We start from the raw sequence: 53,830 nt of genomic DNA, 5'->3' as shown, positions 1-53,830 counted from the left end.
GGTTGTTGGGGCTCCGGCCGCCCGTTGATACGGGATGACGGAGAGCGGTCTTCCGGTCAGGCTCCATCGATCCAACCGGTCAGGAGGCCTGCCATGGAGCTGTTCGTCGGTCTTGATGTGTCTGTTCGCACCACCAGCGTCTGCGTCATGGATGCGGGCGGCAAGCTGATCCGGGAGAGCAAGGTCGAGAGGGAGCCGGAGGCGATCGACCGCGGGCTCTATGACCCCGCGGTGGGCGCTTTTGCTTGACTCCTACCGCCCCAAAAGAGAAGGCCCGCCAAACCGGCGGGCCTTGGATCAGGTCGGTGCAAAAGCAACGATCAGATGAAACTGACGTTCGCAGCTTCCGGGCCCTTCTTGCCGGCGCGGATCGAGAAACGCACGCGCTGCCCGTCCATCGGCGGCTGCAGGCCGCTGCGGCTCAGCGAACTGACATGCAGGAACACATCCGGTCCGCCATTGTCAGGCGCGATGAAGCCGAATCCGCGATCGGAGTTGAAGAACTTGACGGCACCGTCATAGGGCCCTTCCATCGGGGCGCTGTTGCGATCGCCGAAGCCGCCGCGATCGCCGCGGTCGTAACCACCGCCACCGTAGCCACCACCACCGCCACCATAACCACCGCCGCCGCCATAGCCGCCACCACCGAAATCGTCACGCGGCGGGCGCGGCGAGAACGGGCGCGGAGCACGCTCGCCACGCGGGGCGGCGGGCGTTGCGGTCGAGGCGTCGATCTCGTGCACGGCCACGACCTGAAGACCGCGGCGGCCTTCGCCGAGATCGGCAACGATCGTCGCACCCGGCTGCAGATCCTGYGGATCGAGCGGACCGATGGACGAGACATGCACAAAAACGTCGCCGGATCCGTCGGCAGGAGACGCGAATCCGAAGCCCTTCTCAGGGTCGAACCACTTGATCTTGGCTTCGATATTTTCGTGGGTGACGAAGGGAGCGGGAGCCGAGGGCTTACGACGATCGAACATGCGAGCTTCAAAAATCAGTGACCGGGAAGCGACAATCTAGCGCAAGCCGCGCCCGCCGTCATGGGGGGCGGAGCAGCTAAATTTTCGCCCTCATCCGGCTTCGCTGCAGCGGATAGTCTGCACCTTTTTGGGCATCTCGCCAATGGCCGGAACGAACTGTCCGGTCGCGGCATCGAGCACCATCAGCACGCCGGTCGCGACGGCGAAATAGGCACCGTGCAGCTTCAGCCGGCCCTTGCCCTCGAGGATGCTGATGCAGGGAAACGTCCGCAGATTGGCGAGAGATTGCTGGATCGAGGCCAGCGCCAGGCGCTCGACATAGGTTTCCAGGTCCTCGTTGCGGCCGCGGCCGCCGCTGCGCTGTGCTGCCGGATTGATCAGCGTGATCCATTTTCCGATGAAATCGCCGGGCGAAAGCGGCCCCTGCGCATCATCGGCAAAGGCGCGGATGCCGCCACAGCGGCCATGGCCCATCACGACGATATGCTCGACCTTCAGCGCCTGAACGCCATATTCGAGCGCGGCCGAGGTGCCGTGCAGCTGATCGTCGGGCGAGAATGGCGGAACCAGATTGGCGACGTTGCGCACCACGAACATTTCGCCGGGGCGCGCATCGAAGATGGTTTCGGGCGCGACACGCGAGTCGCAGCAACCGATCAGCATGATCTTGGGAGTCTGGCCGCTTTCGGCGAGCTCCTCATAGCGGCTCTTCTCGCGCGAGAAACGTTCGTCGAGGAAGGCGCGATAGCCTTCCGTGAGCCGCTCAGGAAAAGACTGGGGTGTGTCCATTGCCCTTGTTCGGACAGGAACTGGCCGCCTTCGTCAAGAGATTTGTGCAGCGCGGGAGGAGCGAAGAGCCCCTAGCCCGCCGCAAGAAGCTGTTCCAGCCGCACCGCGAGCAGGTCGGCTTCCCCCGCAACCAGCAGAGTCTTGAGCCGCGCCGTGCTTCCGGCAGCCAATGTCACGGCGGAACGGGAGACCGACAGGCTGCGCGCCAGCAAGGCGATCAGCGCTGCATTGGCCTCCCCCTCGCTGGGCGCGGCCCGCACCCGTGCCTTGAGCACGGCACGGCCGTCCGCGAGGACCTCGATGCCGTCGACCCCGTCGCGCCCACCGCGCGGGGTCAGCCTGACGCTCAGCCGCAATCCCCCGGGCGTCGCCGTCCAGGGAACGGCCATCTCAGAATACGGCAGGGTACAGATAGCGCTCGATCACGCGCTCGATGAAGAAGATGATCAGCAGCAGGATGATCGGCGAGATGTCGATACCGCCGAGATTGGGCAGCATGTTCCGGATCGGCCTGAGCACCGGCTCGGTCACCCGATAGAGGAAATCCCAGACCGAGGAGACGAACTGATTGCGGGTATTAACGACGTTGAAGGCGATCAGCCAACTCAAAACCGCTGATATGATGAGGAGCCAAGTGTAGATGTTCAGCGCGAGCATCACCACGTCGAGAACGGCACGCATCGACATTCCTCTTGTCGTCTTCAGGCTGGTGACGCGGAAAGATTTCGCCATCGCCGAAAAACTCCCGGCGCAGGCGATTGACATTCACGCGACGCAAGGCCTAGAAGGCCAGCGCCTTGGGGCTGTAGCTCAGATGGGAGAGCGCTGCAATCGCACTGCAGAGGTCAGGGGTTCGAATCCCCTCAGCTCCACCAGGCTTTTCCTGGTGGAATAAAGCTAGAAGAAACAAGGGCCTGACGCAGCCGACGTCACGGCGCGTGCACATGGGCGCTCCTGGTTCGCCAGCCAGCTTTTTCGTTGCCTCTTCCCGGCCAATGGGTGACTGCCCGATTGCTTCATCAATCTGCTCCGCAGTCCTGCCGACGCTGGCGGGATGACAGGGGGAGCGTAGCTAACTTCGAACGCTCCAGCTGGACCGGCCTCCCCAAATCCCCGAACCAAGTATCGAGCGTCATTGGGCAGGAAGCCACCCGTCGCGTGTCCAGATCGACCGCCGCAGAGTTGCCGCAAGTCCGCGTATTTTGGAGCCTGGGGTAGTTGAGCCTAGGATCAGGAGTTGTTGGCGTCCCCGCGAGCAGGTTTATCAGCTGATGGAGGCCAGATTGTCTTGGCAAAGGTGTCTTGTTGCAGCCGGTATCATCCTGCTGTCTGCCGGGATTGCGGGATGCACCACCACGGACGACGCTTCCGCGGAGGCAGCGAAACCGCTCGCTTACTCCAGCGAACAGCCCGTTGACGCGCAACCGGGCTCGGACCGCGCGGGAATCGACCGACTTATCGAACGACATTCCGCGCATTACGAACTCCCTGCGGATTGGGTCCGTCGAATCGTCAAGCGCGAAAGCAACTATCGCCCCACCGCCCAGAAGAATGGCCATTTCGGCCTGATGCAGATCAAACACGCGACGGCGCGAACCATGGGTTATGCCGGCCCGGCGGCCGGGTTGCTCGATCCCGAACTCAATCTCACCTATGGGCTCAAATATCTCCGGGGAGCCTGGCTCGTTGCCGATCGCGACCAGACCCGCGCCGACCGCTACTATCGCAACGGGTACTATTACGATGCCAAGCGGAAGGGGCTTCTCGAAGCAACCGGTCTCGGCAAGGACCGTACGCGGCTAGCCAAATCCCGCCACGCGACGGACAGAGTTCCCGAGGCTCGTTAGCGAAGCTAGGCCATGCGACTGAGGACGTCCGTCACCCGCCGTTCTCGCGCCCGGACGGGCCTGCGCACGTCTGAGATCGTTCTCGGACACTGAGAGGCAGGTGCATCGGTAGACCTATTGGAACATCGGGGTCGATCTCCCGTTCAGCCACCAGTGACCAACAGCGCGCACCTTCTACTGCTGAGTGGATGAAACGTGGCCGAGGAAAACCAATTCATGCGTCCGATCGCGCCTCTCGCCCCCTCTCGGGCGGCGCCCGCTCGGGCGATCGATGGTGGCCTTGGCAATGTTGCCATTGGCGCTTTGATCGTGACGGCGCTCTATCTCGGGCGCGATGTCTTCGTTCCGATTGCTCTCGCAATCCTGTTCAGTTTTGTTCTCGCGCCACTCGTCAAAGGGCTCCAGAAACTTCGGGTTCCCCGTTCGCTCGCCGTCATCACTGTCGTTCTCATCGCCTTCGCGGCGCTCGGCGCCTTGACCGTGGCAATGGTCAACCAGGCAACCCAGCTCGCCGGAGAGCTCCCGGTCTATCAGAGCACGATGCGGGAGAAGATCGCTTCGCTGCGGGGGGCCGGCCCAGGCAGCGGTGTCCTCTCGCGCGCGGCGGACGTACTGCAGGATCTGGGCAAGGAGCTCGATAGGCCAAAGAAGGACGCTTCGCCGTTGGACCCGACGGTCCGCCCCCCGGACGCGCGGCCGATCCCGGTCGAGGTTCACCAGCCAGAGCCAGGTGCGCTGGAGACACTGCGAGCCTTTCTCACTCCCCTCATCCATCCGCTCACGACGACGGGTATCGTCCTGATCTTCGTCGTTTTTATCCTTCTGCAGCGTGAGGATCTGAGGAACAGGTTCATCCGGCTGACAGGAACCTATGATCTTCAGAAGACCACAGCCGCATTCGACGACGCCGCTCGCCGCCTCAGCCGGCTGTTCCTGACCCAGCTTGTCCTCAATGCCGGCTTCGGTCTCGTCATCGGCACCGGGCTCTGGATGATCGGCGTCCCGAGCGCCCTGCTCTGGGGCATTCTCTCGGCGATCCTTCGCTTCATTCCCTATCTCGGCGCCATCCTCTCCGCGATTTTCCCAATGGTGATCGCTGCATCCGTCGATCCCGGCTGGACCATGCTGGCCTGGACAGCCGCGCTGTTTCTGGTTGCCGAGCCGCTCGCCGGTCATGTTGTCGAACCGCTGGTCTATGGCCGCTCGACGGGGCTTTCGCCTGTCGCGATCGTCGTTGCGGCCACGTTCTGGACGTGGTTGTGGGGGCCGATCGGGCTGGTCCTTGCGACCCCGCTGACGGTTTGCCTCGTGGTCCTGGGCCGTCATGTCGAGCGGCTTGAGTTTCTCGATGTCCTCTTGGGAGATCGGCCAGCACTGTCCGCTCCCGAGATCTTCTATCAGCGTGTGCTCGCCGGGGATCCCGCTGAGGCAGCAGACAAGGCCGAAGAGGTTCTCAAGGAGCGCTCCCTCTCCGTCTACTATGACGAAGTCGCCCTGGAAGGTCTGCGTCTGGCAGCCAGCGACGCGGCGCGCGGCGTCCTTGATGCGACACGACAGGCACGGATCCTGGAAACCGTGCGGGAAGTCGTCGATGACCTCGCAGACCATGATGACCGCAATCCTGCAGTCGGAGAAACGACCAACGACCCCGAGGCAGAAGCAGCAATCGCAGAAACTGACGAGGTCGAAAGTTCAGCCGACCTGCCGATGCTGGCATCGGAAAACCTGGGGAAGGCCTTCCGCGGTGAAGACCGGGTGGTTTGCGTCGCCGCCCAATCGGAGCTCGATGAGGCTGCTGCCCTGATGCTGGCGCAGATCCTCAGCAAGCATGGGCTCCCGGCCCGCGTACTGCCTGCAGACACGCTCTCGACGAATAACCTCGCCGCGCTGGCAGCGGATCAACCCGCCCTGATCTGCCTGTGCTATCTCGACGGCACGAGCTCCGCTCATATGAAATACGCCATCAAGCGCCTGCGCCGCAGGCTGCCATCCACGATCATCATCCTCGGCAGCTTGTCGCCAGCAGCGGGCTCGGCGGCCCAACTCAAGACGGCGGTCCTCGCCGACGAGGTCGAAACGAGCCTTCGCGGCATGAGCAATGCCTGCTTGACGCACGCGATGCGCAACACAGACACCTCCATGGCCAAGGAGTCGAGTGTGCCCGACATCGGAATGTCAGGAAACTTGGCGACCATGTCCGCCGGACATTCGAGCTAGGACAGGCCTACGCTATCGCACCGAGCACGCTCCCCTATAGTCGTGGCGATCGTCCATCAGTGAGCGGAACCATGCGCGTTGCAATCGTTGGAGCAGGAGCGATCGGCGGGGTTGTTGCCTGGCATATGACCCAGGCGGGTCAGCGGCCCGTTATCATTGCGCGCGCTGAGACCGCTGCTCTGCTCGCAACGGAGGGCCTGACGCTCCAGTCTCCCTCAGGGACCGAAACCGTGGCGGTGCAGGTCGCCGCCGATGCAGCCTCCGCAGGGGTCCAGGATCTCGTTCTGGTCGGGTTCAAGGCTCATGACTGGGCGAGCGGTCTCGATTCGATCCGGCCCCTGATCGGGCCATCGACGATCGTTCTGCCGATGCTGAACGGCATTCCCTGGTGGTATCTGCAAGGTCTGGGAACGCAGTTCGGCGACCGGAGGCTGGCATCGGTCGATGCGAGCGGTGCGATCGAGACCTCCATTCCAGCCGGTCAGGTTCTCGGCTGCGTCGTCTATATCGGTGCAAACCGGCCCGCGCCGAACGTCATCGCCTGGAACGGCAGAAAGCGTCTTGTTGTCGGCGAGCCATTGAAGCCGCATGACAGCCGGCTGGCAGACGTCGTCGCGTTGTTGAGAGCGGGCGGGGTCGATAGCGAGCAGAGCGCAGATATCCGGACTGAGGTCTGGCAAAAGCTGCTCGGCAATGCAGCCTATAATCCGCTTTCGGCCGTGACCGGGGCGACGGTCGACAAGATCGTGGGAGATCCTGCGGTCAGGGCCGTCGCAAAGTCGATCATGGCGGAGTGTGTCGCGGTTGCCGCCGCGCTCGGGGTCGAGAATCTGCCAGAGCTTGAGGCACGCCTCGAACTCCCTCCGACATTGATCGGTGTGAAAACCTCGATGCTGCAGGACATGGAGGCGGGGCGCCCGCTGGAGCTTGGCGCCATTGTCGGCGCTGTTGCGGAACTCGGTCGCAGGACGGGCGTGCCAACGCCGCTGATCGAGTGCGTTGGCGCCCTGGCGGCCAATGCCTGGCAGCAGCGATGGGGACAATGATCGGGGCGAGGTCAGAACATTATCCGCCTGTGATGATCTCGACCATGCGCGCTGCCAGGTGAGACAGCGGGCGGCTGCGGGCGGTCATCATGCATATCGTGATCGGGATGCGCGGCGTGATCTGCAGTTGGGCGAGGCCATCGAAACGTTGCGCCTCGAACAGCATGCTGTCGACGAGTGAGACATCGCCATCCCGGGCCAGCAAATGCGCGACGGTGATGCTGTAGGGCGCCGTCATGAAAGGGGCGTAGACGAGCCCGGCCTCTTCGTGCGCCTTGGCGATCAGCCAGCCGAGCGGCGACGATTCCCGATCGAAGCAGAGCAACCGGCGCCCCGCGAGTTCGGCAAGATCGACGCTGCCCTGCGCAGCCAGAGGATCATCCTTCCGGACCAGGGCAACGATCGAGCCTTCGGCTAGCGGCGTCAAAGCAATGTCGTCGCTCACGCGCGGCGAGAACATGAAGCCGATATCGGCCGTCCCGTTCGAAAGCTCCGCGACCGGATTGCCCATGATGAGCTCAGCACGTGCGTCGGGATGCGTCGCCAGCAGCTTGCGCAGGGCCCCTGCAACCAGTCCCTGTCCGATGCTGGGCGTCGCGGCGATGCGCAGTGGCAAGGCGCGCCCGGCACGCAAATCCGCGACGGTTTCTCGCAGATTGCACCATTCGCTCTCGACCGCGTCGAGGCTCGCCATCAGTTCCCGCGCTTCGGAGCGCAATACCAACCTGCCGTCGCGCCGCTCGAAGACCGGCACACCAAGGCTTGCTTCACTCCTCGCCACGATCTTGCTGATGGCCGATTGCGTCAGGTTGAACGCACGTGCGGCCTCAATCGTCGTGCCCAAGCGATGCACCGCAAGCAGGATGCCGGCCTGGGTCGGCGTGAGTTCGCTCATGGGGCGCGCTCCATCAAGCAGGCGAGCAGGACCTGCCCGGAGTGCTGCAGGTGGGAGCCTTCCCGATGATGCGCATAGGCGATGACGGCCGGGCTCGCGCGCAGCGGCCGCACGGCCAGCCCCTCGGTCAATCCGCTGCTGATCACGAAACCATCAACGATGGCGACGCCGCAGCCCTCGCGCACGAGATGGCAAGCCGAGTCGGTATGACGGACGGTGATCGAGATCCGCGGTGCAAGGCCCGCTTTGGTCAGAGCCTGCTGGAAACTGTCGGCGCTGCTGAAACCATCCGGCCCATAGCTGATCAGTCGACGCCCCGCGAGGTCCTCGAGGCCGATTTCGTCTCGCGCAGCCAATGGATCTGTCTGRAAAAACACGCAGACAAGCGGACTTTCCTGCAGCGTGATATTCCGCAGCCCTTCGTTCGGCAGGGGCCCGTAGGTGATTGCGAGATCGGCATCTCCCGCCGCCAGATGGGCGGCGACATGATCGAACATGATCTCGACAGGTGCCGCATCGCCGATGGCGCGTCGGGCTGCCGTGATCGCGGGCGGCAGGATGCTGTGGGCCAGTCCCGGCACCGTCACGATCCGGAGGCGGTCGACCATGCCGACCCGCATCATGTCGGCCTCATGGCGAGCCCGCCTGAGCGCCGCGAAAGCCGGCTGCGCCCGCTGGGTCAGGGCCTGCGCCTCAGGCGTCGGCATCAAGCGGCCCTGCAAGGTCGTGACGAGGTTCAAGCCGAGTTCGAACTCGGCAAGCCTCAACGCCTTGATCACGGCGGACTGGCTCATCTCTAGCCCTTGCGCCGCCTCACCGGTCCCGCCGAGCCGGACGAAGGCGTCGAGGACCTGCAGTGAGGAGAGCTTCATGACGCACCCTATTCCAACTGGTTGAAGATCTTGCCAAATCTTTCATTAGCAAGACTAGGAGGCCCATGAAAGGATGCCGGCCGTTGTCGGCATAGAACCGGCACCACAGGGGATCGCGATGACCAGATTTCGTTCGATGGTTTCGGCTGCCGCGCTTGCGCTCGCCGTGATGACGCCTGTGATGGGCGGCCTTGCTTCCCCCGCCCTTGCCAAGGGTATGTTGAGACTGGCGCAGACGCAGGATCTCGTCTCGCTCGATCCGATCGCCACCAGCGACAACGCTTCGATCTTCGCGCAACTGCTGATTTTCGACACACTGCTCCGCCCGAGCAAGGATGCCACCAAGCTCGAGCCTGGCCTTGCCGAGAGCTGGCAGGTCAGTGCCGACGGCACGACCTACACATTCAAGCTGCGCGAAGCGAAATTCTCCGACGGTACCCCGGTCACGTCCGCAGATGTGGCGTTCTCACTGAAGCGGGCCGGCAGCGATGCGAGCAACTGGAAGCGCTTCTTTTCGGGCATCGAGACGATCGAGACGCCGGATCAGCGCACGGTGATCCTCACGCTCAAGAAGACCTTCACGCCGCTTCTGAACAACCTGGCCTTGTTCTCTTCCGCCATCCTGCCGCAAAGGGCTTTCGAGGCGGCGCCCGACCGCTTCTTCGAAAAGCCGATCGGCTCGGGCCCCTTTACGGTTGCAGCATGGAATAAGGGCCAGGGTCTTTCGCTGAAGAAGAACGCATCCTACTGGCAGGCCGGCAAGCCCGACCTCGACGGCGCCGAGCTCCTTGTCATTCCCGAAGGCAACAGCCGCGTCCTGAAACTGCAGGCTGGTGAGATCGACGTCGCCTTGGAAATCCCGCTCAACCAGTTGCAGAGCCTCAGCCGTTCGGGCGCGATCAAGACTGCTGTTGCCGATGTCCTGCGCAGCGACTTCGTGATGATGAACACGAAGAAGAAGCCCTTCGACGATGTCCGTGTCCGTCAGGCGCTGAACTATGCCGTCGACAAGGAAGGCCTGGTCAAGGCGCTGCTCTATGGAACCGGCAAGGTCGCGAACTCGCCGATGCCGCCCATGGCCTATGCCGATTCGACGCTGAAGCCCTATTCCCACGATGTCGCCAAGGCGAAAGCCCTGCTGAAGGAAGCCGGCTATGCGGACGGCTTCAAGACCTCGCTGTTGATCCACTCGGGACGTCCGCTGCACCGCCAGCTCGGACAGGCGATGCAAAGCGCTCTGGCGCAGGTCGGGGTGACGGCCGAGATCAAGCTGGTCGAAGGCGGCACGCATTGGTCGACAACCAAGGCGGGCGACTACGAGATGGCGGTTTCCTACGCGTCTAGCGACACGATCGATCCCGATCAGCTCGCCGGCTTCCTGATCGTCAATCCCGAGCGCGCCAATGCCTACCACACGGAATGGAAGAGCGAGCGGGTCAACGAGCTCTACGAAAAGGAGCGCGTCACGGCCGATGGTCCGGAGCGCGGTGGGATGTTCAAGGAGATGATCAAGCTCGCGCATGAGGGCGCGCCGTCGGTCTTCCTGTTCTATCCCGGCACGTCCTACGCCTATCGCAGCAATGTCGAAGGCTTCGAAGTGCTTCCGACCTCCAATTTCCGCCTGGAGGACGTCAAGCTGAAGTGAAGCGCCGGCGGCCCCGCAGGGCCGCCTCTTCTTTCAGAAGCTCATCATGGTCGGTTACATCTTCAAACGGCTGTTCCAGCTGGTGCCGGTGCTGCTTGGCATCACGCTGGCCTGCTTCTTCCTGCTGCGCGCGCTGCCGGGGGATCCGGCAACGCTCTTGCTCGGGGCGCGCGGCGGCCCTGAGGAAGTTGCGCTGCTGAAACAGCGCCTCGGGCTCGATCTGCCGCTCTGGCGGCAATATTGGCTGTTCCTCGGCGATATCGGTTCAGGGACCCTCGGCCGTTCGGTGGTGCACGGCCGCGCGGTCTCGGAACTCGTGCTCGAGCGCCTGCCGGCGACGCTGTGGCTCGTCGCCTATTCAACCATCATTGCCGTCATCCTCACCGTTCCTCTTGCCCTGCTCTCGGCGGTCGAGCGGGACAAGCCGGTGGATGTCCTGATCAAACTCGTCTTCACCATCCTGCTCGCCATCCCCTCATTCTGGCTGGGGCTGGTCCTTGTCGTCATGCTGGCGATCTGGGTGCCACTGTTCCCCACCTCCGGGTACGGGGACGGCTTTCTTTCGCGGCTRCATCATCTGACGCTTCCCGCCCTGGTGATTGCCCTCGCGACGGCATCGCTGACGATCCGCAGCCTGCGCAGCGGCATCCTGAACGTGCTCGGCTCGGATTATGTCACGACGGCCCGGGCCAAGGGTAATGGCACCAACCGCACGATGCGCGTGCACGTCCTGCCGAATGCCCTGATCAGCTCGATCTCGGTGCTCGGCGCACATACGAGCTGGATCATCGGTGGCACGGTCGTGATCGAAACGGTCTTCGCCCTGCCCGGGCTCGGCTCGCTCTTCGTTGAATCGATATTCGCCCGCGACTACCCGATGATCCAGGGGCTGACCATCGTCTTTGCCGTGCTCGTGGTCCTGATCAACCTGGCGACGGATATCGCCTACGCGCTGGCCGACCCGCGCATCAGGCTGGATTGAACCATGACGCGACTGCGCCGCCTCAATCCGACGCTGCTGATCGGCCTCGTGATGCTCGCCCTGCTGAGCCTGTTCGTCGGGCTGGGGCAAGTCTGGACACCGCATGATCCCTTCCTCATCGACTACGGCAATACGTTGCAGCCGCCCTCACTCGGCCACTGGTTCGGCACGGACGATCTCGGGCGCGATGTCGCCTCGCGGGTCATGGCGGGCGGTCTCGTCGATCTGAGGGTGGCACTGATCTGTGTCGCGGCGCCGGCCATGTTGGGCGCGGCGATCGGTGCGCTCTCCGGCTATGTCGGTGGCCGCGTCGATACCGTGATCATGCGTATCACCGACATCTTCTGGGCCTTCCCCTTCCATGTCCTGGTGATCGCCATCGTCGGCGTGCTGGGTCCCGGGGAATTCAACCTCTATCTCGCCTTCCTGCTGGTGAACTGGATCTCGTTTGCCCGCATTGTCCGTGGCGAGGTGCTGGTGCTGCGCGAACTCGAATTCGTGCAGGCAGCGCGCAGTTTCGGCGGTACCGACCGGCACATCGTTGCCAGGCATGTCCTGCCCAACGCCGTGACCCCGGCAATCGTCTATGCAATGGCGGATGTCGTCCTGACGATCCTGGCCGTGACCTCGCTCAGCTTCCTCGGCCTCGGCATCCAGCCGCCGACACCGGAATGGGGGCTGATGATCTCGGACGGCCGCGAGTTCCTGTTCGACGCCTGGTGGATCGCGACCTGCCCGGGTCTCGCCATCATCTATACCGGTGTGACCTTCGCCCTGATCGGCGAGGGGGTCGACACCGCCTTGCGCCCGAAGGGCTGACCTTTTCCTGCGCGGCCGATGCCTGCGCCATGAGGACATCATGAGCTTCTTTCGCGACGATACAGAACTGCAGCGGATCGGCCGCGCCATCGAGGCCCATGCGTCTTCGATCTATTCCGGACGTGGTGTCCCGCTGGACCAGTTCGCCTATGTCCTGCTGCGCCCTCAGCCTGCTGGTGAGAAACCGGTTGGAGCTGCCCGCCATGCCGACTGGCGGAGCTACCCATGCTCTTTGGTCAAGGTCTTTCACCTCGTCGCGGCGCAGGCGGCCCTCACGGAGGGACGGTTGACCGAGCATGAGGAACTCGACCGCGCGATGCGCGACATGATCCTCTGGTCGTCCAATTCGGCAACGAACTACATCATCGACCTGCTCACCGGCACGACCGGCGACACATTGCTGCAGGGGGAGGCCCTGGCCGACTGGTGCGAGCGCCGCCGGGAGATCAACCGCTTCTTCGCCGGCTTGGGCTGGTCCGAGTTGGTCGGCATCAATCTCGACCAGAAGCTGATGGATGATTTGCGCTACGGCCGCKAGAAAATCGGGCTCGATCTCTCTCCCATCGGCCACAACCGCCTGACGCCGATCGCAATGGCGCGTCTGATGTCAGAGATCTTTTATGGCTCCTCGCTGTTGCCGGAAGCTCGCCTGAAGCGGGTGCGCGACCACCTCATTCGCGACCAGGAAAGTCCCGACCGGGCCCGCGGCGCCTATCAACTGCTCGGATATCTCGGCGGCGGCCTGCCGGACGGTTCGCGGATCTGGTCCAAGGCCGGACGGACCCGCTGGCTGGGCGATGCACGCGCCGAATTTCGCCGCCACGACACGATGCGCGCCATCCTGCCTGGCGGCGAGGACTTCATCCTGACCGTCTTCACCCAGGGCGAAGCGATCGGAGAGGATGACGGCTTCCTGCCGGGGATTGGTAAGTTGGTTGCAGCCGAGATAGCCGGGATTTGAACGGAATCTTGATGTGCACGGCGACGACCGGCGGTCGGGCGCAACGGAGCGACAGGACCAGCCGCCTCGACGAGGATCAATTTCTGTAGAAAGCGGGGACAGGCCGGGCTATATCAGGCGTTCCTCTTTCGTTCGCGAGACTTCGCCATGACCCGGCGATCCGGCAGCGCCGACCTTCCGCTCCACCATGGCCGCGTGCCCGCCTGGCTCGGTCGGCGCATGACGCAGCTCGGCGCGGTCATCTGCGCGGCGATCATCCATCATTATGGCCGCGACGAGTTGCTGCGGCGGTTGGCGCATCCATTCTGGTTCCAGTCCTTCGGGGCGGTGATGGGAATGGACTGGCACTCGTCGGGTATCACCACCAGCGTGATAGGCGCGCTCAAGCGTGGGCTGGCTCCGCTGTCGGGCGAGCTGGGCCTGCATGTCTGTGGCGGGCGGGGCCGCCATTCGCGCGAGACACCGGCCGAGCTCGAACAGATTGGAGCGAGGGTCGGGTTCGACGGACAGGCGCTCGCCACCGCGAGCCGGCTGGTCGCCAAGGTCGACAGTGCCGCCGTGCAGGACGGCTTCGACCTCTATCTCCATGGCTTCTTCGTCGGGAATGACGGCCATTGGGTCGTGGTGCAGCAGGGCATGAATGGCGATGGCGGCCTCGCCCGGCGCTATCACTGGCAGTCTGAAGGGCTGGGCAGTTTCGTCGAGGCGCCACATGCCGCCATCGATGGCAAGAACCAGGGCAGCATCATCAATCTGACCGACAGGCGCGCCGCCCTCTCCCGCAACGGCCAGATCGATCTGCTGCGCGACATCGGACCGTCGGGGATCGTGAGGGAATTTGCGGCGCTGGAGCGCGACCGGGCGCCGCCGGTCCTGTCGCCGGCGCAGCTTTCCCTACCTCATCTCGTCATGCCGGCACATCACGAGGTCAGGCCCAAGGACGTGATTGCGCGACGGCTCCATGGTGCGCTCGCCGCAGCCGCCGACAGCGCCCCCGCCGATTTCTCGGAATTGCTGCTCGTGCCCGGCGTCGGCGCCCGCACGGTCCGTTCGCTTGCGATGGTCGCGGAAGTGATCCATGGCGCGCCGTGCCGGTTCGCCGATCCTGCGCGCTTCTCTCTCGCCCATGGCGGCAAGGACAGACAGCCGTTCGCCGTGCCCACCAAGGTCTACGACCAGACGATCGCGGTGCTGAAATCCGCCATCGATCGGGCGAAACTCGGTCAGGACGACAGGCTCGCTGCCATCGCACGTCTGGACCGGGAAAGCCGGCGCCTGGAGCGCGTCGTCTCCGGTCCGACGTTGGATGAGTATGTCACGGAGGAGAGACTGCGGTCCGCCGAGTATGGTGGCCGGAGCGTCTTCGGCTGGGAGCGGTCGGACGGTGAAGCGGCACCCGCGCCGCCTGCGAAGGCGAACCCGGCTTGACCGTCAGCCATGGCGCCAGCGCGTCGCCATCGGCATTCCGCCGACGGCGTCTGGCATGCTGACTGGGGGGAGAACAGGACTGCTCTTCATTCGACCGTCCACTGGCAAATGCGAAACCCTCGCGAGCGCTGGCGCATGTCGAGATGAAGATGGTCCTTGTGGGAACTGTCGGCTCCCGGGCCGAGCACGGTGGCGAACCGTTGGCAGACGCTCTTCTGCACCGCGTCGCGCATTGAGCGGGACAGAGGCTCCTGACCCGCGAATGCCACGGCGCGGCCATCCTGCATCAGCAACCCGCCGACATCGAGAGCGTTGCCGCTCGCATGCTCACTGATCGGCGCACCTGTATCGGCGTTTCGTGACCGGCAGGCATATCCGCCGACCCCTGTCAGCTTCGCAAGCCGGGCGTTCTCCTGCCTCGCCAGCGCAGCGAGATCGTCGCGGATCCAGGCGAGAACCTCGAGCGCAAGAGAGCACCGCACGGTGATCGCGCTGTCCAACTCGATCCTGGAACCGTCGGGCATGGTCAAGCGCTGGAACGTCACCGGATCCTCGATCGCACATTCCCCCGTGCTTGCGCCGTTCTGCGAGGGCAATACGAAACCCCCGCTCTCCTCGAAGGCCCTGATACAGGTCGATGGAACTGCCGGAACACGCTGTTCCAACAAATTCCCGTTTGCAGTGGAGTCAGCCTGCGGGGCCAATCTGCTCGGCCGCGGCGGAGGCAGCGGCGCGAGCACGCGTGCTGGATCCGATTGCGAAACGCCTTGCACTTTTGCCTGGCTGTCGCGCGCCAGCGCCCCGAAGCCGAACATGAACAGAGAAATGGCTAGCGCGATCCCTGCGAGAACTCGCCGTCTCTGGCGACCTGACACCGCCCTCAATCCAGGAATCGCACCGGCACACCCGGGCGCACGAGGTCGGCCAGCTCCTCCGCATCCCAGTTCGTCAATCTCACGCATCCATGCGACGTCGTCTTGCTGACCCGCGAGGGTTCCRGCGTGCCGTGTATGCCGTATGTCGGTTCCGACAAAGCGATCCAGACGGTTCCAACCGGTCCATTGGGTCCGGGCGGAAGGACGAGGGTTTCATCGTTCTTGCCCTGCCGGAAGTTTTTCTCGGGATTGTAGGTGTATCTCGGGTTCCTCGCGATGCGCGTGACCCTGTACTGCCCGCTCAAAGAGGGCGTGTCAGTGCTTCCGATTGTTGCCGGATAGCTGGAAAGGATGGTGTCCCCATCGCCATAAGCGACGACCATGCCCGTACTCTTAACGACATCGACCCGTTTGGCAGCGCCCTTCTGGAGAGAGCGTTCGGAAGAGATGACGTAAATTCCGCGGCCAGCGCTGGTGAAGCGCTGCTCGGGATTAAGCGCCATCAATAGCCCTTCGCTCATGTGAAAGCGCTCGCTGAGCATCTCCTGCGGGCTCGTGTAGGAGAGCCGCTTCATCCTGGCCTGCTTGGCGTAGTCCCGGGGAATGGCGTCGGCGAATTTGTATTCCGTGTCCTTTTCGGACAGCTTGTATTCGACCACGACATCCTGATCGGTATCGCCGCCGAGACCGAGCCACGCGACCTCGTCCAGCTCGTCGCTTTCGCCTAGGTTCTCCTGGCGCCGGAACTGCGCGACCGCCTTGCGAAAGTTCTCGCCATCGACGCCATCGATCACGCCGGGCGAGATGCTGCGCCGGCTGAGCAGGGCCTGAGCCTTCACGATGAAGGGATCGGGCCCGTTCGCCGCCTGACGGATCGGTCGCGCGAATGTCGCCGTGTTGATCTGATCGGGCGTCAAGGCCGACACAGGGGCCGCACCGAGTACGAGCACCATAAGGACCATTACGTGCAGATCGGTGAGCTTCATCGATCGGGGGTTCCGATAAGGTCAAACCCTATACGGCGGAAGCGCCAACATGTTCCCGAGATCTTGACAGGGCACCAGTTCGGCTCAGCCAGTCAGCGTGGCCAAGTCGCCCTTGGGACGCCGGCATGGTCGGCAATCCAACAGCCATTAGACCTCCGACAACCATCACGCAGATGCGCTACCGAAGCGACCTCGCCCAGGGAACCTAACGGCTTCGTGATGCGAGATGTTTGGCATGTTCCGCATTGGATCAGCTTAAGTTCTTGGGGATCGTCATCGGGACATGCCATGAGATTTCGCGCGCTTTTCGCACTTGCCGTTGCCGGGCTGTCCATTTCAGCGCCTCTGGCTTTCCTGGACCAGGCGCGAGCGCAGGAGACTGCGCCGGCGCGGCGGGATCAGGGCCCAGCAGATGCGCAGGCAAATCGGCAGGAGTCTCGCCCTGTCACCGGCCAGGGCGTAGCCCTGCCGCCGCCTTCCGTCACGCGTCACGAATTGACCCTGCCCGGCCGTACGCTGCGCTATACGGCCACGGCCGGCGCGCTGCCGGTCAGTGATCAGTCCGGCCGCAAGCTCGCCGAAATCGCCTATATCGCCTATGTGCTCGACCGTGGTCAGGGCGTCCCCGCCTCGTCGCGCCCGGTCACATTTGCCTTCAACGGCGGACCTGGTGCCGCCTCTGCCTATCTCAATCTCGGCCTGATGGGGCCGAAGCGGCTGCCTTTCGGCCGGCAGGGCGACGCCCCGTCCATGCCGCCCCTCGTCGTCGACAATGCCGATACCTGGCTCGACTTCACCGATCTCGTCTTCATCGACCCGGTGGGCACGGGATTCAGCCGTTTCGCCGCCGGCACCGATGAGGCACGCGGGCTGCTCTGGTCGGTCGAGGGAGACTACAAGTCGCTCTCACGCTTCGTCACCAACTGGCTGCGGCTGACCGACCGCCTCGCTTCGCCGAAATTCCTCGTCGGCGAGAGCTATGGCGGGTTCCGCGCCCCCAAGATCGCCAGCGAGTTGCAGACCGGCGACGGTGTCGGCGTCTCCGGCATCGTGATGCTCTCCCCGGTACTCGACTTCACCTACCAGCGCGACGCCGGCAGCTCGCCGCTTCGCTGGGTGGTGTCGCTCCCGGCGATGGCCGCGGTGAAGCTGGAGCGCGAAGGCAAACTCTCCCACCAGACGCTCGCAGAGGCCGAAAACTATGCTGCCGGCGACTATCTCGCCGATCTCCTGAAGGGGCCACGCGACAGCGACGCGACCAAACGACTGGCCGACAGGGTCTCAGCGCTGACAGGGCTCGACCGAGCTCTCGTGGAGCGCATGGGCGGCAAGGTCGATGCAACCACCTTTCTGCGCGAGCTGGACCGCAACAAGGGGCTTGTCGGCAGTCCTTATGATGGAAACGTCGCGGCCCTCGACCCCGATCCCGAAGCCGCGCGCGGCCGGGCGCCGGACGCCGTGCTGGGCGCGATCACGGCCCCCCTGACGAGCGCAATGCTCAGTCATTATGCGAGCGATCTGAATTGGCGGCCCGAAGGGCGCTACTTTCTTTTGAACGAAGAGGTCAACCGCCGCTGGAGTTATGGCCAGGGTCGCGGCGACCGCGAATCCATCCGCGAGCTCCGCAATGTGCTCGCGCTCGATCCCCGCCTCGAGGTCATCGTCGCACACGGATTCACCGATCTCGTCACGCCCTATTTCGAGACCAAGCTGCTTCTCGATCAACTGCCTGCCTTGGGCGATCCTGCCCGCGTCAAGCTGCAGGTCCTTCCCGGCGGGCACATGTTCTATTCGCGTGACGCCTCGCGCGCGAATTTGCGCGAGGCGGCTCGCACCATGATCGAGGCCCGCCAGGGATTGTGAGGAGGAGCCGGGCCCTCGCGCTGAAGCCCCGCTTTCCCAACTGATCACAGCGAAAGCTGCCACGCCATGTCCAATGACATTGCGGGTGGTCAAGCACGGCGACATATAGGATCCTGCGCCGATTGAGCCGAGACAAGATGTTGAACAACCTAGGTGAATCGGCCGAGAGCAAACTTCGCGCCCGCGAAGCCGAGCTCGCACGCATCCAACGCATCGGTCAGATCGGCGGCCTGGAGGTCGACCTGCGCCACGGTGAATTCAAGAATGTCCGCTCGCCAGAGTATTTGGCCGTCCACGGATTACCGCCGGACGCGATCCATGAAAGCCACGAGGCCTGGGTTGCCCGGATTCATCCCGATGACCGCGCGCGTGTCGTGGGCCATTTCCTCGCCACCGTTAAAAGCCCTGCCACCGAGTACGAAGTCGAGTATCGCATCATCAGGCCAAGTGACGGCCAGACGCGCTGGATCCTCGCTAAGGCCGAAATCACCAGAGACGAGCATGGCGGCGCGGTTCGCCTCGTCGGGGCCCATATCGACATTACAGCAAGGCGCCGCGCCGAAGAGCAGCGTGAGCTGATCGCCCGCGAGCTTTCGCATCGAATCGCCAACATCTTCACCGTTGTGAACAGTCTGGTGCGGATGGCGGCCCGCTTCGAGCCGGCGAGCAAGGGCTTCGCCGAGAAACTGCAGAGCCGGTTCCAGGCCCTGCATCGCGCCCATGCCTTCGTCGTCGACAAGGAGATCGGCGACGGAGGATTGACGCTGCTGCTGTCACGCCTGCTCGACCCTTATCGCGAGGGCCACGCAGATCGCGTGACCATTCAAGGAGAGGATGCTGCGGTCGGCCCGAGTGCAGCGACCGCGCTGGCGCTGATCTTTCATGAGCTGGCGACCAATGCGGTCAAGTATGGTGCGCTGTCCAGCGAAAGCGGGTCCGTGTCGGTTTCCACCGAGGTTCGGCAGGAGCAGCTTTTCATAACCTGGCAAGAGATCGGCGGCCCCGACGTGGTCACGCCTTCCGGACAGCCGGGCTTCGGCAGCGTTCTCGTCGATAGGGCGGCGCAATCTCAGCTTGGCGCCAAGATGCAGTACCTTTGGCTGCCCACCGGTTTGGTCGCAGTGATCGAGGCGGACCTCGCCGATCTGCGTCGCTGATGCGCCATCGACCTCCATGTCATGACCGGCCAGACCCGCAGGGCTCGCGTCGGCCAGAACCGCGTTGCAACGTTCAGGACACCGTTTCAGGCGCCTGAACGCTCAATGGCAGCGCAGGCGTAAAATTCTCCCGGCAGAACTCGGAAACGGCGTGAGGCACGGCTCACGCCGTTGGATCTGCCTTTCGGTCCCGGAAGGCAGCCTCTCCGGCATCCGACACCTCGACCCATTTTTTGTCGGGCGCCGCGTCGGCAACGTAGCTGTCGTGCCAGTTCCACCACTTATAGGTTGGCGTCTGCGGATAGCCTGCGGGAGAGTCCTCCCAGACCTCCTGCCGGCCCAGCGGCGTGATGTCGAGATAGTTCCAGGTGTTCCCCATCTGCTCGTCGCCGCGGTTATTGATGAAATAGGTGCGAAACACCCGATCACCGTCACGGTAGAACACGTTCGTGCCGTGCCATTCGTCCACGCCGAAATCGGCATCGAAACCGTCCGTGAGGGTGAACCAGGGCATTGTCCAGCCCATCCGCTCCTTGAGCCGTACGATATCCGCCTGCGGCGCACGCGAGACGAAGACGAGGGTGGTGTCGCGGGCGTTCAGGTGGGCGAGATGCGCAACCTGGTCGGCCACCATGGAGCAGCCCCGGCAGGCATGGTCCGGCCAGCCAAAAACGCCCGGCTCGAAGAAGGCGCGGTAGACGATCAACTGCCGCCGACCGTCGAACAGGTCGAGCAGGCTGGCTTTGCCCGCAGGCCCCTCGAACGCATACGCACTCGTCACGGCCGTCCACGGCATGCGCCGCCGCTCGGCGGCCAGGGCGTCACGGGCCAGGGTCTGGGCTTTTTCCTTCACGAGCAGTTGCTTGCGGGCTTCCTCCCATGCCAGCGACGGTACGACCGCTGGTGTCCGCATGACCGATTGTCCGCCTTTCCGTCCGCTCTCGGCTGATTGTGTCATGGCCTCTGAAACCTCCTGGTTTAGGCGATCTCCCGCACCTTCAGGACGCAACACGCTTCCATTTGGCGCTCATTGCTCGCCATTGATCGTCAGGCAGTTTGGCACCGCAGATCGGCCAGTGGGAGTAACAAGCGTGGCGATATTCGGACGGAGCCGCTGATCGCAGGCGCGGGGCCTGCGCCACTCAAGGAAGTCGCCGCGATCGGACCCTGCCACTCAGCCCCTTTGAGCGGCAGGACAAACTCCATGCGCCAAAGAATCCGAAGCTGGGTTGAGGGCTCAGATCCGGACTGACACGGATCGAATCAACCGCCTGCAGTCCCGGCGGCGACGAAGCGGTCATGAATCGTCATGCCGGCCAGCATGGCCGCAACGAACAGTACGACCGGCAGAAACCCCATGGAAAGCGCGGCAATCGCCGGACCCGGGCAGAAGCCGGCCATGCCCCAGCCGAGCCCGAACAGAGCAGATCCGAGGATGAGCCGCCGGTCGACCTGGCCGGACACAGGGATATGGAAATGATCGTCGAGGACGGGACGCTTCATTCGCCGCACCAGCGCCATCGCACCGAGCGCAACGGCAAGAGCGCCGCCGAGCACGAAGGCGAGGCTCGGGTCCCAATGACCGCTCCCGATATCCAGGAAGCCGATGACCCGGGCCGGATCGAGCATGCCCGACAGCGCAAGGCCGAAGCCGAACATGGCGCCAGCGACAAGCGCGACGAACAGGCGTGGCAAGCGCTGTGTCATCCGACGAGCCTCATGAGGGTGGCCGCAGCGATTCCGGCTACCAGGAAGGTGACGGTCGCGGCAATCGAACGGCGGGAGAATCGCGCAAGCCCGAGGATGCCGTGGCCCGATGTGCAGCCCGAGCCCATCCGCGTGCCGAAGCCGACCAGCAGCCCCGCAATCAGGATGATCGGCAAGGAGGCCGCGATCGTCACCTGCGGCCAGCGGCCGAAGGCGATGGCGAAGAGAACCGGACCGGCCAGGAGCCCGATCAGGAAAGCGGCGTTGGCCGGCACCTGAGCGCCCTGCGCCAGCCGGCCCACGATGCCGCTGATGCCGGCGATGCGACCGTTGAGAAGCAGCAGAAGCGCCGCAGAGAGCCCGATCAGCATGCCGCCGAAGAGCGAGGGCCAGTAACTCATGGTTGCGGGGCCTCCGGCTCGCAGAAGATGTCATAGAGCGCGCGGATCAGCAGCGCCGCCTTGTCCGCCGTCAGGCGATAGAAGATCTGCTTGCCCTCCCGCCGCGTCTCGACAATTCCCGCCTCCCGCAGCACCGTGAGCTGTTGCGAGAGCGTCGGCTGGTGAATGCCGAGCCGGCTTTCCAGTTCGCCGACGGCGTATTCTCCCTCGGCAAGCATGCAGGCAAGCATCAGCCGCGCCGGGTGGGCCATCGTCTTGAGCAGTCCCGCGACCTCGTCCGCGCGGGCCGCCATATCGACTGGCTTCGTCACCTCGCTCGACAGGGTCACCAGACGGCACCTTCGAGCGCATCGAGCGGGATCTTGAGATAGCGCCGGCCGTTGTCTTCCGGCTCCGGCAGGCGCCCGCCCCGAATATTCACCTGCAGCGCATGCAGGATCAGCTTTGGCATCGGCAATGTCTTGTCGCGTGCCTCGCGCAGCGCGACGTAGCCCACCTCGTCCATCCCCGCGACATGCGGGTTCGCTCGCCTCTGCTCTGCGACCGTACTCTCCCAGCGCGGCTCGCGTCCGCCCGGCCGATAGTCGTGACCGGTGAAGAGCCGGGTCTCGTCAGGCATCGCCAGAATATCCTGGATCGAGGCCCAGAGCGCTGTGGCGCTGCCGCCGGGGAAATCGGCCCGGGCGCTGCCGGAATCCGGCATGAAGAGCGTGTCATGGATGAAGGCGGCATCGCCGATCACATAGGTGATCGAGGCCAGCGTATGGCCGGGCGAAAACAGGACATGCGCATCGATCGAGCCAAGCCTGAAATGGTCGCCATGAGAAAACAGCCGGTCCCATTGCGAACCATCGGTCAGCAGCGCCGGGCAGTTATAGAGCTTCTTCCAAAGCTTCTGCACCTCGACCACATGCGCACCGATGCCGGTCGGCGCCCCGGTCCTCTGCTTCAGATAATGCGCGGCTGAGAAATGGTCGGCATGCGGATGGGTGTCGAGAATCCACGCGACGGTCAGCCCCTGCGCCGCGACATGCGACAGGAGCGCATCGGCGCTCGCCGTGCTGGTCGCCCCGGATTTCTCGTCATAGTCGAGCACCGGGTCGATGATCGCACAGCTCTTCGTCGCAGGATCCGAGACGACATACTGGATGCTGCCGCTGCGCGGCTCGTAGAACCCCTTGACCTCGGRCCGGGCCGGCAGCGCTCGGGCAGCGAGCCAGGCCTGCGCGCCCTTGAGATCGAAGCCGAGCCGCTCGCCGAATGCCCGGACATCCGCCGCCTCGAGGCGCCCGTCGATAACCTCGCCCAGCGCGTGCAGGGTCAACGCGCGCGTTCCGGATTTGCAATGGGCGAAGACCGGTCCGGATGCCGAGGCGACCGCTCTCTGGAATGCCCGCACATTGGCCTCGGTGATGGTCGGCCCGGTGACGGGTATGTGCGCATAGGCAATCCCGGCTTCAGCTGCGGCGGACGCCTCGGCCTCGGTGCCGGGCTGCCCGGCCTCCTCGCCATCGGGCCGGTTGTTGACGACCGTCGCGAAGCCTTCGCCTGCGAGCTGCGCAAACTCGGCAAGCGATGGCTGGCCACCAATGGTGAGCCTGTCGCTGATCCTGACGGTCGGCATGGCGTCGCTCCTCTTGCGGGCCTTCAATATACAATATCATATAATGTATATTGAAGACCCGCAAGAGGCACGTCACGCGGTCAGAGCACCACCACCCTGGAGCCGCCGGCAACGCGATTATACAGGTCGATCACGTCCTGGTTCATCATTCGAATGCAGCCTGACGAGACGGCCTCGCCGATCGTCCAGGGCTCGTTGGTGCCGTGGATGCGGTAGAGCGTGTCCTTGCCGTTCTTGAACAGATAGAGCGCCCGGGCGCCGAGCGGATTGCTCGCGCCACCTGCCATGCCGCCGGCCCATTTCGCATAACGGCCGGGCTCTCGCCGGATCATGTCCGGCGTCGGCGTCCAGCGCGGCCATTGCGCCTTGCGCTCGACGCGCGCCGTCCCGGTGAATTCAAGCCCCTCCTTGCCGACCCCGACGCCATAGCGCAGCGCCTTGCCGCCCTCCTGCACGAGATAGAGGAAGCGTGCCTCGGGATCGACGACGATCGTTCCGGGCTGCTCGCGGGTCCGGTAATCGACGAGCTGGCGCATATAGGCCGGCTTCAGATCCTCAAGCGAAACGGCAGGAACGGAGAAGCGTTCATTGTCGAGCGCCGCATAGCGCTCAGCCGCCAGCGGGTCGACGGTCGGGATGGTATTCGCGATCTGCGGCGGCGGCAGCGATGTCGTCGTGCAGGCGCCGGCCAGAAGCGGAAAGCCGACGGCGGAGAGGACCATCCTGACCGCCTTGCGGCGCGATGGCAGCATCGCCGAGCGAGTCTGCAACCTCATCGTGCCGCCTGCTTTCCGCGTGCATCGGCGACGACCTGCTTGAAGCCCTTGTAGTCGAGCGTCGAGGTCCGGAACGGTCCGACCAGATAGGTTGGCGTGCCCTGCAGGCCCAGCGAATCCGCTTGCGCCAGATTGCGCCGCAGCTGTGCCGTGATCTTCTCTGCATTCGCATCGAGATCGGCCTGCAGGCGGTTCATGTCGACGCCTGCGCCCTTGACCGCCGTCAGGATGGTGTCCTTCGAGCTCAGCCGGCCGGGAAGCCCCATCAGAGCCTTGTGAACGGCCTCGTAGCGCCCCTGATAGCCGGCACCGAGCGCGATCTGCGACGCAAGGACGGAGGATTCGCCCAGGATCGGCCATTCCTTGTAGACAAGGCGGATCTTGCCATCCTCCCTGACGACGCGCGCGAGGTCGGGGGCGGATTTCTTGCAGTAGGGGCAGTTGTAGTCGAGGAAGGCGACGATCGTGACATCGCCCTTCGGGTTCCCGCCAGCCGGCGCTTCCGGATCATTGAGGATGGCTTCGACATCGATGGTTTGGGCCATCGCCATGGGCGAGATGAAGGGCGCAGCGGCCAGCGCGGCCGCAATACGAATGAGGTTTCTGCGATTCATGCTGGGTTCCGCTCAGGCTTCCGGGTCCGGATGGACGAATGAGGTCTGGCACCGCACGGCACGCCGGACGGCATGGCCATGCGCTGCGCAAAGGATGCCCCGGGGTCGGAAATCCACCTTAAGCCAGCCTTAAGCCGCGCCAGCGAGGGAGGGCGTGGCCAATGGAGAGAACCGAAATGCGTATCCTCGTCGTGGAGGATGATCCTGTTCTGTCGGACGGGCTGAAGGTCGGGCTCGGGCTTGCCGGCGCGACGGTGGACCGCGTCGAGACCTGCGCCGAGGCGCTGGCCGCGCTCGCGACCTCCTGTTTTGATGCCGTGGTGCTCGACCTGATGTTGCCGGATGGGTCCGGGCTCGACGTGCTGAAGGAGATGCGGGGCAAGTCCGACCGCACGCCCGTACTCCTCCTGACCGCGCTCGACGAGGTCGCAGACCGGATCCGCGGCCTCGATGCCGGCGCTGACGACTATCTCGGCAAACCCTTCGATCTCGACGAGCTGGCGGCCAGGGTGCGCTCCGTGGCGCGCCGAAATGCCGGTCGAGCCGCGCCCGTCATGGCTGCGGGCGCCATCATGCTCGACCCCGCAACGCTTGCTGCCAGCGTTGCCGGCACGCCCGTCACGCTCTCCCGGCGCGAATTCGCAGTGCTGTCGGCACTCATGGAGCGTCCTGGCGCGGTCCGCTCGAAGGGCGAAATCGAAGACCGGCTCTATGGCTGGCAGGAGGATATCGAGAGCAACGCCGTCGAGGTCCATATCCACAATCTGCGTGCCAAGATCGGCCGCGACGCGATCGAGACCGTGCGCGGCCTCGGCTACCGGATGAGACAGGTGACGAAATGAGGCCTGGGCCATGACCTCCCTGCGCACGCGCCTCTTCGTCATCCTGATTGCCGCCACCGGGCTGATCTGGCTCAGCGCGGTCGCCTGGATCTATCTCGACAGTAGGTCCAAGCTGGAGCATGTGCTCGACACCCGCCTGCAGGAGGCGGCGAAGATGGTGCATTCGCTGGTCGACGCCGGCCGGATGCCGGACACCGCTATCGCCGGACTACCCGGCGCGACGGTCGAGCCGGCATTCTACGAGCGCCAGCTATCCTGCCAGATCTGGTCTCTCGACGGCCGGCTGGTTGCCCGTTCCAGCGGCGCGCCGGGCTCCCAGCTGACCGATCAGGCCGCCGGCTTCTCCGATCGAACGGTCGATGGCGAACGCTGGCGGGTCTACGCGGTCGAAGATGCCCAGAAGGGCATCCGCGTCATGGTCGGCGATCGCATCGGCTTGCGTCATGGGCTGGTCAACGACCTGATCACCGGGCTTCTCGCGCCCGCGCTGCTGATCGCCCCGTTGCTCGGCCTGCTGATCTGGCTCAGCCTCGGCCGGGGCTTGCGCCCGCTCGCGACCATGGCTGCGGAACTCAAGTCCCGTGACGCCGAGGACATGCGTCCCCTCGCGGCGGCCGAAGCCCCCATCGAGGTCAGGCCGCTCGCGCAGGCGCTGAACGGTCTGTTCGACAAGGTTGCGGCCGCCCGCCGCCATGAGCGCGAGATCACGGCCTTCGCCGCCCATGAATTGCGAACCCCGCTGGCTGGTTTGAAGACGCAGGCGCAGATCGCACTGGCCACAACCGACGCATCGATCAGGGAAGGCGCGCTACGCCAGATCCTGATCTCAGTGGACCGGACGGCCCGCCTCGTTCGGCAGCTGCTAACGCTCGCCAAGCTCGAAACGGAACAGCAAGGTCCGGCCTCGGGCCGTGTCCGGGTCAGCGGGCTCCTCGCCGAGATCATCGACAATGCGGCTCCGGCGGCCGGCATCGACGTCGAAATCGACCCTGGGCTCGCAGCCCTGGATGTGCCAGGCGACCGCGAGAGCCTCGCCCTGGCGCTGCGCAACCTGCACGAAAACGCGATCCAGCATATGCCGGGCGGTGGTGTCGTGTCCTGGCGTCCGACGGCCGATGGTCGCGGCGTCGCGGTATTCGACCAGGGCCCCGGCATCCCCCAGGAGGAACTCGGCCTGGTCAAGCAACGCTTCTACCGCGGTCGCCACAAGAGCCCGACAGGCACAGGGCTCGGCCTGACCATCGTCGAYATCGCCGCCAGGCGCGTCGGAGCGCTGCTCGTCCTGAGCAACCGCACAGACGGYCCGGGATTGCAGGCAGCGCTCCTCTGGAACGACGGTTCGCTGCAGCGCTGAAGCAGCGGCCGGAAGGGTGGATTGCGCTACTCGGGCCGCTGCAAACACAGRTGGTTAGGTCAGTGCTTCGCGAAGACCGTCGTCTCGCCATCTGCCCCGACCAGAAGCGTCTCATACCGGTCCGGCGTCACGCCCTCGACCTCCATGCCGGGAGATCCGACCGGCATGTCGGGCACAGCCAGGCCGATTGCAGCCGGCTTGTCCTGCAGCAGCTTGCGGATGTCCGGGGCCGGCACATGGCCTTCGATGAAATACCCCTCGATGATCGCGGTATGGCAGGACTGGACCTTATCGGGCACGCCGACCAGGCGCTTGCTTGCTGCCATGTCCTTGCTCTCGACGACCTTGGGCGAGAACCCCGCCTGTTCGAGATGCTTGACCCAGGACTTGCAGCAGCCGCAGCTCGGGCTGAGATGGACCTGGATGGACTGGGCCGCCGCCGGAGCAGCGAAGAGCGCGAGCGTCAGCGCGGTAGCAAGGGTTTTCATCGTTCTCTCCAGATAGACATCATGAGCGGGCCGGGTTCGCGGCCGGCAAGGGAAAGCGCCCCGTCCTCAGCGCATCCGCGAATTGCTGTTCGCTGGCAGCCAGCGTCGGCAACGTCACCGTGACCCGGAGGCCTCCTTCCGCCCGGTTGGCGAGCAAGATCTCGCCGCCATGGGCATGAATGACCGCGCGCGCGATCGTCAGCCCGAGTCCGGTACCGCCGGTTTCCCGGCTGCGCGATTCCTCGAGCCGGACGAATGGCTGGAAAGCACGCTCGACCTCCTGCTCGGGAATGCCCGGCCCGTCATCCTCGATGATGAAGCTCAGGCCGGTCGGTGTCTCCGATATGGCGATCGAGACCTGATCGCCATATTTCACCGCGTTACCGATCAGGTTCCAGAAGGCGCGCTTCAAGGCGAGCAGTCGCCCGAGTACGCGGCCATGACCGAGTCCGCTGAGCGTGATCGTTCGCCCCTGATCGATATGGTCGTCGACGATGGTTTCGATCACCGAGACGATATCGAGTGGACGGATCGCCTCGCTGGAGACGCCGCCGCGCAGGAATTCGAGCGTCGAATCGATCATCGCCTCCATTTCGGAGAGGTCGGCATCGACCAGATCGCGCGTCGCATCGTCCTCCATCAGCTCCGAGCGCAGCCGCAGACGCGTGATCGGCGTGCGCAGGTCATGCGAGACCGCCGCCAGCGCCTGCATGCGCTCGGCGACGAGGCGCTGGATGCGCTCGCCCATGGTGTTGAAGGCGCGCGCCGCCCGGCGCACCTCAGCGGGGCCGACCTCGCTGAGCGGTGTCGGGGCCTGGTCGAGGCTGAAGCGCTCGGCTGCCAGCGCCAGGTCGCGCAGCGGCCGCGTCGCCCAGCGCAGCAGCAGCACGCCGATGACGATGATCGCCACGCCGAAACAGATCATGATCGCCAGCACGTTCCAGTCGGCATGCTGCGCGGCCCCGAGCGTCGTCGAGGAGAAATTGACCCAGGAGCCGTCGTCCAGCCTGACCGAGACCAGCATCATATGGCGATCGGCATCTCCCTCTCCGGCGCCTGGGGCCCCGCCATCGGCATAGCCCAGGCGAAACGATTCCGATGCGAGCTCAGGCGCGAGTTCCATCAGCCGTGCCGCCATCGCCTGCGTGCGTTCGGTTTTCGGCGCAGTACCGAGGACGAGGCTGACATTGCTCCAGTGCACCTCCAGGCTCGCGCTCGACAGATCATGGGCGACGCGATCGCGCTCTGCATCGTGCACGTTGCCGGCGATCGCGCGCTTGATCGTGACAATGCGCTCCGCCAGCGCCTTGTCGCGCTGCACATTGGCCATGCTGTCGACACTGACGCGATAGGCCCAGTAGCCGGCGAAATGGAAAGCGAGCAGCGCCGCGACGAGGATCAGGATGGCGCGGCCCGCAACCGTGTCGGGCCAGCGCGGACGGAGGGACCTGCTCATGCCGGCTCACCCTCGCGCGCCTGCACGGTCGGCGTGAACATGTAGCCCGAGCCTCGGATGGTCTTGATCAGCTGGCTGCCATTCGTATCCGCCTCGAGCTTGCGGCGCAGGCGGCTGATCTGGACATCGATCGTCCTGTCGAAAGGGTCGTCACTGCTGCGCGTCTTGGCAAACTGCATCAGCGCCTCTCGCGAGAGCACCCTGTTGGCGTGTTCGGCAAAGGCAAGCAGCAGGTCGAACTCGCCAGTCGAAAGATCGACCAGCGTTCCCGACGGCGACAGCAATTCCCGGCGGCGCAGATCCATCGTCCAGCCATCGAAGCCTATCTGCTCGCTGGCGCGATCACTCGGCTCGCCCCGGCGGATGCGCGTGCGCCGCAGCACGGCCCGAACCCGCGCCAGCAGCTCGCGTGGACTGAACGGCTTGGTCACATAGTCATCTGCGCCGACCTCGAGCCCCTGTATGCGGTCGCTCTCCTCGCTGCGGGCCGTCAGCATCACGATCGGCACCGGCGAGATCGCGCGGATATCGCGGCAGAGTTCAATCCCCGAACGGCCCGGCAGCATCAGGTCGAGAATGACGAGGTCGATCTCGCTGCGTTTGAGGATGTCGAACATCGCATCGCCATCGGCGGCGCCGCTGACCTGATAGCTATGCCGCTGCAGGAAGCGCGCGACCAGCAGGCGGATCTGCGGGTCGTCGTCGACCACCAGCACATGGCCGTGATCCTCGGCCTGAACGCTTGCAGGGAATGGGTTCAACTTCGGACTTCCGACTGGACGGGCGAGGAGTGATCGGTACGCGGCTCAAGGGTCAAGATAACGCCTGCTTGCGCCAAATGCGCGGATCGCTTCGCAACAATTTGTAACGGACGCGGCCGGAGCGCCGTTGCTAGTCAGACGTCACCACGCCGCTGGAGACGCCGAATCGCAATGATTGCAAGACCACTCCTCCTCGCAACCCTTGCGATCGTGCTCGGCGCCTGCGCCGGCAAACCGCTGCCTGACTATCTCGCACGTCCGGCCGATCCGAACGTGAACGTCCCCGCCCCTGCCTATCAGAGCGTCACTGCCGGCAGCACCGTGCTGCGCCCGGCCGAGCCGAAGGACTGGCGTGAACTCAATCGGCGCGTTGGACCGCAGCCATGACCGAAGGACCGATCACTGTGGCCACGCCTGCGTCCATCCCTTTCCGGTCGATCATGCGCTTCCCGTCTGTTTCCCGCCTCGCCCTTGTCGCCGGCATGGCCGCGCTCCTTGGCGGTTGCGCGACCTTCTCCGCCGATGGCGGCATCGGCCCGGCGCAGAATCTCGCCTTCAGCGAGCTGAAGAAGGACGTGGTCAAGATCAATGATGCCGGGGTGGCGATCAGCGCCAAGGCTCGCGTCGACCAGCTGCTGAGGAAACCGCTGACGGCCGATTCCGCGGTGCAGATCGCGCTGCTTAACAATCGCGGCCTGCAAGCCGCCTTCAATGATCTCGGCATTGCCGAGGCGCAGATGGTCGCGGCGAGCCTGCCGCCCAATCCCCGCTTTGGCATCTCCAAGCTTTCAGGACGATTTGAACTGGAGATCGAGCGCCAGGTCGCAGGCAGCCTCTTCGCGCTTGCGACATTACCGGCGCGCGCCGCAATCGCCCGCGAGACATTCCAGACCGCCCAGTTGCGCGCCGCCGAATCCGTGCTGAAGCTGGCAGCCGAAACGCGCCGGCAGTATTACCGGGCCGTCGCCGCCAATGCGCAGGTCGGCTTCTTCGAGCAGGCCAAGAACTCCACCGACGCCGCCTCCGAGCTGTTCAAGCGGCTCGGCGAGTCCGGCGGCATCAACAAGCTCGATCAGGCCCGCGAATTCGCCTTCGACGCCGAGCTCGGCGCCCAGCTCGGCCAGGCACGCCTGCTGCAGCGCCAGGAGCGCGAACGCCTCGTGCGGCTGCTTGGCCTGTGGGGCGACGAGCTGAAGTTCCAGATCCCCGCCAATCTTGCGCCCCTTCCGCAAATCCAGAGTGCCAAGGCGATCGAAGCCGAGGCCTTGCGCAAGCGGATCGATCTGCAGATCGCCCGCGGCGATCTCGACGCGCTGGCGAAGTCGCTGGGCCTCACCAACGCAACCCGCTTCGTCAACGACGTCGATCTGCTCGGCCGGCGCACCTATGACCGTGGGCGCAGGGCCCTGGCCGATGGTGACGTCGAGCGGGAGTCGAAGCGCAGCACCACGCTCGAACTCGAGATCGAGATCCCGATCTATGATTTCGGACAGTCGCGCGTGGTCCGGGCCGAGCAGAACTATATGCAGGCCGCCAACAAGCTTGCCGAGAAGGCCGTCAATATCCGCTCGGAAGCGCGCGAAGCCTATACCAGCTATCGCGCCACCTATGACATCGCCCGGCAATACCAGAACAACGTCCTGCCGCTGCGCAAGATCATCCAGGACGAGTCGCTGCTGCACTATAACGGCATGCTCGTCGATGTGACGCAGCTCATCACCGATGCGCGCGGGCGCATCCTGTCGAATGTCGCCGCGATCAATGCGCGCCGCGATTTCTGGATCGCCCATACCGACCTCAAGCACGTCGTGATCGGCGGTGGCGGCACCGGTGGCGGTGGAGCGACCGCCGCCGCGAGCACCGGTGGCGACGGCGGCGGCGCAGGCCATTAGCGAGCAAGGAACGACACCATGACCATGTCACGCAGAGGCTTCATCGGCTCGTCCGGCCTCGTCCTTGCCGGTGCGACAGCCGTCTCCGGCCGCACCGCCTTCGCTTCGGTCCCCGAGGCGCCGACCATGACGGACGCCTCGACCCAGGCACCACTGGTTCCAACCAGCGGGCCGGATTACCAGCCGGTCGCCACTTTGAACGGCTGGACCCTGCCCTGGCGGATGAACGGCGACTGGAAGGAGTTCCATCTCGTCGCCGAACCGGTCGAGCGCGAGCTCGCGCCGGGCATGAAGGCCTATCTCTGGGGCTATAACGGCCAGTCGCCGGGCCCCACCATCGAGGCGGTGGAGGGCGACAAGGTCCGCATCTTCGTCACCAACAAGCTGCCCGAGAACACGACGATCCATTGGCATGGCCAGCGCCTGCCCAACGGCATGGATGGCGTCGGCGGGCTGAACCAGCCGCATATCCCGCCCGGCAAGACCTATGTCTACGAGTTCCTGCTGCGGCGCTCCGGCACCTACATGTACCACCCCCATTCGGACGAAATGGTCCAGATGGCGATGGGCATGATGGGCTTCTTCGTCGTTCATCCCAAGGACCCGGCCTTCCGCCGCGTCGCCCGTGATTTCGTCTTCCCCATGAATGCCATGGGCCACTCGGTGAAAACCTATATCGGCGTCGGCAAGAAGGACATTGCCAAGCGGATCGCCAAGATCGCGCCGGGCTATATGCCGATGGGCTCCAACGGCATGGGCGAGATGGGCGCGATGGAAATGCCCCTGCCGAACAACACTCTGCCGATGATGACGGGTTTTGCGCAGTTCGGCCCGGTTGAAATGGGCGGCATGTTCTCGGTCGTGAAGGTCCGCGAGGGCCTCGCCAAGAACGACTACAAGGACCCCGGCTGGTTCAAGCACCCGGAAGGTACCGTCGCCTACGAATACAAGGGCGCCAAGCTGACCGAGGCACCCCGTGCGACTGCGCCCGACAGCGGCGGGCAATCAGCCGACTGGCGCGTGAAGGATCCGCGCAAACCCCGACTCGGCCCGGATGGCAAGCCGGTGCCCGCGGCCAAGGCCGGCGGCCATTCCAACCACTGAGCGTCCATCGACACCCCTTCGGGAGAGGAACCATGTCAAAGCACTTCACGAAACTCGGCTTGGCGGCGGTGGCCGTCATGTTCTCCGCCGCGGCAGCGCTGGCCGGTCCTGGCGGAGCCGGGCACGGCCATGGCGACGAGACCGCCTATGGCAAGCCGGGCGATCCCAAGAAGCCGGCCCGGCTGATCCAGATCGCCATGGCCGAGCGTGAGGGCAAGATGCAGTTCATCCCGGACAGGATCGAGGTCCGGCGCGGTGAACAGATCCGCTTCCAGCTGCGCAACAATGGCGAGCTCGATCACGAGTTGGTCGTGGCGACGCTCGAGGAGAACCTCAAGCACGCCGTCGAGATGCAGAAGAACCCCGACATGGAGCATGACGATCCGAACGCCAAGCGCCTCTCCCCCAAGAAGACCGGGGAGATCGTCTGGCAGTTCACCAAGGCCGGGCAGTTCGATTTCTCGTGCCTGATCCCCGGCCACCGCGAAGCCGGAATGACCGGCACCATCACCGTCAAGTGACCGCGGCAACCCTCACATCACGATGGAGACCATGATGCGCAGACTTCTCACGATCGCACTTGTCAGCGGCAGCCTTGCTGGCGCGGCCCTGGCGCAGGACGCAGCTCCGGTGAGCGCGACGGTCAAGAAGGTCGATATGGCCCAGGGCAAGATCACGCTTGATCACGGCCCGATCAAGAACCTCGACATGGACGGCATGACGATGGTGTTCAAGGCCGCCGACCCGGCCATGCTCAAGGAGTTGAAGGCCGGCGAAAAGGTCAAGTTCACCGCCGAGCGCGTCAACGGTCAGATCACCGTCACCTCGCTGCAGAAGGCGAAGTAAGCGCAGCGGTGGCCCGCATCTCGGCGGGCGGCGGGCGCGATCGGTTCTTCGCGGCACTCGCTGCCCTCGTCTTATCCGCTCCATCCCCTGGCGCCGCAAGCGACGGTGACCTGCAACGCGCCCTGCTCGAATCCGGTTGTGCCAACGCCAAGGTCATCAGGCTGCCCGATCAGGGCAAGATCGTCATCTACCGGGCGAACTGCCTCAGTACCGAGCATAAGGTGATCGAACTGGTCTGCATCGCTGGTCGTTGCACAGCAAGCAGCCCCTCGTCGGAGGACGAGCGAGACAGGTAGCCAATGAGCCCCTTGCCGACGGTCCGCGCAGGGGAAAGCGCACAATGGAAAGAAGGCCGGCAGCGCAATCATCGCTGCCGGCCTTCCTTTTGGCTTCAAGCGGCGTTCACAGGTCCTGCGGCATCGGCCTTGCCGGATGCTTCGGCGCCCGCAGCGAGGCGACGATGGTCCAGGCAATGATCCCGACCGTCACCGCCGCAAGCACCGCCGCGATCGGTCGATTGACCAGGCCGATCAGGCTGCCGTCGGACTTGATCATCGAGTTGATGAAATACTCCTCCAGCAGCGGGCCGAGCACCACGCCGAGGATGACCGGCGCAACCGGAAAGCCGTTCTCCTCGAGCACGAAGGCAAGGGCACCGAAGGCCAGCATCAGCCCGACATCGAAGAGCGAGTTGTTGATCGCGTAGGAGCCGACGATGGCGAAGAGCAGGATGATCGGCATCAGGATCTTGCGGGGCACATGCAGCACCCGCGAGGCCACCTTGATGATCGCCCAGCCGAGCGGCAGCATCAGCAGGTTGGCGATGACGAAGACGAGAAACAGCGCGTAGACGTTCTCGGGATTGTTGACGAAGATCGTCGGCCCCGGCGCCATGTTCTTCATCATCAGGACACCGATGGCGATCGCGGTGATCGAGTCGCCGGGAATGCCGAAGACGAGAGCCGGAATCCAGGCGCCCGCAAGCGAGCTGTTATTGGAGGCTCCTGCCTCGATCAGCCCTTCGGGGTGACCCGTGCCGAATTTCTCGGGCGTCTTCGAGAAGCGCTTGCTCATCGCATAGGACATCCAGGCCGCCATGTCGGCGCCGCTGCCCGGCTGGATACCGACGACGGTCCCGAGCGCGCTGCCGCGAACAAGCTGCCACGGGTATTGCTTGGTCAGCCGCCACATATTGGCGAAGATCGGCCCCRTCTTCTTGATGACGATCTGCGGCGCGCTTCCGTCCGAGATCATGTGGCGCATCACCTCCGAGCAGGCGAACATGCCGACCATCATCGGGATCAGCGAGACACCGCCGAGCATCTCGGTGTTGTCGAAGGTGAAGCGCGGCTGGCCGGCCGGATTGTTCATGCCGACAAGCGAGATCATCAGGCCGATCAGCAATGCGATACAGGCCTTGAGCGGCGTCGAAGAGCCAATGAAGACTGCCCCGCCGAGACCGAGCATCACGATCCAGAAGAACTCGACCGAGCCGAAGCCAAGCGCGAAATCGGCGATGGCCGGGGACGCCGCCATCATCACCGCGGTTCCGAACAGGCCACCGAGAACCGAGAACCAGAGCCCGATGCCGAGCGCCAGCTCAGGCTCGCCCCGCAGCGTCATCTGGTAGGAATCGTCGACATAGGCCGCCGAGGCCGGCGTGCCGGGAATGCGCAGCAGGCAGCCCGGAATATCGCCGGAAAAGATTGCCATCGTACTGGTCGTGACGATCGCGGCGATGGCCGGGACGGGCGGCATGAAGAAGGTCAGCGGCACCAGAAGCGCTGTCGCCATCGTGGCGGACAGGCCGGGAATGCATCCGACAATGAGGCCGTAAATGGCCGAGGCGGTGATGACAGCGAGCACATAGGGATCGAGCACCATCCCCAGCGCGGTGACATAGGCATCGAGCCTGGCAGCCTCACCAGCGGATCGGTTCGAGGGGCCCCCACGGCAGCTGCACGCCGAGACCGAGATAGAAGATCGAATGCATCGCAAGCGCCGCGAGCAGGGAGAGCGCGAGGGCCGGGCCCGGCCGGACCCCACCCGCCATGAACAGCACGACGAGGATCAGCGGTGCCGTGATGAGGAAGCCCAATACCTCCGAGAACCAGAGGTAGAACAGCACTACAGCCGGCACGAGCGCGAGCTTCATCAACGCCGCAGGGCTGCGTGCCCAGTCGGCCAGGGCCAGCATCGGGCCGCGGTCGACCGCGCGAGCGCCATTGACCCCGAGGATCGCAGCGCAAAGCGCCAGCAATCCGGACAGGATCAGCGGGAAGGCCGAGGGGCCCAGCGGTTGCTGCGAAGGGTTCGGCAGATGCCAGGACGCCGTCGCGACGAGCGCGGCCAGCCCGAGGAACACCAGCCCGGCGAAGAGATCGTTGAATTTCATGGAGACCTGCCCGGCGCGAAGGACACGATGGGGTGGACGCGGCGCGGGCAAGCCAGCGCCGCGTCATGCTCCGGCGCGGGGCCGGGCTGGATTGGGCTGGCGCTACTGGCGCAGGCGCAGGCCGAGCGCGCCCATGATCTCGCCATTGCGCTTGTGCTGCTCGACGAGGAAGCTGCCGAAGGCCGGCCCCTTGGCGAAGGCATAGCCAAAGCCGCGCTCGGCCAGGAAGCTCTTGTAGCTGTCGGAATTCGCCACCTTGTCGGTCGCCTCGACAAGACGTGCCGTGACTTCGGCCGGCAGATTGGCGGGAGCCGCAAGGCCGCGCCAGGTACCACCCTCATAGTCCTTGCCGATCGCGTCCTTGACCGTCGGCACCGACGGGAAGGCCGAGATCTTCTCCTTCGAAAGCACGGCCAGCGACTTGACGCGGCCGGCATCGATCATCGGCTTGCCCTCGGGCAGCGATGACGGAACGATCTGCACGCCGCCGGAAGCCAGCTCCTGGAAACCAGGCGCCGCACCCTGGCTCGGCACGACGACGACGCTCTTCGGGTCGATGCCCTCGAGCTGCAGCAGCCCGGCAAAAGCGAGGTGATAGGCGGCTCCTGCCGCCATGCCCGACATCTTGAAATGGCCGACCGGCTGCTTGCGGATGTCGTCCAGCGCCGCGCGCAGATTGGCCCAGGGGCTGTTGGACGCGACGTTGAACGCGGCGGAATCGAAGTTCACCAGCGCCAGCGGCGTCAGCTTCTCATAGGTGAAGGGTGCGGTGTTCGACCAGTAGAAGGTCGTCACCTCGGCGGTGGCCAGACCGATCGTGTAACCGTCCGGCTTGGCATTGACGATCTCGGTATGGCCGACGACGCCGCCGCCACCGGTGCGGTTGACGACATTGACCGGCTTGCCGAGCTCCTTCTCCAGCCCCGCCGCAAGGATGCGGGCAACCGCATCGGTGCCGCCGCCGGCGGCCCAGGGCACGATCAGGGTGACTGGCCGCTCCGGCCAGGCGGCGGACGCGGAAAGGCTCGTCGCCGTCATCGCTGCGGCGAGCATCAGGCTCTTGAATGTCATGGCGTTTCTCCAAGGGTGGATTTCTTGAGATCCGGCGGCGTTATTGCGCCGTCCGAGAGCAGGTGCCCGTAGGTGTAACCAAGCAGGACTTCCATGGCTTCGCGCGCCTGTTTTGCGTCGCGGGCCTCGATCGCACGCGCAACGGCGGCATGGTTCGGCAGGTTGCCGGTGAAGACGCCCACGGTGATGTCGAAGATGGCGCTCAGGATCGCATCGATTGCGCCGCGAAAGCTGCGCAGCACCGGGTTATGCGTCGCCTCGAGAATCGCGAGGTGAAAGGCCTTGTCCGCCGCAATCGCTGCCTGCGGGTCGAACTGGCCGTCGTCCATCGCCGCAAGCGCGGCATTGATCCGCCAGACATCCTCAGGCGTTGCGCGCTGCGCCGCGAGGGCAGCCGCTGCCGGCTCGATGATCGCGCGGGTTTCCTCCAATGCGAGCAACAGGCTGCGGTCGAGCCCCCCGCTGTTCCGCACCCATCCCAGGACATCGCTGTCGAGCAGCATCCAGTCCTGGGCCGGACGAACATGCGTGCCGTGGCGCGGGCGGACGCTCACCAACCCCTTCGCGGTCAGCGTCTTCATCGCCTCGCGGACGACGCTGCGGCCAACCCGGTAATGCGCCTCCAGTTCGTGCTCGGGAGGCAGTACCGCCCCCGGCGCGATCTCGCCGCGCACGATCGCAGCGCCGAGCGCGGAGACCATCGCGCCGATCTTTCCGGGCTTCGCGCCTTTCCGCATGCCATGAGCCTGGGACATTCGACCCTCCATTTTCATGAAATTGCCACGCTCGGGTTTCGCTTGCAACCATTCATCTGATGTTTAACATCTGATCTTCGAAACGACACGCTACCGTGAGGATATGAGATGGGCTTCGCGCCGCCTTTCGCCGGCATTCATGCCATGGTCTACGCCTTGTTCGACGAGCAGGAGAGGCTTGACCGGGCAGCGATGCGCCGCCAGACGGAGCTCTGCCTTGCGCTGGGCGTGCACGGCATTGCCGCGCTCGGCCTCGCCACCGAAGTGTCCAAACTGACCCAGTCCGAGCGCCTGGCGCTAATGGAATGGGTTTCCGAGGACACTGCCGGACGCGTGCCGCTCGCCTTCACGATCTACGGTTCGTCCGTCGCGGAACAGATCGAGCAGGTCAGGGCAGCCGAGACTGCGAAGGCCGACTGGGTCATCCTGCAGCCGCCGATGGTCGGCAGTTTTGGAGCGGCTGAATATATCCGCTTCTTCGGCCGGGTCGCTGACGCGACCTCCCTGCCCGTCGCGATCCAGAATGCACCAGCCTATATGGGGCGCGGCCTCTCGGCCGAAGACATCCGCGAACTGGTGTCGCGCCATCCGAATATCAGCCTGATCAAGGGTGAAGGCCCAGCCGTGGACATTCGGCAGCTGATCACGACCACGGAAGGGCGGCTTCCCGTCTTCAACGGTCGCGGCGGCCTCGAACTGGTCGACAACCTGCGCGCCGGCTGTGCGGGCATGATCCTGGCCCCCGACACGATCGATCACGCGCTACGCGCCTATAACCACTTCATGGCTGGAGACGAGCCCAGCGCGGAGGCCGCCTATCGCGACGTCTCGCCTGCAATCGTCTTCATCATGCAGTCGATCGAGAGCCTGCTCTGCTACGGCAAGCGCCTCTTCGGCGAGCGCGCCGGTCTTGCCATTCACGACCGGTCCCCCGCTCTGCGCCCGACGGAATTCGGTTTGGAACTCGTGCGGCGGCACGCCGCGCAGCTCGGCCCCTACAGCGCTGCGGCCTAAGGCAGCGGTCCCAACAGTGGATCGCGGCTTTAGGGAAAGCCGCTGCAAACACAACACGTTGGATCATCGGCCTGGATACCATCCGGTCTGATGATCGAGCGTCATGATCGGGCCCGGACGGAAGTCGGACCGCCAGCCTTGCCCCGCGTTTCAGGCCAGCGTTGCGCTCCGCGATCGCAGCCTTCCGGCAGGCTTGTGATTTGACAATTCGGGCAGCGAGCCTAAGTCATGAGACATGATGGCGCGCTTCTCCAATTTCCGTCGCGGCCTGCACCGGGCAGGTAACCTGATCGCGGGCAACTAGCCCCGGATTCGTCGCGCCGCGCGCCTCGGGTTCGGGGCGGTCGGCGTTCCGGCGCCGAATCGGCATCATTCCGGACTTAAGGTCGACGCGGGCAACGCCCCGCACATCCACCATCAGCGCAAGCGACGAAAGCGTCTGCCGAAGGCAGAGAGCCCCCCCGACGCCATTGTCCGGCATCGTGCAAGCTCGCCTGCGCGCAATCTTCCACTGCTACGCGCTGCCCACGGGTGCGCAATCATTCAGGACGACGTTCACATGACCAACCGGACCTCCGGCGGGGCAAAGCCCCGTATCACCTTGACCGCAATCGATCACGAGAAGCTCACCCAGCTCGCGATTGCCGCGACCAACACCTTTCCCGATGTCGCAGCGGAACTCGCCGACGAAGTGGCGCGCGCCCGCGTTCTCGCCAAGGGGCGCCAGCTCGCCGACGCCGTGCGCATGGGCAGCGAAGTGCTGTTCCAGGACGAGGTCACGGGCAAGACCACCACCGTGACCCTGGTCTATCCGCCCGAGGCCKACATCGCCCAGGGCAAGATCTCGATCCTGACCCCGATCGGGACCGCTCTGATCGGCCTCTCGGTCGGCCAATCCATCAACTGGACGACGCGCAGCGGCGACGTGAAGCGTCTGACGGTTCAGGCCGTCCGCGATCCAGCCGATGGCGCGCCCCAACCGGCCTGATTGCGGCGGGCGACAGCGAGCCCTCAGGAGCGGGCGAGAACGTCGGCGAGCGAAGGCCTCGCATGACCGTCTCGCCCCGCCACCGCCGGCGCGGCGAGCATGGCGTTGAGGACGGCCTCCTGGGTCGCCTCGGCGGCCGCGCGAAACGGCAGATCGATTCGATTCTCGTTGAGCACGACCATCGGCGCGAGATCGGCGCGTTCATGATGGCTGATGCGGCCGGCCGTGCTGAAGGCCAGCGCGATATCGCCGCTGCCATTGCCCCAGAATGCGCCGAGCCGCGCCAGCCCCGCACCGCACCGCCTGGCAACGCGCGTCAGCTGCCGCGATTCCATCGGGATATCGGTCGCCACCACGATGATGACGGACCCACGCTCGGGCGCGGCCGCGTGCGGCATGGCGGGCGGAACGGGCCGGCGGCCATCAGGCAGAACCAGATCTCCCGCATTGCCAAAATTGGCCTGAACCAGCACGCCGAGCGTATAATCCCTGCCGTCCAGCCTGAGCAGGCGCGAGGCCGTGCCGATGCCGCCCTTGAAACCAAAGGCGCTCATGCCGGTCCCGCCGCCGACGGCGCCCTCCTCGACCGGGCCTGCCATAGCAGCATCAAGTGCCGCGAAGGCGTCGCTCTCGCTCAGAACGCGCGCCCGAATGTCTGAGAGAAAACCGTCATTGCACTCGAGCACGACCGGATTGACCGTTCCGGTCGTCCGGCCAATGTCGGGATTGGCCGCGAGCGCGCGCGTGACGAGGGCATTGAAGCCAGTTCCGACCGACAATGTGTTTCCCAGCAGAAGCGGGGTTTCGATCTGGCCGAGTTCGGAGACCTGCACCAGCCCGGCACTCTTGCCAAAGCCGTTGATGACATCGACACCGGCGCGCAGCTTCTCGCGGAACAGATCGTCGCCATGGGGCAGGATGGCCGTGAACCCGGTCTGGATATCCCCGTCGCGAATGGTCCTGTGGCCGACACGGACGCCGGCAACATCGGTAATCGCATTGAGCGGGCCGGGCGGCAGCGAGCCGCAGATCAAACCAAGGGAACGGGCGCGGGCAGGCATGGGCGGCAATCCGGCTGGCTGACGATGCTCCCGGCTATAGCGCAAACCCCGGCATCCGCCAGCACTGGAACGCAGCTCCGTTCCCGCGATCAGGGGGACCGGGCGAGAGCGATCGCATCGGCCACTTCCTCGTAGCGATCGGTTAGGGTCGCGGTCGCGACGCGGATATGGGCACTGGGCAGGACCGAGAACTTGCTGCCGGGATTGACCGCGATGTTGCGCGCGGCGAGCGTCACCATCGCGAAGGGCTCCGAGATGATCGGAACCCACAGGCAAAGGCCGCTTCCGGGCGCGGTGTGGATGCCGCGCGCGGCCAGCGCCGCAGCGAGCCTGTCGCGCCGCTGCTTGTAGATGATGCGAGCCTTCGCCACGATATCCCGACTCGCCTCGTCACGCAGCAGCCAGGAGGTTGCGCCCTGGAGCAGGCGGCTCGTCCAGCCCGCGCTGAAGGCCCGATAGGACTGGACCTGTTCGACGATCGCAGCCGAACTCGACAGCACCGCGAGCCGCAGATCGGGCCCGAGGGTCTTCGAATAAGAGACGATATGGATGGTGCGCTCCGGAAAGCGCACGCCGAGTGACGCGGGCGGTGCCTCCGAGATGTCGGCCACGCCGTCATCCTCGATGATCAGCGCATCGCTCTCAGCAAGGATGTCGCCGATCAGCGCGAGCCGTTCAGCACTGACCGTCTGCCCCGTAACCGAGTGCAGTCTTGGCTGGAACACGAATGCAGCAAGCCGCTCCTGCGCCGCGGCGCGGAGCGAGGCCGGCAGGGGGCCGTGCTCGTCGCAGGCCACAGGCACGATCCTGACGCCAAGATCCTCGAGGATGTCGAGCAGCCGCATGGCCGTCGGATGCTCGATCGCGACGGCCGAGCCCGGCGCCACAAGGGCCCGCAGGGTATTGTAGACGGCATTGTAGCCGCCATTGGTGGCGAGGAATGCTTCCGGCCGATAGGGCCAGCGCGCTTCGGCCGCCTCGCGCAGTTCCGGTACGACCCGGCTCCGTAGGTGCCGTTGCGCCCCCGGCCGCGAATGATCTTCTGGCGGCGCAATTCGCTCCAGGCCTCGGAGATCGTCGCCGGACTGACCTTCATTTCGTAGGCGATGTCGCGGATCGCCGGCAGCCGCGCCCCGACAGGCAGCGCCCCCGCCCTGATCAGCGCGCTGGTCTCCAGGGCGATGCCCCGGATGCTGCGATCAACGATCGTTCTTGCGAGCCAGTCGGCGCTGATCGAGCTGTTCATCTGCCGGCCATTTAATGTTCAATAACATAATAACATTTGCGCAGTTATTTTTGAACATTTAGCACTTGGCCTGTCGAGAGCTTTTCAGAGTTGCCAACATGGCTGTGACGCTGCGCCTTGCACTCCGCGATTGGGACTATATGACCCCGCTCGTTCTTGGCGACGTCTCCTCGCCCCGGCTGAAGATCCAGGTCGATCGCGTCGGCACACTGGTCGGCGATCTGGCCACCGACGAAGCTTACGATGCCGCAGAGCTGTCATTCAGCCGCTATGCCCAGCTGCGCCATGACGGCAACGACACGATCGTCGGCATGCCGAACTTCATCATGCGCGGCTTTCGTCATCGCTGCATCGTGACGACCAAGGACAGCTCGATCCGCACGCTCGCCGACCTTGCCGGCAAGAAGATCGGCGTCACAGGCTGGCGCGATTCCGGCAACACCTGGACCCGCGCCGCCGTGCGCCGCGAAGGCGTCGGCGTCGAGGACGCTATGTGGTATGCCGGGCGCCTGACCGAGGCTCACCCGATCACCGACCGCCTCGACGGCTTCGGTCGTCCCGGTCGGATCGAGGCTGCTCCGGGTGAGCGCCCGATGGTGGATCTCCTGCGGGATGGCGGGCTCGATGCCGTCTTCACTCCCTTCATGCCCAAGGGCTTCTTCGATCCGGCCTCGCCGTTCCGTCAGGTGCTCGAGGATTTCCGGGCGGCGGAGACCACCTATTTCCACGAGGTCGGCTACATCCCGGGCATGCACCTGATCGGCTTCAAAGCCGAATTCGTCCGCGACCACCCCTGGATCATGGACGAGCTCAGTGCGTTGATCGACGAGTCGCAGCGGCTCTGGCTCGAGAAGCGCGAGAAATACGCCGATACGACACCCTGGATGTTCGACGAGCTGCGCCGTTGCGCCCGCGATCTGCCCTCTTCGTGGAGCGCGAGCGGTTTCGCCGAGAACGAAGTCATGATCGCCGATTTCGCGACCGAGCTCCATGAGCAGAAGATCCTGCCGCGCCTGCTGACACCGGCCGAGCTTTTCCCGCGGCAAGCGCGCACCCGCTGACACGCCCGAGAAGCGTTGCGACAGGCCGGCGCCACCGCCCGGCCTGCAAGTTCAGACAAGAATGGGGAGTAGCACCATGTATTTCAGATTGATTGCCTCCGTCGCCTTCGCCGGATTGACGCTGGCCGGATCCGCGCTGGCCCAGCAGGGCACGATCGCGAAGCAGACGGTCAACGAGGAGCTGCGGGCGCGCCTGCCTGAGACGCTGCGCAGCAAGGGCAAGATGATTTCGGTCAATAACGGCTCCTTCCCGCCCTACGAGATCGTCACCGGCACCGAGATGAGCGGCGCCAGCTCCGACCTCACCGATGCCATCGGTCAGGTCCTGGGCGTCACGATCGAGCATGCGACGGTGGGAGGCCTGCCTGCCCTGCTCGCCGGCGTGAATGCCGGGCGCTACCAGTTCGCCTTTGGCCCGGTCGGTGATTTCAAGAGCCGGCAGGAAGCCAACGACTTCGTCGACTGGGTCCAGGAATTCGTCGTCTTCGCGGTGCAGAAGGGCAATCCCAAGGGCATCACCTCGCTCGACACCGCCTGCGGCAACCGCATCGCCGTCATGGCCGGCGGCTCGGCCGAGCGCGTCATCCAGGTCCAGGCAGAGAAGTGCAAGGCGGACGGCAAGAGCCCCATCGAGGTGCAGTCCTATTCCGATCAGCCGAGCTCTATCCTGTCGGTCCGCTCCAAGCGCGCCGATGCCTTCTTCTCGTCGCAGGCGCCCCTCACCTATTTCGTCGCGCAGGCCAACGGCCAGCTTGAACTCACCGGCGTCGGTGCACGCAACGGGTTTGAGGATCTCTATCAGGGCGCTGTGGTCCCCAAGGGCTCGCCGCTCGGCCCGGTTCTGCGCGATGCCGTCAAGATCCTGATCGATAACGGCACCTATGCCGCGATCATGAAGAAATGGGGGCTCGAGAATAACATGCTCAAGGAGCCCGGCCTCAATCTGGGCGGGGCCCTGCCGAAATGAGCGGCGAGCCCGCGATGACAGCGCCACCCTCGGGCGGCGCCGACCCGAGGGACGTGGTCAATGCGCACGCCCCCTTCCCGATCGCACGCCTGATCCTCTGGGCGGTCACGGCCATAATCGTCGTCGATTTCGGCCTGATCGTCGCGAGGAACGAAAATTTCGGCTGGCCGGTCGTCGCCGCCTATTTCTTCGACCGCACCGTGCTCAATGGCCTCTCGGTCAGCCTCGGATTGACGGTCGTCGCTATGGTAATCGGCACCGCGCTCGGGCTCGTGCTCGCAATCGCGCGGTTGTCGAAGGACACTCTCGCGAGCTCCTCCGCGTCGCTGTTCATCTGGTTCTTCCGTGGCACGCCGCTGCTCGTGCAGTTGATCTTCTGGTACAATCTCTCGACGCTGTTCCCCCAGATCTCGCTCGCAATCCCGTTCGGGCCGAACCTGGCGAGTTGGGAAACCAACTCGGTCATCACCCCGGTCACCGCCGCCATCGTCGGCCTCGCGCTGAACGAAGCGGCCTATATGGCGGAGATCATCCGTGGCGGCCTGCTTTCGGTCGATCGCGGCCAGGCCGAGACCGCCGAGGCCTTCGGCATGACCAAGGGCCGGGCATTGCGGCGGATCATCATTCCCCAAGCCATGCGCTCGATCGTACCGCCGACCGGAAACCAGCTCATCAGCATGATCAAGGCGACCTCGCTCGTCAGCGTCATCGCCATGGCCGATCTGCTCTACTCGGTTCAGTCGATCTACAACCGCACCTTCGAGATCATCCCGATGCTGCTGGTTGCGGTCCTCTGGTACCTGCTGATCACCTCGATCCTCAATGTCGGCCAGAGCTATATCGAGGCCTATTACAGCCGCGGCGAACGCCGCGACGGCGCGGCTGCTCCGCTGCCAGCCGTGCAGGAGGCAAGCCATTGACCGCCGCTGCAGCGACCACGCCGCTCGTCAGGGCGCGCGACATCCACAAGTCCTTCGACCATCTCGAGGTGCTCAAAGGCATCGACCTCGACGTGATGCCGGGCGAGGTCGTCGTCATCCTCGGGCCTTCGGGTTCGGGCAAGTCGACCTTCCTGCGCTGCATCAACCATCTCGAAGCCATCAACCGGGGCTTCATCGAGGTGGATGGCGAGCAGATCGGCTACCGGATGCGCAACGGCCGGCTGCAGAAGCTCACGGGCAACGGCATCGCGCGCCAGCGCCGCAAGATCGGCATGGTCTTCCAGCAGTTCAATCTCTACCCGCATATGACGGCGCTGGAGAATGTCATCGAGGCGCCGATCGGCGTCCATGGCATGAACCGCAGGGACGCGACGACGGGGGCGCTCGACCTGCTTGATCGGGTCGGCCTCTCCGACAAGGCGGCAAGCTATCCGCGCCAGCTCTCCGGCGGCCAGCAGCAGCGCGTCGCCATCGCCCGCGCCCTGGCGATCAAGCCAAAATTGATGCTGTTCGACGAGCCGACATCGGCGCTCGACCCCGAACTGGTGGGCGAAGTCCTGACGACGATGCGCGATCTCGCCCGGCAGGGCCTCACCATGATCGTGGTGACCCACGAAATCGGCTTCGCGCGCGAGGCCGCCGACCGGGTCGTGTTCATGGATGGCGGCAAGATCGTCGAAATGGGCCGGCCGGAGGAGGTGATGGACAATCCGCGCCATCCGCGCACCCAGGCCTTCCTGTCGCGCTTCCTCTAACCTTCCGTGCTCGCATCGGCATTCCCGAAGACGCCGATCCACTGTTCGGGCCGGTGCAGTAGCCGCCGTAGTCCGGCCAGTGCCGGGTCGCATCCGCAAAGACCGAGATAGATCATGTCCGCGCTCGACAACAGCTTCGCCCGCGTCTCCGATTTCGAGGCCATGGAGGCCGATCTCAGGGCGACCCGCCGTTACCTTCACGCCAACCCGGAACTCTCCCACGAGGAGGCCGAAACCGCGCGCTATGTCGCCGACAAGCTCACGGCCTGGGGTTACGAGGTGACCCGCAACGTCGGCGGCCATGGTGTCGTGGCGCGCCTCAGCAGCGGCACCGGGGCGGGCAGCATCGCGATCCGCGCCGACATGGACGCGCTGCCGATCACCGAAGAGACCGGCCTTCCCTATGCCAGCCTCCAGCCCGGCAAGATGCATGCCTGCGGCCATGACGGGCACACCGCCGTCCTGCTCGGCACGGCCGAATACCTTGCCCGCACGCGCCGCTTCGACGGCACGGTGACGCTGATCTTCCAGCCGGCCGAGGAGGCAGGCAAGATCAGCGGCGCCCAGGCGATGATTGCCGACGGGCTGTTCGAGCGCTTCCCCTTCGATGCGATCTTCGGATTGCACAATCATCCCGGCGCGCCGGAGGGCACGATCCTGCTGCGATCCGGCCCGATGATGGCCGCCGCCGACACGGTCACCATCACGATCAGGGGCAAGGGCGGCCATGCCTCGCGCCCGCATCTGACCATCGACCCGGTCGTGGTCGCCTGCCATCTCGTGGTCGCGCTGCAGACTGTCGTCTCACGCAATATCGACCCGACACAGACGGCTGTCGTCACGGTCGGCACTATCCATGCGGGCCAGGCCGTCAACGTCATCCCTGAAGAGGCCAGGCTGGCGCTCAGCGTACGCTCCTTCGAGCCGAAGATCCGCGACCTGCTGGAGGAGCGCGTCGTCAGGCTCGCCCGCTCGGTCGCGGAAGGCCACGGCGCGTCGATCGAGATCGACTACGAGCGCGGCTATCCTGTCGTGGTCAACGCCGAAGCCGAGACGGCCTTCGCGCGCATGGTCGCCGAGGAGCTGGTCGGCGCCGACAAGGTAGCGACCTGCCATCTCATCCCAGGCAGCGAGGACTTCGCCTATTTCCTCGAGCACAGGCCAGGAAGTTTCCTGCGCCTCGGCAATGGCCTCAACTCACCGATCCTCCACAGTGCGCAGTATGATTTTGCCGATGACAGCCTGACCGTCGGCGCCGCGCTGTGGGCCCGTCTCGTCGAGCGCTATCTGCAGGCCAACGGATAAAGCCGGGCCCTGTCGGCTTTCCGGATGCCGCCCCATAGTTGCCCTAGGCTCCACCGGAGCAACTTGCGGCGCGACGCTATCGTGGCGCGCGCTGGCTGAAGAGCCAAGTGCGCCATTCCGGCGCCAAGAACTGGTCCGGGCTGACTTTATGGTCCATCCCGTCATAGGTCACGAACATGGGCGAACCGCCGGCCCTGGCCAACGCATCGGCCCATGATCTCGATGCGGCATACGGATTCTCGCGGTCGGCCGTTCCATGGACGATCAGGAACGGGACCTTCGCCGCTTGTTGCGCCAGGCTGCGCTGCGGCGGAACTCCCGAGAATGCGACAACGCCCGCGAACGTCTTGGGCTTCGTTGCCGCGGCAATGATCGCCGCCGACGCCCCCATCGAGAACCCGACCAGGTAGACCCGCTGCGGATCAACCGGCAGGCGCCGTTTCAAATCCTCGACCAACGCCAGAACGTCAGCAAGCTGATCGCTCGGTTTTGCAACCCGATTACTGCCGTCGCCAGCATAGTTCGCGCTGCGCGTCGGAAATTGCGGCACGACGACATATGCCGGAAATTCACGGGCAATCGCGGGAGCGGCCCAGCTCCGGATGAAGGGCCCGACCTGGCTGACATTGTCGGTGCCCACCCCGCCCGATGCATGCAGCGCGATGACAAGCGGCAATTTCGCTTGGCTTTGAGCGGCCGGCGAAAGCAGACGATAGGGAATGCTATGCCCGTTGGGAGCGGCGAAGACGCTCGGCTGGAATAGATCAATTGGCATTTTGACGAGGGACTCGACCGCGGCCAACTGCGCCGGCGATGGCTGGGAGATGCGCCGATCTTCCCTGATTTCGCCGCCTAGAGCCCCGGATCCGGCTATGGTGAATGCCGCAAGCAGCGTCGCGGCAAGATTGAGCGATCGGCGCATCGTGTCCTCATCGGTTGCGAAATCTCAGGGTTCACCGCCTCTTCATCTGCCGTCGTCTGACGCTTCACAAACGGTCAAATCTCTGCCGAGCTGATAGATTTTCTTTGGGCTCAGGGCAGGCAATTGGCCTTCGGGCCGCTTTGTGGATTGTCGAGGGCGAGCGACCCTAGATCGTTTCGCGGCTCAGCCGGCGAATGCGGCTCAACCTCGCCTGCGAAGGTCTCACGCCTCGCGACGGCTCAGGACTTCCGGATGCAGATCAGCTCGTTCGCACCGACCACTGGCGGGGCCGCAAATACCGTCAGTGACTACCAGTCCAGGCGTCGTAGCCAGGCCTCCAGACTGTCGTCGCCGGGCTCGGCCGGTGCGAGGACACGGATCTGGGCGGCCTCGCGGGGCGCGACCCCGAACCGGGCCTTGAAGGCGCGCGAAAAAGCATCGTCGCTGGAAAAGCCGAACCTGCGCGCGAGTTTGCCGATGCCGCCTCGTTCGAGCGACGCTCCGTTCAGCGCGAGACGCGCGCGCTCCAGCCTGCGCCGGCGGATATAGTCCGAAACCCCGCCCAGTGGCGCGAACAGGCGGTACAGCGCCGAGCGTGACAGCCCGAAGGCGCAGCAAAGCATGGCCGCATCGAGCGCCGGGTCAGCGATATGGCGGTCGATGAAGCGGCACATCGTCGCCAGCGTGGCCGTCAGCGTGGATGGAGCGTCCTGGTCGCGCATCAACGAAGGCGCAAGGCAGGCTGCGAGGAGATTCGCGCTGGCCTTGAGAAGGCCGGGTGYCTCGCGAGGGCCGAGCTCCTGCGCTGCCCTCAGCAGGGCCTGCAGATGGTCTCCCGCGAGCCTGCCCAGCGCCTCCCGGCCCGACAGCACCGTGCCATGGGCTCTGTCGATTGCGTCGGCGTCGAGCCCGAGCAAGGCGCGGGGGAGAACAAGGTTGATTGCCCGCATGTCGCTGGCATGCGACCKCATGGGACGCGACAGGTCGAGGATCAGGACGTCGGACGGGCCGGCTCGCATCTCCTTGCCGTCGATATCCAGCGTCGTATGGCCGGACTGGTAGAGCTGGATCAGCAGGTGGTCGACGCCAACGGCGCCGATCAGCCCCTCCGAGCGCTCGTAGCGCTGGGCGCTTGTCATCACCTCTCCGACAAGGGCGACACCGAGATGATGGCGGCGGATGTCTCCCCGGAAGGTGGAGCGCCAGTCGCCGGAGAGAGGCTGGACGTCGAAAACCGGTGCGATTTCCTCGCGCCACCGGCCGAACATCCGCTGGGAATCGCAGTCCTGCTCGCTCACCCCTACGCCCCGTTTTCTCGACGCTGCTGCGCGGCGCCTGCGGCCGGCTGTGGCACGACACGCCCCATGCAATGCCTCCTAAACACCGAACGAGTGACCGATCGTCAAGAGACTGATTTCAGCCGCCTTCGACCTGGTTCATGGCTTTGGCACGGCAACGCGGTTGATTGGGACGCCATGCCGGCTTCGACCTCTCTCGACCATTCCAGCCTCATGTTACGGACCTGTGATCGATCCGCCTGAGCGGATGCCTGCCTCGAGACCTGCCCATGCCGTTTGCCGCAACGCGATCCACCCGTCTTCGCTCCTCCCTCCTCGCCACGACTGCTTCGGGCTTCCTCCTCGCGCTCGCGCCAACGGTGATCTCCGCGCAAGAGATCGCGGCCTTGCCAGATGCGTTCGCCGGCCGGCCCGCCCGCATGCTGCCGCGCGCCCTGGCGCTGCTGCCRCCCGCCGCAAGCTTTGTCACGCCGGAGTACAATGCCAGTTATGGGCTGGCCCAGATCGGTGCTGCCGACGCCTATGCGCTGGGGCTCACCGGCAAGGGCGTGCTGGTCGCGGTTGTCGACAGCGGCATCGATCCGACTCATCCGGAGTTTGCGGGGCGGATTTCGCCGCTGTCGCGGAACTTCGGGCTCGACCGCCCCGACCCCGCGGATATCGTCGACCGCGACCCGACCGCCCATGGCACCCATGTCGCCGGAACCATCGCCGCGGCCAGGGACGGGGTCGGAATGCAGGGTGTTGCCTATAATGCCGAGRTTCTTGCCCTGCGCGCCGTCGTGCGAGGGCCGGGAGGGGATATTCCAGCCGCGATCCGCTATGCGAGCGAAGTCGGCGCGAAGGTCCTCAACGGCAGCTATGGTCCGTCCTATCCCTCACCCACGCTTCCCGACGGCAGTCCCAACCCGGACTATCAGCTGTTCCCGATCCAGCCCTACCAGCAGGTCGGCACGGCGGCGGAAGTTGCGGCCATCCGGCAGGCCGGCGCCTCCGACATGGTCATGGTCTTCGCCGCCGGCAACGAGCGGGAGGATCAGCCGGTCATCGCGCGCAACCCCACCGGCGCGGCATTCTATCCGGCGATCCGGCCAGGGAACGACAATAAGAACCTCTATGTCGTCCTCGACAATGCCGGGGACCAGGTCGATGCGAGCAAGCTCGATTATTCCGATCTCCAGCCCTACACGATTGCCGTCGTCGCCGTGGACCGTGATCGCAAGATCGCCTCCTTCAGCAACTATTGCGGGATTGCAGCAGCCTGGTGCCTCGCGGCGCCCGGCGTCAACATCCTTTCGACAGTCCCGGCTGACAAGGGTCTGAGTCCGACGCAACCCTATAATCTGTCGARCGGCACCTCGATGGCCGCGCCGCATGTCGCGGGCACCGCAGCACTGGTCCGCGAAGCCTTTCCGTTCATGACCGCGCCGCAGGTGGTCCAGTCGATCCTGACCACCGCGACAGATCTCGGCTCCCCCGAGATCTATGGCTGGGGTCTCCTCAATGCCGGCAAGGCGGTTCGCGGCCCCGGGCAATTCCTGCAGACCTTCGATGTCGACACGAAGGGCTATTCCGGCTCCTTCGCCAATGACATTTCCGGCGCCGGCGGGCTGGTGAAACGCGGCGATGGCCGCCTCGAACTGTCGGGTCGCAACAGCTATGCCGGCGGCACCTCGGTGATCGGCGGCACGCTCGCCCTGAACGGATCCGTGACCTCGGCCGTATCGGTCGGCCAGGGTGGAACCCTGCGTGGCACGGGCCTCATCGAGGCCGGCCTGTTCAGTGCCGGCACCGTCATGCCTGGCAATTCGCCGGGAACGCTCTTCGTCAAGGGGCCGGTCGCCTTCGGCAGCACCAGTCGGTTCGTGCTTGATATCGACGGCTCCGGAACCCGCAACGGCACTGGCAACTATTCACGGTTGGTGACGACGAGCTCGGCCGGTAGCGTCGCCGCCAATGGACGTCTTGTGCCGGTCCTGCGCGGCATCTCCGGCAACGCGTCCAATCAGTTCACGCCTGCGGTCGGTTCCTCCTTCGGCATTCTCGCTGCAGCGGGCGGATTGAGCGGCAGCTTCACCGGGCTTGACCAGCCGGCAAGCGGCTTGCCCGGCAATGCCCGCTTCGATGCCCTCTACCGCGCCGACGGCCTCTCATTGATCGTGACGCCCGGCTCCTACGCAGCTCTCTCAGGTCTCGGCGGCAACGCCTGGGCCGTCGCCCAGGCCCTCGACAGCACGCGTCCCGCTGCCGGAATACGCCCCGATGCCGGCCGGCAGGAGGTGTTCGACGCGCTCTATACCACCGCGCCGGGCGCGCTCGCGCCAGCGCTGGGCTCGTTATCGGGACAGAGCTACGCCGACGCCAGGATGGCTATGATCACGGCGCAACGCATGGTCGATTCGGCCCTCGACCAGCGTCTGACTGCCGGGAGCTCTGCCCTCCCCGGCCAGGCCCCGAACCCGGGCGAGGCTGGGTATGCGAGCCTGGGCAAATCCGCGGCCGCGCGTCCGAGGCAACAGGCAGCCGCGCTCCAGCCCGGACGAGACGGCGTGGTTTGGGGACAGGCTCTCTATGGCTTCGGGCGCACTGGCAGCGACAGGTCCGGGCCCGGCACGGATTTCGGCGTGGCCGGAGCCCTGCTCGGCGTCGAACGTTCCGTGTTCAGTACGAGCCTGATCGGCGGTGCCGTCGGATACGCGCGCTCGAACGGCGATCCCAAGACCGATGCCGCGGGCCGGGTGACCGTCGACAGCTACAGCATCTCGGCCTATGGCCGCACGCGCCTCGGCGATCTGACCCTGCGCGGCGCGCTGGGCGGGACCTATGGCAAGACCGAGAACCGCCGGACGATCCAGCTCAGTCACGTCCAGCGCGTCGCCCATGGCGAGACGGATGGCTACGGCGTCTTCGGGCATCTGATCGCCGGATATGGCCTTGCTTCCATCTCCGGTCTTGAACTCTCGCCCGAGGCCGGGCTCAGCCTGAATCATTTCCGCCAGGGCGGGCTGACGGAAAGCCAGGCCGGCGCGTTCGCGCTGACACTGCGCGGCGAAAGCCAGACCTCGACCCGCACATTGGTCGGCGGCCGGCTGGCGACTCCCCTTACCTCCGATGAGCGGCTGCGTTTTGACCTCAAGGCCTATTGGTCTCATGAGCTGGCGGACAACGTCGCGATCCAGCGAGCGGGCCTTCTGGGCACCGCGTTTGCAGTCCGCACCCCTCGGGCCTCACGTGACGGAGCCGTGATTGGAGCAAGCCTCTCGGGGGCGATCGCGCCCAAGGTCGATGTGACAGGCTCCTATGACGGCGAGTTCCGTCGCGGCGCGACAAGCCACCGCTTTTCGCTTGAGGCCAGGACCCGCTGGTGAGGTCGGAGCGGCCTGGGCTCACGGGAGAGGGCAATCGGAGTGCGGTTCCCGCCGGGGAGCCGCGCTGAACGCGAGCTTGGCGTAGATCAGGGCAACCTATGTCACCTCGACGATGGCTTCGATCTCGACGGTGATTCCGAACGGGAGGCTGCCGACGCCGATTGCGGAGCGGGCATGCCGCTCGCCAAAAATCTCGACGAAGAGGTCCGAGTAGCCATTGATGACCTTCGAATGCTCAGTGAATTCACGCACCGCATTCACCATGCCGAGAATCTTCACGACGCGTCGGATCCGATCGAGCGAACCGAGCTCTTCCAGAAGGATCGCACGCTGCTGCAGGCCGACGAGGCGCGCATGCTCCGCGGCCTGTTCAGTCGAGACGCCTGCGCCGACCTTTCCGGTCGGGACCTCGCCCCCCGCGCACATAGGTCGCCGCCCGGGTCTTCACGGCGGGCAGCTGCAGCCCACGCTGCTTGATGCCCTGTTCGATCGACATTTCCTGTCCCCTTCCAGAAATTGGGAAGCCGTCCCGCGTGGCGGGCCGGTGGCGTGCCCAAGGGTTGCGATCGCCTTTCAGCGATAGAGCTCTAGGGTCAACCAATGCAATAGATCACATCAATCTGAGCAGACTCGACCTCAATCTGCTGCCCGCTTTTGATGCGCTTCTGTCTGAAGGCAGTGTCACGCGCGCGGCCAAGTGCATTGGCATAGGCCGACCTTCCATGAGCCATGTGCTCAACCGATTGCGCAGGCTGTTCAGGGACGATCTGTTCATCCGCGCTCCCGTTGGGATCAGGCCGGCCCCAGGCGCCCTGCGGCTTGCCGGGCCGATCCGCGAAGCGCTGTCGATGATCCAGGGGACGCTGCTTCAGGGAGAGAGTTTCGATCCGCTTCAGCCCGAGCGCGTCTTTCTGCTGGGGATGCCCGACAGTGTTGAAGTGCCGCTCCTGCCGCGGCTGATGGCACTGCTGGCGTCAATCGCGCCCAGAGTGCGCATTCAGGTTCGCGCGATCGACCGTTTCACCATTCTCGAGCTGCTCGACGGGCACCGCCTGCATCTGCGTGCCGCGGGCCTTCTCACTGAAGGCTCTAATCACCACAAGCGGCGCCGCCTCCACACCACCAACGATCAGACGTCGCCATGATCTGGCATCGATCCTATGACCACGACCCGGCGCATCGCTGGTTTCGCGAGACCATGTCAGGGCTCGCCGCAGCGCGTTAAAGCGAGTGCGACCGACGATACAGCCACGATGCTGACTCCTCAGCCGCCGTTTAGCGCCGCAGTTCACCGGTGCTTTGCGGCGCTGTGGCGCGAGATTGAGCGCAGAACGCAGAAAACCCCGCCTCTTATGTGAGACGGGGTTTGATATTTGATTTGGTTGCGGGGGCCAGATTTGAACTGACGACCTTCAGGTTATGAGCCTGACGAGCTACCGGGCAGCTACCGGGC

Annotated in this window: 53 protein-coding genes, 1 tRNA gene and 2 pseudogenes; 29 read left to right on the top strand and 27 right to left on the bottom strand. The window is 65.0% G+C overall.

Translation table 11 applies throughout. The annotated features are described in order from the left end of the window. The first annotated feature begins 93 nt into the window (after nt 1-93). On the top strand, nt 94-249 hold the full coding sequence (locus tag AC1DRP_RS13995; protein WP_476768755.1) for a hypothetical protein: 156 nt from the start codon (nt 94-96) through the stop codon (nt 247-249). Between the two features lie 71 nt (nt 250-320). Here the strand turns inward: AC1DRP_RS13995 and AC1DRP_RS13990 are convergent, their stop codons facing one another. The 4 genes from AC1DRP_RS13990 to AC1DRP_RS13975 form a co-directional block, all read right to left on the bottom strand. Then, nucleotides 321-983 (bottom strand): cold-shock protein, encoded by a 663-nt coding sequence (locus AC1DRP_RS13990; RefSeq protein ID WP_441508201.1) that lies wholly within the window; start codon nt 981-983, stop codon nt 321-323. A 90-nt stretch (nt 984-1,073) separates the two neighbouring features. Continuing rightward, nucleotides 1,074-1,772, bottom strand: a complete 699-nt coding sequence (locus AC1DRP_RS13985) for a carbonic anhydrase (RefSeq protein ID WP_441508200.1) — start codon at nt 1,770-1,772, stop codon at nt 1,074-1,076. Nucleotides 1,773-1,843: 71 nt separating this feature from the next. After that, nucleotides 1,844-2,161, bottom strand: a complete 318-nt coding sequence (locus tag AC1DRP_RS13980; RefSeq protein ID WP_441508199.1) for a DUF167 family protein — start codon at nt 2,159-2,161, stop codon at nt 1,844-1,846. Nucleotide 2,162: 1 nt separating this feature from the next. Then, nucleotides 2,163-2,453: a YggT family protein gene (locus AC1DRP_RS13975; protein WP_441492532.1), complete on the bottom strand. Its 291-nt coding sequence runs from the start codon at nt 2,451-2,453 to the stop codon at nt 2,163-2,165. Between the two features lie 118 nt (nt 2,454-2,571). Between AC1DRP_RS13975 and AC1DRP_RS13970 the strand changes: the two genes are divergently transcribed. The 4 genes from AC1DRP_RS13970 to AC1DRP_RS13955 all read left to right on the top strand — a co-directional run bounded on the left by AC1DRP_RS13970 (nt 2,572) and on the right by AC1DRP_RS13955 (nt 6,882). After that, nucleotides 2,572-2,647: transfer RNA gene (locus AC1DRP_RS13970), tRNA-Ala, on the top strand. A 408-nt stretch (nt 2,648-3,055) separates the two neighbouring features. Further along, nucleotides 3,056-3,619, top strand: coding sequence for a transglycosylase SLT domain-containing protein (locus tag AC1DRP_RS13965; protein ID WP_441508198.1), 564 nt, complete (start codon nt 3,056-3,058; stop codon nt 3,617-3,619). A gap of 216 nt (nt 3,620-3,835) precedes the next feature. After that, nucleotides 3,836-5,836 (top strand): AI-2E family transporter, encoded by a 2,001-nt coding sequence (locus tag AC1DRP_RS13960; protein WP_441508197.1) that lies wholly within the window; start codon nt 3,836-3,838, stop codon nt 5,834-5,836. Between the two features lie 71 nt (nt 5,837-5,907). Then, nucleotides 5,908-6,882, top strand: a complete 975-nt coding sequence (locus AC1DRP_RS13955) for a ketopantoate reductase family protein (RefSeq protein ID WP_441508196.1) — start codon at nt 5,908-5,910, stop codon at nt 6,880-6,882. Between the two features lie 19 nt (nt 6,883-6,901). On the opposite strand, the gene AC1DRP_RS13950 is transcribed toward AC1DRP_RS13955, so the two are convergent. Continuing rightward, nucleotides 6,902-7,777: a LysR family transcriptional regulator gene (locus AC1DRP_RS13950; RefSeq protein ID WP_441508195.1), complete on the bottom strand. Its 876-nt coding sequence runs from the start codon at nt 7,775-7,777 to the stop codon at nt 6,902-6,904. Then, nucleotides 7,774-8,649: a LysR family transcriptional regulator gene (locus tag AC1DRP_RS13945; RefSeq protein WP_441492410.1), complete on the bottom strand. Its 876-nt coding sequence runs from the start codon at nt 8,647-8,649 to the stop codon at nt 7,774-7,776. The genes AC1DRP_RS13950 and AC1DRP_RS13945 overlap by 4 nt, the downstream gene beginning before the upstream one ends. A 118-nt stretch (nt 8,650-8,767) precedes the next feature. On the opposite strand from AC1DRP_RS13945, the gene AC1DRP_RS13940 reads away from it, so the two are divergent. The 5 genes from AC1DRP_RS13940 to AC1DRP_RS13920 all read left to right on the top strand — a co-directional run bounded on the left by AC1DRP_RS13940 (nt 8,768) and on the right by AC1DRP_RS13920 (nt 14,484). Then, a complete protein-coding gene (locus AC1DRP_RS13940; RefSeq protein ID WP_441508194.1) occupies nt 8,768-10,294 on the top strand; it encodes an ABC transporter substrate-binding protein in 1,527 nt (508 codons plus the stop codon). 46 nt (nt 10,295-10,340) lie between these two features. After that, entirely contained in the window at nt 10,341-11,276 is a 936-nt protein-coding gene (locus tag AC1DRP_RS13935; protein ID WP_441492408.1) for an ABC transporter permease, read from the top strand. Between the two features lie 3 nt (nt 11,277-11,279). Next, complete coding sequence (locus AC1DRP_RS13930) at nt 11,280-12,095, top strand: ABC transporter permease (RefSeq protein WP_441508193.1); 816 nt, start codon at nt 11,280-11,282, stop codon at nt 12,093-12,095. A gap of 40 nt (nt 12,096-12,135) precedes the next feature. Continuing rightward, nucleotides 12,136-13,056: a serine hydrolase gene (locus tag AC1DRP_RS13925; protein WP_476768754.1), complete on the top strand. Its 921-nt coding sequence runs from the start codon at nt 12,136-12,138 to the stop codon at nt 13,054-13,056. Between the two features lie 147 nt (nt 13,057-13,203). Then, entirely contained in the window at nt 13,204-14,484 is a 1,281-nt protein-coding gene (locus AC1DRP_RS13920) for a DUF763 domain-containing protein (protein ID WP_441492405.1), read from the top strand. 86 nt (nt 14,485-14,570) lie between these two features. On the opposite strand, the gene AC1DRP_RS13915 is transcribed toward AC1DRP_RS13920, so the two are convergent. Next, entirely contained in the window at nt 14,571-15,359 is a 789-nt protein-coding gene (locus AC1DRP_RS13915) for an extensin-like domain-containing protein (RefSeq protein WP_476768753.1), read from the bottom strand. Nucleotides 15,360-15,364: 5 nt separating this feature from the next. Further along, the gene (locus tag AC1DRP_RS13910; protein WP_476768752.1) at nt 15,365-16,345 is read right to left on the bottom strand and encodes a L,D-transpeptidase family protein; all 981 of its coding nucleotides are present in this window, start codon (nt 16,343-16,345) and stop codon (nt 15,365-15,367) included. Between the two features lie 219 nt (nt 16,346-16,564). Here AC1DRP_RS13910 and AC1DRP_RS13905 point away from each other — a divergent pair. Beyond that, nucleotides 16,565-17,359, top strand: a pseudogene (locus tag AC1DRP_RS13905) (S10 family serine carboxypeptidase-like protein); the annotation flags it as partial. Nucleotides 17,360-18,345: 986 nt separating this feature from the next. After that, complete coding sequence (locus tag AC1DRP_RS13900) at nt 18,346-19,365, top strand: PAS domain-containing protein (protein WP_441492403.1); 1,020 nt, start codon at nt 18,346-18,348, stop codon at nt 19,363-19,365. Between the two features lie 163 nt (nt 19,366-19,528). Here the strand turns inward: AC1DRP_RS13900 and AC1DRP_RS13895 are convergent, their stop codons facing one another. From AC1DRP_RS13895 to AC1DRP_RS13865, 7 genes are all read right to left on the bottom strand, one after another. Further along, the gene (locus tag AC1DRP_RS13895; RefSeq protein ID WP_441508204.1) at nt 19,529-20,323 is read right to left on the bottom strand and encodes a DUF899 domain-containing protein; all 795 of its coding nucleotides are present in this window, start codon (nt 20,321-20,323) and stop codon (nt 19,529-19,531) included. Nucleotides 20,324-20,628: 305 nt separating this feature from the next. Continuing rightward, nucleotides 20,629-21,072 carry a DUF6691 family protein gene (locus tag AC1DRP_RS13890; RefSeq protein WP_441508188.1) on the bottom strand — a complete coding sequence of 148 codons (444 nt, stop codon included), beginning with the start codon at nt 21,070-21,072 and terminating at the stop codon, nt 20,629-20,631. After that, on the bottom strand, nt 21,069-21,473 hold the full coding sequence (locus tag AC1DRP_RS13885; protein ID WP_441492401.1) for a YeeE/YedE family protein: 405 nt from the start codon (nt 21,471-21,473) through the stop codon (nt 21,069-21,071). The genes AC1DRP_RS13890 and AC1DRP_RS13885 overlap by 4 nt, the downstream gene beginning before the upstream one ends. Next, complete coding sequence (gene bigR / locus AC1DRP_RS13880) at nt 21,470-21,766, bottom strand: sulfite-sensing transcriptional repressor BigR (RefSeq protein WP_441492529.1); 297 nt, start codon at nt 21,764-21,766, stop codon at nt 21,470-21,472. Before bigR ends, AC1DRP_RS13885 begins: the two co-directional genes overlap by 4 nt. Nucleotides 21,767-21,798: 32 nt before the next feature. Further along, on the bottom strand, nt 21,799-23,097 hold the full coding sequence (gene blh / locus AC1DRP_RS13875) for a bifunctional sulfur transferase/dioxygenase Blh (RefSeq protein WP_476768751.1): 1,299 nt from the start codon (nt 23,095-23,097) through the stop codon (nt 21,799-21,801). A gap of 80 nt (nt 23,098-23,177) precedes the next feature. Further along, complete coding sequence (locus AC1DRP_RS13870; RefSeq protein WP_441508203.1) at nt 23,178-23,819, bottom strand: L,D-transpeptidase; 642 nt, start codon at nt 23,817-23,819, stop codon at nt 23,178-23,180. A gap of 50 nt (nt 23,820-23,869) precedes the next feature. Beyond that, nucleotides 23,870-24,487, bottom strand: coding sequence for a DsbA family protein (locus AC1DRP_RS13865; RefSeq protein ID WP_441508185.1), 618 nt, complete (start codon nt 24,485-24,487; stop codon nt 23,870-23,872). 176 nt (nt 24,488-24,663) lie between these two features. Between AC1DRP_RS13865 and AC1DRP_RS13860 the strand changes: the two genes are divergently transcribed. Both AC1DRP_RS13860 and AC1DRP_RS13855 read left to right on the top strand, forming a co-directional pair. Continuing rightward, entirely contained in the window at nt 24,664-25,329 is a 666-nt protein-coding gene (locus AC1DRP_RS13860) for a response regulator (protein ID WP_441508184.1), read from the top strand. 10 nt (nt 25,330-25,339) lie between these two features. Then, the gene (locus tag AC1DRP_RS13855) at nt 25,340-26,683 is read left to right on the top strand and encodes an ATP-binding protein (protein ID WP_441508183.1); all 1,344 of its coding nucleotides are present in this window, start codon (nt 25,340-25,342) and stop codon (nt 26,681-26,683) included. A 59-nt stretch (nt 26,684-26,742) separates the two neighbouring features. Here AC1DRP_RS13855 and AC1DRP_RS13850 read toward each other — a convergent pair whose 3' ends face one another. From AC1DRP_RS13850 to AC1DRP_RS13840, 3 genes are read right to left on the bottom strand one after another with little or no spacing between them, the layout of a single operon-like run. Further along, complete coding sequence (locus AC1DRP_RS13850; protein ID WP_441508182.1) at nt 26,743-27,171, bottom strand: DUF411 domain-containing protein; 429 nt, start codon at nt 27,169-27,171, stop codon at nt 26,743-26,745. 19 nt (nt 27,172-27,190) lie between these two features. Then, on the bottom strand, nt 27,191-28,627 hold the full coding sequence (locus AC1DRP_RS13845; RefSeq protein ID WP_441508181.1) for an ATP-binding protein: 1,437 nt from the start codon (nt 28,625-28,627) through the stop codon (nt 27,191-27,193). Beyond that, a complete protein-coding gene (locus AC1DRP_RS13840; protein ID WP_441508180.1) occupies nt 28,624-29,388 on the bottom strand; it encodes a response regulator in 765 nt (254 codons plus the stop codon). The genes AC1DRP_RS13845 and AC1DRP_RS13840 overlap by 4 nt, the downstream gene beginning before the upstream one ends. A 171-nt stretch (nt 29,389-29,559) precedes the next feature. On the opposite strand from AC1DRP_RS13840, the gene AC1DRP_RS13835 reads away from it, so the two are divergent. The 6 genes from AC1DRP_RS13835 to AC1DRP_RS13810 are packed head-to-tail and all read left to right on the top strand — an operon-like array spanning nt 29,560 to nt 33,526. Continuing rightward, the gene (locus tag AC1DRP_RS13835) at nt 29,560-29,775 is read left to right on the top strand and encodes a hypothetical protein (RefSeq protein ID WP_441492393.1); all 216 of its coding nucleotides are present in this window, start codon (nt 29,560-29,562) and stop codon (nt 29,773-29,775) included. Continuing rightward, on the top strand, nt 29,772-31,280 hold the full coding sequence (locus tag AC1DRP_RS13830) for a TolC family protein (protein WP_441508179.1): 1,509 nt from the start codon (nt 29,772-29,774) through the stop codon (nt 31,278-31,280). Before AC1DRP_RS13835 ends, AC1DRP_RS13830 begins: the two co-directional genes overlap by 4 nt. 18 nt (nt 31,281-31,298) lie before the next feature. Then, nucleotides 31,299-32,384: a multicopper oxidase domain-containing protein gene (locus AC1DRP_RS13825; RefSeq protein ID WP_476768750.1), complete on the top strand. Its 1,086-nt coding sequence runs from the start codon at nt 31,299-31,301 to the stop codon at nt 32,382-32,384. 32 nt (nt 32,385-32,416) lie between these two features. Then, the gene (locus AC1DRP_RS13820) at nt 32,417-32,905 is read left to right on the top strand and encodes a cupredoxin domain-containing protein (RefSeq protein WP_476768749.1); all 489 of its coding nucleotides are present in this window, start codon (nt 32,417-32,419) and stop codon (nt 32,903-32,905) included. A gap of 31 nt (nt 32,906-32,936) precedes the next feature. Beyond that, entirely contained in the window at nt 32,937-33,230 is a 294-nt protein-coding gene (locus AC1DRP_RS13815) for a copper-binding protein (protein WP_476768748.1), read from the top strand. A gap of 8 nt (nt 33,231-33,238) precedes the next feature. Then, nucleotides 33,239-33,526 (top strand): hypothetical protein, encoded by a 288-nt coding sequence (locus tag AC1DRP_RS13810; protein WP_476768747.1) that lies wholly within the window; start codon nt 33,239-33,241, stop codon nt 33,524-33,526. A 106-nt stretch (nt 33,527-33,632) separates the two neighbouring features. Here the strand turns inward: AC1DRP_RS13810 and AC1DRP_RS13805 are convergent, their stop codons facing one another. From AC1DRP_RS13805 to AC1DRP_RS13790, 4 genes are all read right to left on the bottom strand, one after another. Then, nucleotides 33,633-35,114, bottom strand: coding sequence for a tripartite tricarboxylate transporter permease (locus AC1DRP_RS13805; RefSeq protein WP_476768746.1), 1,482 nt, complete (start codon nt 35,112-35,114; stop codon nt 33,633-33,635). Between the two features lie 37 nt (nt 35,115-35,151). Continuing rightward, on the bottom strand, nt 35,152-35,625 hold the full coding sequence (locus tag AC1DRP_RS13800; protein WP_441508174.1) for a tripartite tricarboxylate transporter TctB family protein: 474 nt from the start codon (nt 35,623-35,625) through the stop codon (nt 35,152-35,154). 102 nt (nt 35,626-35,727) lie between these two features. After that, nucleotides 35,728-36,696 (bottom strand): Bug family tripartite tricarboxylate transporter substrate binding protein, encoded by a 969-nt coding sequence (locus tag AC1DRP_RS13795; protein ID WP_441508173.1) that lies wholly within the window; start codon nt 36,694-36,696, stop codon nt 35,728-35,730. Further along, nucleotides 36,693-37,451, bottom strand: coding sequence for a FadR/GntR family transcriptional regulator (locus AC1DRP_RS13790; RefSeq protein WP_441508172.1), 759 nt, complete (start codon nt 37,449-37,451; stop codon nt 36,693-36,695). Before AC1DRP_RS13790 ends, AC1DRP_RS13795 begins: the two co-directional genes overlap by 4 nt. A 108-nt stretch (nt 37,452-37,559) precedes the next feature. On the opposite strand from AC1DRP_RS13790, the gene AC1DRP_RS13785 reads away from it, so the two are divergent. Together AC1DRP_RS13785 and rnk are read left to right on the top strand one after the other, a co-directional pair. Further along, nucleotides 37,560-38,465 carry a dihydrodipicolinate synthase family protein gene (locus tag AC1DRP_RS13785; protein ID WP_441508171.1) on the top strand — a complete coding sequence of 302 codons (906 nt, stop codon included), beginning with the start codon at nt 37,560-37,562 and terminating at the stop codon, nt 38,463-38,465. Nucleotides 38,466-39,024: 559 nt separating this feature from the next. Further along, a complete protein-coding gene (gene rnk, locus AC1DRP_RS13780) occupies nt 39,025-39,453 on the top strand; it encodes a nucleoside diphosphate kinase regulator (protein ID WP_476768745.1) in 429 nt (142 codons plus the stop codon). Nucleotides 39,454-39,476: 23 nt separating this feature from the next. Here rnk and AC1DRP_RS13775 read toward each other — a convergent pair whose 3' ends face one another. Further along, nucleotides 39,477-40,514 carry a DmpA family aminopeptidase gene (locus AC1DRP_RS13775; RefSeq protein ID WP_441508170.1) on the bottom strand — a complete coding sequence of 346 codons (1,038 nt, stop codon included), beginning with the start codon at nt 40,512-40,514 and terminating at the stop codon, nt 39,477-39,479. An 89-nt stretch (nt 40,515-40,603) separates the two neighbouring features. After that, nucleotides 40,604-41,760 (bottom strand): annotated as a pseudogene (locus tag AC1DRP_RS13770) (aminotransferase class I/II-fold pyridoxal phosphate-dependent enzyme). Nucleotides 41,761-41,858: 98 nt separating this feature from the next. On the opposite strand from AC1DRP_RS13770, the gene AC1DRP_RS13765 reads away from it, so the two are divergent. From AC1DRP_RS13765 to AC1DRP_RS13745, 5 genes are all read left to right on the top strand, one after another. Next, nucleotides 41,859-42,821: a substrate-binding domain-containing protein gene (locus AC1DRP_RS13765; protein WP_441508168.1), complete on the top strand. Its 963-nt coding sequence runs from the start codon at nt 41,859-41,861 to the stop codon at nt 42,819-42,821. 76 nt (nt 42,822-42,897) lie between these two features. After that, nucleotides 42,898-43,788, top strand: a complete 891-nt coding sequence (locus tag AC1DRP_RS13760; protein ID WP_441508167.1) for an ABC transporter substrate-binding protein — start codon at nt 42,898-42,900, stop codon at nt 43,786-43,788. Beyond that, nucleotides 43,785-44,708, top strand: coding sequence for an amino acid ABC transporter permease (locus AC1DRP_RS13755; RefSeq protein WP_476768744.1), 924 nt, complete (start codon nt 43,785-43,787; stop codon nt 44,706-44,708). Before AC1DRP_RS13760 ends, AC1DRP_RS13755 begins: the two co-directional genes overlap by 4 nt. After that, complete coding sequence (locus tag AC1DRP_RS13750; RefSeq protein ID WP_441508165.1) at nt 44,705-45,484, top strand: amino acid ABC transporter ATP-binding protein; 780 nt, start codon at nt 44,705-44,707, stop codon at nt 45,482-45,484. The genes AC1DRP_RS13755 and AC1DRP_RS13750 overlap by 4 nt, the downstream gene beginning before the upstream one ends. A 114-nt stretch (nt 45,485-45,598) precedes the next feature. Continuing rightward, nucleotides 45,599-46,789, top strand: a complete 1,191-nt coding sequence (locus tag AC1DRP_RS13745; protein WP_441508164.1) for a M20 aminoacylase family protein — start codon at nt 45,599-45,601, stop codon at nt 46,787-46,789. A gap of 76 nt (nt 46,790-46,865) precedes the next feature. Here AC1DRP_RS13745 and AC1DRP_RS13740 read toward each other — a convergent pair whose 3' ends face one another. Continuing rightward, nucleotides 46,866-47,711 carry a carboxylesterase family protein gene (locus tag AC1DRP_RS13740; protein ID WP_476768743.1) on the bottom strand — a complete coding sequence of 282 codons (846 nt, stop codon included), beginning with the start codon at nt 47,709-47,711 and terminating at the stop codon, nt 46,866-46,868. Nucleotides 47,712-48,019: 308 nt separating this feature from the next. Next, complete coding sequence (locus AC1DRP_RS13735; RefSeq protein WP_476768742.1) at nt 48,020-49,009, bottom strand: AraC-like ligand-binding domain-containing protein; 990 nt, start codon at nt 49,007-49,009, stop codon at nt 48,020-48,022. A gap of 269 nt (nt 49,010-49,278) precedes the next feature. On the opposite strand from AC1DRP_RS13735, the gene AC1DRP_RS13730 reads away from it, so the two are divergent. Next, nucleotides 49,279-52,377, top strand: a complete 3,099-nt coding sequence (locus tag AC1DRP_RS13730; RefSeq protein ID WP_476768741.1) for a S8 family serine peptidase — start codon at nt 49,279-49,281, stop codon at nt 52,375-52,377. A 96-nt stretch (nt 52,378-52,473) separates the two neighbouring features. Here the strand turns inward: AC1DRP_RS13730 and AC1DRP_RS13725 are convergent, their stop codons facing one another. Then, the gene (locus AC1DRP_RS13725; RefSeq protein WP_441508160.1) at nt 52,474-52,803 is read right to left on the bottom strand and encodes a RidA family protein; all 330 of its coding nucleotides are present in this window, start codon (nt 52,801-52,803) and stop codon (nt 52,474-52,476) included. A gap of 107 nt (nt 52,804-52,910) precedes the next feature. Here AC1DRP_RS13725 and AC1DRP_RS13720 point away from each other — a divergent pair, with 107 nt between their 5' ends. After that, nucleotides 52,911-53,522, top strand: coding sequence for a LysR family transcriptional regulator (locus AC1DRP_RS13720; protein WP_476768740.1), 612 nt, complete (start codon nt 52,911-52,913; stop codon nt 53,520-53,522). Nucleotides 53,523-53,830 lie beyond the last annotated feature (308 nt).

It is taken from the genome of Allobosea sp. 01N443, from assembly GCF_056399325.1.
The sequence above is the reverse complement of the archived record's forward strand: the minus strand, read 5'-3'. Positions and strand labels throughout refer to the sequence as shown.

What these genes read in the sequence shown, in the direction of transcription:
- AC1DRP_RS13930 (WP_441508193.1), top strand. Translation starts at nt 11,280, where the DNA reads ATGACGCGACTGCGCCGCCTCAATCCGACGCTGCTGATCGGCCTCGTG.
- AC1DRP_RS13940 (WP_441508194.1), top strand. Translation starts at nt 8,768, where the DNA reads ATGACCAGATTTCGTTCGATGGTTTCGGCTGCCGCGCTTGCGCTCGCC.
- AC1DRP_RS13985 (WP_441508200.1), bottom strand. Translation starts at nt 1,772, where the DNA reads ATGGACACACCCCAGTCTTTTCCTGAGCGGCTCACGGAAGGCTATCGC.
- AC1DRP_RS13865 (WP_441508185.1), bottom strand. Translation starts at nt 24,487, where the DNA reads ATGAATCGCAGAAACCTCATTCGTATTGCGGCCGCGCTGGCCGCTGCG.
- AC1DRP_RS13725 (WP_441508160.1), bottom strand. Translation starts at nt 52,803, where the DNA reads ATGTGCGCGGGGGGCGAGGTCCCGACCGGAAAGGTCGGCGCAGGCGTC.
- AC1DRP_RS13825 (WP_476768750.1), top strand. Translation starts at nt 31,299, where the DNA reads ATGACCATGTCACGCAGAGGCTTCATCGGCTCGTCCGGCCTCGTCCTT.
- AC1DRP_RS13890 (WP_441508188.1), bottom strand. Translation starts at nt 21,072, where the DNA reads ATGACACAGCGCTTGCCACGCCTGTTCGTCGCGCTTGTCGCTGGCGCC.
- AC1DRP_RS13835 (WP_441492393.1), top strand. Translation starts at nt 29,560, where the DNA reads ATGATTGCAAGACCACTCCTCCTCGCAACCCTTGCGATCGTGCTCGGC.
- AC1DRP_RS13775 (WP_441508170.1), bottom strand. Translation starts at nt 40,514, where the DNA reads ATGCCTGCCCGCGCCCGTTCCCTTGGTTTGATCTGCGGCTCGCTGCCG.
- AC1DRP_RS13955 (WP_441508196.1), top strand. Translation starts at nt 5,908, where the DNA reads ATGCGCGTTGCAATCGTTGGAGCAGGAGCGATCGGCGGGGTTGTTGCC.
- AC1DRP_RS13795 (WP_441508173.1), bottom strand. Translation starts at nt 36,696, where the DNA reads ATGACATTCAAGAGCCTGATGCTCGCCGCAGCGATGACGGCGACGAGC.
- AC1DRP_RS13960 (WP_441508197.1), top strand. Translation starts at nt 3,836, where the DNA reads ATGCGTCCGATCGCGCCTCTCGCCCCCTCTCGGGCGGCGCCCGCTCGG.
- AC1DRP_RS13845 (WP_441508181.1), bottom strand. Translation starts at nt 28,627, where the DNA reads ATGAGCAGGTCCCTCCGTCCGCGCTGGCCCGACACGGTTGCGGGCCGC.
- AC1DRP_RS13980 (WP_441508199.1), bottom strand. Translation starts at nt 2,161, where the DNA reads ATGGCCGTTCCCTGGACGGCGACGCCCGGGGGATTGCGGCTGAGCGTC.
- AC1DRP_RS13760 (WP_441508167.1), top strand. Translation starts at nt 42,898, where the DNA reads ATGTATTTCAGATTGATTGCCTCCGTCGCCTTCGCCGGATTGACGCTG.
- AC1DRP_RS13995 (WP_476768755.1), top strand. Translation starts at nt 94, where the DNA reads ATGGAGCTGTTCGTCGGTCTTGATGTGTCTGTTCGCACCACCAGCGTC.
- AC1DRP_RS13755 (WP_476768744.1), top strand. Translation starts at nt 43,785, where the DNA reads ATGAGCGGCGAGCCCGCGATGACAGCGCCACCCTCGGGCGGCGCCGAC.
- AC1DRP_RS13785 (WP_441508171.1), top strand. Translation starts at nt 37,560, where the DNA reads ATGGGCTTCGCGCCGCCTTTCGCCGGCATTCATGCCATGGTCTACGCC.
- AC1DRP_RS13895 (WP_441508204.1), bottom strand. Translation starts at nt 20,323, where the DNA reads ATGACACAATCAGCCGAGAGCGGACGGAAAGGCGGACAATCGGTCATG.
- AC1DRP_RS13745 (WP_441508164.1), top strand. Translation starts at nt 45,599, where the DNA reads ATGTCCGCGCTCGACAACAGCTTCGCCCGCGTCTCCGATTTCGAGGCC.
- AC1DRP_RS13950 (WP_441508195.1), bottom strand. Translation starts at nt 7,777, where the DNA reads ATGAGCGAACTCACGCCGACCCAGGCCGGCATCCTGCTTGCGGTGCAT.
- AC1DRP_RS13830 (WP_441508179.1), top strand. Translation starts at nt 29,772, where the DNA reads ATGACCGAAGGACCGATCACTGTGGCCACGCCTGCGTCCATCCCTTTC.
- AC1DRP_RS13790 (WP_441508172.1), bottom strand. Translation starts at nt 37,451, where the DNA reads ATGTCCCAGGCTCATGGCATGCGGAAAGGCGCGAAGCCCGGAAAGATC.
- AC1DRP_RS13870 (WP_441508203.1), bottom strand. Translation starts at nt 23,819, where the DNA reads ATGGTCCTCTCCGCCGTCGGCTTTCCGCTTCTGGCCGGCGCCTGCACG.
- AC1DRP_RS13975 (WP_441492532.1), bottom strand. Translation starts at nt 2,453, where the DNA reads ATGCGTGCCGTTCTCGACGTGGTGATGCTCGCGCTGAACATCTACACT.
- AC1DRP_RS13885 (WP_441492401.1), bottom strand. Translation starts at nt 21,473, where the DNA reads ATGAGTTACTGGCCCTCGCTCTTCGGCGGCATGCTGATCGGGCTCTCT.
- AC1DRP_RS13800 (WP_441508174.1), bottom strand. Translation starts at nt 35,625, where the DNA reads ATGAAATTCAACGATCTCTTCGCCGGGCTGGTGTTCCTCGGGCTGGCC.
- AC1DRP_RS13850 (WP_441508182.1), bottom strand. Translation starts at nt 27,171, where the DNA reads ATGAAAACCCTTGCTACCGCGCTGACGCTCGCGCTCTTCGCTGCTCCG.
- AC1DRP_RS13820 (WP_476768749.1), top strand. Translation starts at nt 32,417, where the DNA reads ATGTCAAAGCACTTCACGAAACTCGGCTTGGCGGCGGTGGCCGTCATG.
- AC1DRP_RS13815 (WP_476768748.1), top strand. Translation starts at nt 32,937, where the DNA reads ATGATGCGCAGACTTCTCACGATCGCACTTGTCAGCGGCAGCCTTGCT.
- AC1DRP_RS13920 (WP_441492405.1), top strand. Translation starts at nt 13,204, where the DNA reads ATGACCCGGCGATCCGGCAGCGCCGACCTTCCGCTCCACCATGGCCGC.
- AC1DRP_RS13860 (WP_441508184.1), top strand. Translation starts at nt 24,664, where the DNA reads ATGCGTATCCTCGTCGTGGAGGATGATCCTGTTCTGTCGGACGGGCTG.
- bigR (WP_441492529.1), bottom strand. Translation starts at nt 21,766, where the DNA reads ATGGCGGCCCGCGCGGACGAGGTCGCGGGACTGCTCAAGACGATGGCC.
- AC1DRP_RS13765 (WP_441508168.1), top strand. Translation starts at nt 41,859, where the DNA reads ATGGCTGTGACGCTGCGCCTTGCACTCCGCGATTGGGACTATATGACC.
- AC1DRP_RS13740 (WP_476768743.1), bottom strand. Translation starts at nt 47,711, where the DNA reads ATGCGCCGATCGCTCAATCTTGCCGCGACGCTGCTTGCGGCATTCACC.
- AC1DRP_RS13900 (WP_441492403.1), top strand. Translation starts at nt 18,346, where the DNA reads ATGTTGAACAACCTAGGTGAATCGGCCGAGAGCAAACTTCGCGCCCGC.